The sequence below is a fragment of the Streptococcus equinus genome, from assembly GCF_900101445.1.
In the GTDB taxonomy this organism is placed as follows: domain Bacteria; phylum Bacillota; class Bacilli; order Lactobacillales; family Streptococcaceae; genus Streptococcus; species Streptococcus equinus_B.
In genome coordinates this window covers 1,152,756-1,210,426 of sequence record NZ_FNKE01000001.1, presented here as the reverse complement: position 1 = coordinate 1,210,426, position 57,671 = coordinate 1,152,756, and the positions used below count along the sequence as shown (strand labels likewise).

The following is a 57,671-nucleotide window of genomic DNA, read 5'->3' as shown; positions in this document are numbered from 1 at the left end:
CATCCAAGCACCGATTTGAAGTGGGTCACGTACCCAGTTTTCGTCACGAACATTTCCTGTATAGAACAAGAAGAGTTTGTCGTCGATTTCATAGGCAGAACCAGAGTAAGCACCGTGGCTATCATTTTTAGTGTCAGGGCGAAGTTCTACATTAGTTTCATGGAAATGAACCAAGTCTTCAGATTCAGTGTGAACCCATTGTTTAAGACCGTGAGCAGCACCAAAAGGCCAATTTTGGTAGAACAATGTATATTTCCCGTTAAAGTATGAAAAGCCGTTAGGGTCATTTAATAGCCCAGTTTTTGGCTCAATGTGGTAGCTGGTATGCCAAGGTGATTGTTTCACATTTTCAGTGATTTTAGCAACCTCTTCCTCGCTCCAATCAGCGTAAGCACGGTATCGTACTTCTTGAGGTAAATTCATAATTTTCTCCTTTAGTTTATCTATCTACTATTAATATAGTAAACGTTTTCCGCCTAAAAATCAATTATTTTCCCGCAAAAAGAAAAAAATATGATAAACGCTTGACATAAAGCGTTTTTATGATAAAATGTAAATGTAGTTAAGTGAAACGCTTACAAACAAGCTTACAAAAGTAATTTTATATAAAGGAGTTTTTGCAAATGGATAACGCACAGATTGCAAAAGAGATTGTTGCTGCTTTAGGTGGCCGCGAAAACGTACGCAGTGTCGCTCACTGTGCCACACGTTTACGTGTTATGGTTGTTGATGAAGCAAAAATCGACAAAGACAAAATTGAAAATCTTGACAAAGTTCAAGGAGCTTTCTTCAACTCAGGTCAATACCAAATTATCTTTGGTACAGGTCTAGTTAACAAAATGTACGATGAAGTTGTTGCTCTTGGTTTGCCAACAGCTTCAAAAGATGAACAAAAAGCAGAAGCTGCTAAACAAGGAAACTGGTTCCAACGCGCTGTCCGTTCATTCGGTGACGTATTTGTTCCATTGCTTCCAGCTATCGTAGCGACTGGTCTTTTCATGGGTATCCGCGGAGCTATCAACAATGATACAATCCTAGGACTCTTCGGAACAACTTCTGAAGCATTCTCATCTACAAACTTCTACACATACACTGTTGTATTGACAGATACAGCCTTTGCTTTCTTCCCAGCTTTGATTTGCTGGTCTGCATTTAACGTATTTGGTGGAAGCCCAATCGTAGGTCTTGTTCTTGGACTTATGATGGTTAACAACTCACTTCCAAATGCTTGGGATGTTGCTTCAAAAGCTGCAGAACCAATTAACTTCTTTGGATTCATTCCAGTTGTTGGTTACCAAAACTCAGTTCTTCCAGCATTCTTCGTAGGTTTGCTTGGTGCGAAACTTGAAAAATGGTTGCACAAAAAAATTCCAGATGTGCTTGACCTCTTGTTGGTTCCATTCTTGACATTCTTGGTAATGTCAATCTTGGCACTCTTTGTCATTGGTCCAGTTTTCCACACTGTTGAAAACTACGTTCTTGCAGGAACTAAATTCTTGCTTAGCTTGCCATTTGGTCTTTCTGGTCTTGTTCTTGGTGGTATTCACCAAGTTATCGTGGTTACAGGTGTTCACCACATCTTCAACTTGCTTGAATCACAATTGATTGCTGCTGATGGCAAAGACCCATTCAACGCTATCATCACAGCTGCAATGACTGCCCAAGCTGGTGCAACTCTTGCTGTTGGTGTTAAAACAAAAGATGCTAAACTTAAAGCTCTTGCTTTTCCAGCTGCTCTTTCTGCAGGACTTGGTATCACAGAACCAGCTATCTTCGGTGTAAACTTGCGCTTTGGTAAACCATTTGTATTAGGTCTTGTTGCTGGTGCTTGTGGTGGTTGGTTAGCTTCAATCTTCAACCTTGCTGGTACTGGTTTTGGTATCACAATTATCCCAGGTACTCTTCTTTACTTGAACGGTCAAGTTCTTAAATACATCATCATGGTTCTTGCAACTACAGCTCTTGCCTTTGTATTGACTTACATGTTCGGTTACGAAGATGATACAAAAGATGTTAAAGCTGCTAAAGAAGCAAAAGAAGTAGCTGAAGAAGTTACTGCACTTGCTCAAGCTGGTGTTTCTGAAGAAACAGTTGTAAGCCCACTTTCAGGTCAAGCTGTTGAACTTTCTGCAGTTAATGACCCAGTCTTCTCATCAGGTGCTATGGGTAAAGGTATCGCTATTAAACCAAACGGCGACACAGTTTACTCACCAGTTGATGGTACTGTTCAACTTGCTTTTGAAACAGGTCACGCTTACGGTTTGAAATCTGACAACGGTGCTGAAATCCTTATCCACATCGGTATTGATACTGTCTCAATGGCTGGTAAAGGATTTAACCAAAAAGTTGCTGCTAACCAAAAAGTTAAAAAAGGCGATGTTCTTGGAACATTTGATCGCGCAGCTATTGCAGAAGCAGGTCTTGATGACACAACAATGATTATCGTGACAAATACAGCTGACTACCAAGAAGTAACACCAGTTGCTCAAGGTGAACTTGCTGAAGGTGTTGCATTGCTAGAACTCAAATAAGTATATATCTATAAACAAAGAGGTTCGAATGAACCTCTTTTTATATGGAGTTAAATATTGATATAATAAGCTTTACAGCACTTTTACACTTGATATATCTTTTGATTTTTTGTATAATATTTGATAGAAAACTAGCAATTAAAAGGGAGATAACATGACTAAATTATACGGTAGTGTCGAAGCAGGTGGAACAAAATTTGTTTGTGCTGTTGGTGATGAGAATTTTCAAGTTGTCGAAAAAGTTCAATTTCCAACAACAACACCTTATGAAACAATTGATAAAACAGTAGCATTCTTCAAACGTTTTGAAGAAGATTTGGCAGGGATTGCTATTGGTTCATTCGGACCAATCGATGTTGATGAAAACTCAAAAACATACGGTTACATCACAACAACTCCAAAACCACATTGGGCTAACGTTGACTTGGTTGGCTTGATTTCAAAACACTTTAAAGTCCCATTTTACTTTACAACTGACGTAAACAGCTCTGCTTACGGTGAAACAATCGTTCGTAAAGGCGTTAAGAGTCTTGTTTATTACACAATCGGTACTGGTATTGGTGCTGGAGCTATTCAAAACGGTCAATTTATCGGTGGTCTTGGTCATACAGAAGCAGGTCACGTATACGTTGCTCCACACCCACAAGATGTTGCTAAAAACTTTAATGGTGTTTGCCCATTCCACAAAGGTTGCTTGGAAGGTATGGCAGCAGGTCCATCACTTGAAGCACGTACAGGTATCCGTGGTGAATTGATTGAACTTAATTCTGATGTTTGGGATGTTCAAGCTTACTACATTGCACAAGCTGCTGTTCAAGCAACACTTCTTTATCGTCCAGAAGTGATTGTCTTTGGTGGTGGTGTTATGGCACAAGAACACATGCTAAAACGTGTTCGTGATAAATTTAAAGCGTTGATGAACGATTATGTTCCAGTTCCAGATGTTACAGAATATATCGTGACACCAGGTGTGGCTGAAAATGGTTCTGCGACTCTTGGTAACTTTGCTTTGGCTAAGAAAGTTTCAGAACGTTAATCGCTTGATTAACAAAATGTTAGCGAGATTGAGGAAAAGTCCATTTGGGATGATTCTTCAATCTTTTTTTACGCTGACAATTCCTTGTGAATTACAGTGCTTTCTTGTTGTTAAGGTGAAAAAAGAGTATAATCGTAGCAGGTGAAATACTCAGAAAATACTAAGAATGATATTAATATAAAACTAAAATATCAAGGCATTTTTATCGCTTGTAGAAGAGAGCTGCAATGGTAGCGCATTCTTGTAATAGAGCGCTTTTTATGATAAAATGTGATGATAAGTTTATCGAAAGGAATTGGGATGGCAAATATTCTACGAACTGTTATCGAAAACGATAAAGGCGAATTAAGAAAATTAGAAAAAATTGCAAAGAAAGTTGAGTCATACGCTGATGCGATGGCTGCTTTGTCTGATGAAGAATTAAAAGCAAAAACACCAGAATTTCAACAACGATATCAAAATGGTGAAACCTTAGATCAATTATTGCCAGAAGCTTTTGCGGTTGTTCGTGAAGCGGCTAAACGTGTTCTTGGTCTTTACCCATACCGTGTCCAAATCATGGGTGGTATTGTAATGCACAATGGTGACGTGCCTGAAATGCGTACTGGTGAAGGTAAAACATTGACTGCGACTATGCCAGTTTACCTTAACGCCCTTGCTGGTGAAGGGGTTCACGTTATCACAGTCAACGAATACCTTGCAACACGTGACGCAACTGAAATGGGTGAAGTCTACAGTTGGTTGGGACTTTCTGTAGGGATCAACTTGTCTGCAAAATCACCATATGAAAAACGTGAAGCCTACAACTGTGATATCACTTATTCTACAAACTCAGAAATCGGTTTTGACTACCTTCGTGATAACATGGTTGTTCGTCAAGAAGATATGGTTCAACGTCCACTAAACTTTGCTTTAGTCGATGAAGTTGACTCAGTTTTGATTGATGAAGCAAGAACACCTTTGATTGTTTCAGGTCAAGTAACTTCAGAAACAAGCCAACTTTACGTTCGTGCTGATAAATTCGTTAAGACTCTTGAAAGTGTTGATTACGTCATCGATGTACCAACAAAAACAATCGGCCTAACTGACAGTGGTATCGACAAAGCTGAAGAATATTTCCGCTTGGAAAATCTTTACGATTTGGAAAATGTTGCCTTAACACACTACATTGATAACGCTCTTCGTGCTAACTACATCATGCTTTTGGATATTGACTATGTGGTTAGTGAAAATGGCGAAATCTTAATCGTCGACCAATTTACAGGTCGTACAATGGAAGGTCGTCGTTTCTCTGATGGTTTGCACCAAGCCATTGAAGCTAAAGAAGGCGTGCGCATTCAGGAAGAATCTAAGACAAGTGCCTCAATTACTTACCAAAACATGTTCCGTATGTACAAAAAATTGGCAGGTATGACTGGTACAGCGAAAACTGAAGAAGAGGAATTCCGTGAAGTTTACAACATGCGCATTATTCCAATTCCAACAAACCGACCAGTAGCACGTATTGACCATCCAGATTTGTTGTACCCAACACTTGCTTCTAAATTCCGAGCAGTAGTGGAAGATGTTAAACGTCGTCATGCTAAAGGTCAACCTGTCTTGGTTGGTACGGTTGCCGTTGAAACATCAGACCTTATTTCTAAAAAATTGGTTGAAGCTGGTATTCCACACGAAGTATTGAATGCTAAAAACCACTTTAAAGAAGCTCAAATCATCATGAACGCTGGTCAACGTGGTGCGGTTACAATCGCAACCAACATGGCTGGTCGTGGTACAGATATCAAACTTGGCGAAGGGGTTCGTGAACTTGGTGGTCTTTGTGTTATCGGTACAGAACGTCACGAAAGCCGTCGTATCGATAATCAGCTTCGTGGACGTGCAGGTCGTCAAGGTGACCCAGGTGAATCACAATTCTATCTATCACTTGAAGATGATTTGATGCGTCGTTTCGGTTCAGACCGTATCAAAGCTTTCCTTGATCGCATGAACCTTGATGAAGAAGAAGCAGTCATCAAATCTAAGATGCTCACACGTCAAGTGGAATCAGCTCAAAAACGTGTTGAAGGTAATAACTATGATATGCGTAAACAAGTCCTTCAATACGATGATGTGATGCGTGAACAACGTGAAATCATTTATGCTGAACGTCACGATGTTATCACAGCAGACCGTGATTTGGCACCTGAAATCAAAGCAATGATTAAACGTACAATTAATCGTGCTGTTGATGCACACAGCCGTGCAGACCGCGAAGAAGGTATCAAGGCTATCTTGAATTTTGCTAAATCAAACTTGGTTGCGGAAGATTCTATTAAACTAGCTGACCTTGAAAATCTAGATTTTGAAGAAATCAAAGAAGAACTTTACAAACGTGCTTTGGCAGTTTACGATGCTCAAATCGCTAAACTTCATGATGAAGAAGCTGTTAAAGAATTCCAAAAAGTTTTGATTTTGATGGTTGTGGATAACAAGTGGACAGACCACATTGATGCTCTTGATCAATTGCGTCAATCTGTTGGTTTGCGTGGATACGCTCAAAATAACCCTGTTGTTGAATACCAATCAGAAGGTTTCCGTATGTTCCAAGCTATGATTGGTGCTATTGAATTCGACGTGACACGTACAATGATGAAAGCACAAATTCACCAACAAGAACGTGAACGCTCAACAGAACGTGCAACAACTATGGCTGAAAAGAATATCTCTGCTCAACATGTTCAAGCACAATCTGATATCGATTACTCTAACGTTAAACGTAACGATTTGTGCCCATGTGGATCAGGTAAAAAATTCAAAAATTGCCACGGTCGCAAACATTTTTAAAAAAGACAACAGAAAATTCTGACAATTTATTGAAAAACCTCTTGAAAATGGTATAATATATGAAATCTTAACTAATTTCAGGAGAGGGAAAATATATGTCATTTAAAGCAACAAGTAAAAAGATTAATTTCGATGCTCTTAAAGAAGAATCAAAATTAACTGGTGACGTTCTAGCTAAAAAAGAAGCTCGTGATCGCGAACTAGAAGCTATCATTAAAGGTGAAGATGACCGAGTTCTTTTGGTCATCGGCCCTTGCTCATCTGATAATGAAGATGCTGTGCTTGAATACGCTCGTCGTTTGGCTAAACTTCAAGAAGAAGTCAAAGATCGTGTCTTTATGGTAATGCGTGTCTACACAGCAAAACCACGTACGAATGGTGATGGTTATAAAGGTTTGATGCACCAACCTGATACATCAGAAGCACCAAGCTTGATTAACGGTATTAAAGCCGTTCGTCACCTTCACTATCGCGTGATTTCAGAGACTGGCTTAACAACAGCAGATGAAATGCTTTATCCGGAAAATCTTCCATTGGTAGATGATTTGGTTTCTTATATTGCTGTTGGTGCGCGTTCAGTTGAAGATCAACAACACCGCTTTGTTGCTTCAGGCATTAGTGTCCCAACAGGGATGAAAAATCCTACTTCAGGTAACTTGAATGTGATGTTTAACGGTATCTATGCCGCTCAAAATAAACAATCATTCTTGTTTAACGGTGAAGAAGTAGAAACATCTGGTAATCCATTTGCACATGCTATCCTTCGTGGTGCACTTAACGAATACGGTAAAAATGTGCCAAACTATTACTACGATAATGTCATCGATACTATCGAACAATACGAAAAAATGGGACTTGAAAATCCATTTATCATTATCGATACTAACCATGACAACTCAGGAAAACAATATTTAGAACAAGTTCGTATTGTCCGTCAAACATTGATTAACCGTGATTGGAATGAAAAAATCAATAAATACGTTCGTGGTTTCATGATTGAATCATACTTGGAAGACGGACGTCAAGACAAACCTGAAGTCTTTGGTAAATCAATCACAGACCCATGTCTTGGTTGGGATAATACTGAAAAACTTGTTCACGAAATTTACGATACACTAGGTAAATAATTTATGGGAATACATCAAAAGAGTGCAACGATTGATATTGCACAAGTCAAAGAACTATCAAAACTAGAAGGTGATTTTCTTGCTAAGAAAAAAGCGCGTGATGCTGAATTGGCAAAAATCATCAAAGGTGAAGATGACCGTATTCTCTTGGTCATCGGTCCATGCTCGTCTGATAATGAAGATGCTGTACTTGAATACGCTCATCGTTTAGCGAAAATTCAAGAAGAAGTGAAAGATAAGATTTTCATTGTCATGCGTGTTTATACAGCAAAACCGCGTACAAATGGTGATGGTTATAAAGGGTTGATGCATCAGCCTGATACGTCAAAACTTCCAGATTTGATTAACGGTGTTGCTGCTGTTCGTCATTTGCATTATCGTGTCATCACAGAAACTGGTTTGACAACTGCAGATGAGATGTTGTATCCTGATAACCTTACCTTGGTAGATGATTTGGTGTCATATCATGCTATTGGAGCTCGTTCGGTTGAAGACCAAGAGCATCGTTTTGTTGCCTCTGGAATTGATGCCCCTGCAGGGATGAAAAATCCAACATCTGGTAATTTGAATGTGATGTTTAACGGTATTTATGCCGCACAAAACAAACAAAACTTCATCTACCATAATGCAGAAGTTGAAACTGATGGTAATCCATTGGCGCATGCTATTCTTCGTGGTGCACTAACTGAGCATGGCGAAAATGTGCCAAACTACTATTATGACGACTTGTTGAAAGCAATTGCTCATTACGAAAAAATGGGACTTGAAAATCCATTTATCGTTATCGATACGAACCATGACAATTCTGGTAAGCAATATCTTGAACAAATCCGTATTGTACGTCAAACATTGATTAATCGCGACTGGAGTGATAAAATTAACAAGTATGTACGTGGATTCATGATTGAATCTTACTTGGAAGATGGTCGCCAAGATACACCAGAGGTATTTGGAAAATCGATCACAGACCCATGTCTAGGATGGGATAAAACTGAAAAATTGATTCGTGAAATCCATGCAACCTTAAGTCATGATTCTTATGAGGAATTGCTATTCTAATTAATTGAATAACCTATGGGGCTGGGGATTTTTCTCAGCTCCTTAGTTTTGGAAATCATTAAGCGATTAAGCTGATAAGAGTTTTGATTTGGTTTAAAATCGTTTTTCACAAAGGAGACGTATGATTATTGGTCATGGCATTGACTTGCAAGAAATAGATGCAATCAAGCGAGCGTATGAGAAGAATAATAGATTTGCAAAGCGCGTGCTGACAGAAAAAGAATTTCAAGTTTTTTCAGGTTTTAAGGCTGAGAAAAGGCAAATGGAATTTTTGGCAGGGCGTTGGGCTGCAAAAGAAGCTTTCGCTAAGGCGATGGGAACTGGAATTGGGACACTTGGTTTTCAAGATATTGAAATTTTGAACAATCAGCTTGGTGCTCCTGAGATTACCCAGTCACCGTTTACGGGTAGATGCTTTATCTCACTTTCTCATACGGGGAATCTTGTGCAAGCCAGTGTTATCTTAGAAGATGATGAGTAACAAGTTTTTTGAAAACTGAAAAGTAGGATTAATCGAGAAATTTTTTACTAGCTTTGGAGGAGAAAAAATGATTTCAAGTTTACACCGACCAACAAGAGCCTTAATTGATTTAGGGGCTATTTGTGATAATATTGAGGCGGTTAAAGCTAATATTCCAGAAGGGAAAAAAGCCTTTGCGGTTGTTAAAGCTAATGCTTATGGACATGGTGCTAAAAAAGTTGCACAAGCAGTGCATCACTTAGTTGACGGTTTTTGTGTGTCAAATGTCGATGAAGCTCTTGAACTTCGTGAAGCAGGTATTGAAGAAACAATCTTAATCTTAGGTGTTATTATGCCTAATGAAGTTGCTCTAGCGCGTGATTATGACATTACCTTAACAGTGGCTAGTCAAGAATGGCTTGATTTGGCAAATGAGCAAGACATCAGTCTTAAAGGGGTTAACGTTCATTTGAAAGTTGATTCTGGTATGGGACGTATTGGTGTGCGTAGTCTTGAAGAAGCTGAAAGCTTAATGGCTAACTTGAAAAAAGCTGGCGCTAATGTGGAAGGTATCTTCACTCACTTTGCTACAGCCGATGAAGCTGATGACACTAAATTTAACGAACAATTGGCATTCTTCACAAATATTGTTAACAACTTGAGTGAAAAACCTGCTCTTGTTCATGCTAGTAACTCAGCAACAAGTATCTGGCACAGCGAAACAATCTTCAATATCGTTCGTCTTGGTATCGTGATGTACGGATTGAATCCAAGTGGAACAGATATTGCTCTTCCATATCCGATTAAACCAGCTCTTGGCTTGGAATCAGCTCTTGTTCACGTGAAGACAATTCCAGCTGGTGCGACTGTTGGTTACGGTGCAACTTATAAAGCTCAAAAAGAAGAATACATTGCGACTGTTCCAATTGGTTATGCTGATGGATGGACTCGTGATTTGCAAGGCTTCTCAGTTCTTGTGAATGGACAATTTTGTGAAATCGTTGGGCGCGTGTCAATGGACCAAATCACTATTCGCTTACCAGAAAAATTCCCAATCGGAACTAAAGTAACTTTGATTGGTCAAGAAGGTGACAAGGTTATTTCAGCTACTGACTTGGCTCAAAAACGTGGTACTATCAATTATGAAGTGCTCTGTCTTCTAAGTGACCGTATCCCACGTTTCTATTCAAAATAAGATAAAAAGGATTCTAGATTGTCGTGATTTTCTTGCGGCGATTTAGAATCTATTTTTTGTTATAATAGTAGCAAAGTGAGGTCTTATGAATTTACAATCATCAATTGAGGAATTGAAAGGCTTAGGTCCTAAGTCGGCAGAAAAATTCCATAAATTAGACATTTATACGATTGAGGATTTGTTGCTTTATTATCCTTTTCGTTATGAAGATTTTAAGAGCAAGAGTGTTTTAGATTTAGTTGACGGGGAAAAAGCTGTTATTGTTGGAACAGTGGTAACACCAGCAAATGTTCAGTATTATGGCTATAAGCGTAATCGACTGTCTTTTAAAATCAAACAAGGCGAAGCCGTTATTGCAGTATCTTTTTTCAATCAGCCTTATTTGGCAGATAAAGTTGAGCTTGGCAGTGATGTGGCGATTTTCGGAAAATGGGATGCTCTAAAATCAGCAGTGACTGGTATGAAGATTTTAGCGCAGGTTGAAGATGATATGCAGCCTGTTTATCGTGTGGCGCAGGGTATTTCGCAAAATGCTTTGATTAAAGCTATAAAAGCCGCTTTTGCTCTAGGAGCACAAAATTGGTTGCCTGAGAATCTACCCCAAGTTTTCTTGGATAAATACCGTTTATTAGGTCGAGCAAGAGCAACAGAAGCTATGCATTTTCCAAAGGATTTAGCAGAATACAAACAAGCCCTTCGTCGCATAAAGTTTGAAGAACTTTTTTATTTTCAAATGAATCTGCAAGCTTTGAAGGCAGATAATAAATCAGAAGCTAACGGTCTTATGATTGCATACGATGAGCAAAAAGTGGCTGATAAGATAGCGAGTCTCCCTTTTGATTTAACGGGTGGGCAAAAGCGCAGCCTTAGTGATATTTTGTCTGATATGCGCTCTGGTGGGCATATGAACCGTCTTTTGCAAGGGGATGTTGGTTCTGGTAAGACAGTGGTTGCAAGTCTTGCTATGTATGCGGCTTATACGGCAGGCTATCAGTCAGCCTTGATGGTGCCAACAGAAATCTTGGCAGAACAACATTTCGAGAGTTTAACGCAGCTGTTTCCTGACTTATCCATTGCTATCTTGACGTCAGGTATGAAGGCAGCTAATAAAAAAGCCGCTCTTGCTGCGATTGCGGATGGTTCTGTGGATATGATTGTGGGAACGCATGCGCTGATTCAAGATGCGGTGAGTTACCATCGTCTTGGACTTGTTATTACAGATGAGCAGCACCGATTCGGGGTCAATCAGCGTCGTATTTTCCGTGAAAAAGGCGAAAATCCTGATGTGTTCATGATGACAGCGACGCCTATTCCACGTACGCTTGCCATTACTGCTTTTGGTGAAATGGATGTTTCCATTATTGATGAATTGCCTGCAGGGCGAAAACCAATTATCACACGCTGGGTCAAGCATGAGCAGTTGGATGTTGTCCTTGACTGGGTCAAAAAAGAATTGCAAAAAGGTGCGCAAGCTTACGTCATTTCACCTTTGATTGAGGAATCTGAATCTCTGGATTTGAAAAATGCGATTGCTTTGCATGAAGATTTGTCTGATTATTTTGCAGGATGTGCCAAGGTGGCTTTGATGCATGGTCGTATGAAAAATGAAGAAAAAGAAACTATCATGCAAGACTTTAAAGCTCAAAAAAGTCAAGTTCTGGTTTCAACGACGGTGATTGAAGTTGGGGTCAATGTGCCAAATGCAACCATCATGATTATCATGGATGCTGATCGTTTTGGACTTAGTCAGCTACACCAGCTGCGCGGACGTGTTGGGCGTGGTGATAAGCAATCTTATGCGATTTTGGTTGCTAATCCAAAGACCGAGACAGGAAAAAAACGCATGAAAATCATGACAGAAACCACAGATGGTTTTGTGCTGGCTGAAGCTGACCTTAAAATGCGTGGGTCTGGTGAAATTTTCGGAACACGACAATCGGGAATTCCAGAATTTCAAGTGGCAGATATTGTGGAAGATTATAATATTTTAGAAGAAGCTAGGCGAGTTGCTAGTCAGATTGTTTCAAATCCAAATTGGCGCCAAGAACCACAATGGCAAATCATCACTCAAAACCTCAAAGACAAAGGTAACTTTGATTAAGGATCCATTGAGATGCAGACAAATCTGTTTTTAGCTTTACATCAAATGGTTTGCAAGCTTCGCTCCTAACAAAAGGAGACTTTCCGCCGTGGTGAAAGTGGCTGTAATATTTAGAATAAGCCACCGGGAAGTTTTGAGACCTTGGGCTCAAAACTTAGGCATGGAATTCTGCAGGAATTCGCTGCCGACCACACCACTTAAGGAAAGTATCAAAAAAGACTTTTTCTTGAATCTAAGGAAAGCTTAAGCTTTCCTTTTTATAATGGCTTTACCAAATGAAAGATGAGGTAAGCTTATGATAATAAACGTAACTTATAAGATGACATTTGCTAAAAAAGTTGATGAGAAACCAGCTTACGGTAAGTAGGCTGATAAAAGAGGAATCTTTTTTGATAAATGCTATGGCAGTAAAATCCTTAAAAGACATAAGACCATAGTGATAATTGGCTCAGTCGAATGCGACTGGGCTTTTTTTAGTGGCATTTGCTAGGGAAAATCCTTGATTTTAGATAAAATTCTTAAAAATTACGCAAAAAAATAAAAAAATATCGATTTTCGATAAAAAAGTGTTGCAAAACGAAAAACTTGTGGTATACTAAATATATCGAAAAACGATAAAAGATTTTCGAAAAAGAATAATTTAATATCGCAAAACGGATTTAACAATTGAGCTCAACCATAAATCCAATAGGAAAACATTTTTTAGGAGATTTATCATGAACACAAAAACTATCGAAAACATCGTCAAAACAGTCGCTAAAGTTGCTATCAATCTTACAAATGTTGTTTTAGTCTTAACAATCCTTGCGGATTTGGTCTCACATGTTTACGGATACGATACTAAAGCCGTTGGACAATACGGTGTGATTGAATGGGCAGTCGGAAAAGATACAAACACTTGGCTAGTAACAGCACTGACAATCTTGACAAACAGTGCCATGATTTACGGATTGGCAAAACTCAAACATTTCATTGCAAACTTCACTGTAAAAGAAGTACTAGCTGACAAAACATACCGCTTCTTAAAACAAGCAAGTCTCTACACATTCTTTGTATCATTTCTTCAAAACTTTTTATCAACATCAATGCACCAAGCTCAACTTGTTTTTGATTTTTCAATTTGTGCTTATTTCTGCCTTGCTTTTCTACTTGTTAAATACCTACGTGGACGTCACGTGGCCTAACCCAAGAATCATTGTCATTTTACCAATTATCAATTAACTTTAAGAGGAGATTTATCATGAACACAAAAACTATCGAAACTGCTGCTAAAACTATTGCTAAAATTGCTATCAATATCACTATTGTGAGTCTTGTTTTAATCATTCTTGCTGACTTTGCTTCACATTTTTACGGTTACGATAAAATGGCCCTCGGTCAATACGGTATGATTGAGTGGGCAATTAGCAAGAGCCAACATACTTGGGGCATTACATTTTTGACTTGTCTGGTAAATGGTGCCATTATTTACGGACTTACTAAATTAAAAGGTTTACTTTCTGATTTGACAGTTGTTGATATTCTTTCAGACCGAACTTATAGCTTTTTGAAAAAAGCAACTCTTTACACATTTGTGGTATCAGTTTTCCAAAACATCTTGACAAATGCTTCTAATACAAGTAATATGACAGTTGACTTTTCAGTTTTTGGCTTTTTGGCCCTTGCTGTTGTGATTAGTAAATGGCTTCGCACTCGTCGCTTAGCTTAACGTGAAAATAATTTTAAGGAGACAATCATGAAGAAAACAAACTATAAAGCGTTGAAAGTTGCCAATGTTGTGATTAATATTGCAATCGTCTTAATCGTTTTATCTACAGTAGTTGCTATTTCTCTTTCGTTGACACAACCACATTTGAACTTGATGAATCAAGCTGGAGATGGTTTTTCATTTGATGTTAATATTCCAGAAAAGCTTTTGCATTCACCATCATTTCTTAGTTTGTTTGCTGTAAATTCATGCCTTTGGATTGCGCTCCTTGTTTTTGTGAAAATGTTTTTCAAAAATATTATCGATAATAATATTTTTACTCCAGAAAATGTAAAATTGGCACGTTATGTTGAGTACAATTTTATTGCCCTTGCATTTTTAGATAGTTGGTTCCAAAGTTTGTGTTCTGGTTCAGGAGTTTTATCTTTTGTTAACTGGGCTTATCTAGTAGCGGCATTTGTTGTTTGGGTATTTTCAATGATTTTAAGAGAAGCTAATGTCATTGCTGAAGAAAATGAATTTACAATTTAGAGGTAGTCATATGATTCAAATTAATCTTGATGTTGAATTAGCAAAACGTAAAATGAAATCAGGTGAATTGGCTGAACGCATCGGTATTACAAATGCCAATCTCTCTATCCTAAAAACAGGTAAAGCAAAGGCGGTTCGCTTAACGACACTAGATGCGATTTGTCGTGAGTTAGGCTGCCAACCTGGTGATATTTTAGAATACATTCCTGATGAAGAGTAATAAAAAAGCTGAAGCAATTGCTTCAGCTTTTTAGCGTTAATCAGGTGATTAACCTTCGATATATTCTTTTAATTCTTGTCCTTTTAGACCTGCATTTAAAGCGATGAGAAGTTTTAGGCGGGCTTTTTGTGCATTGAGTTCTTTGACAAACATAACGCCAGCATTAGCTAGTTGCACACCGCCTCCGTCGTAGGCATAAACAGGTTCAGCAATACCATTAAAGCAACGTGAGACAAGAACAACAGGAACCCCTTGCTTGATGAGGTCATAGATTTCTTCGGCAGCGCGTGGTGGCATGTTTCCAGCACCAAGTGCTTCGATGACCACACCTTGAACATTGCTTGGATTAAGGAAACTAATGATACCATCGCCACCCATACCAGCATAGGCTCTGATAATTGGAACAGTACCTGAAATATCTTGTAAGTCAAAACGAACACGTGGCTCAGCTGTTCGGAAGAAGAGAATATCGTGTTTCATGATGATGCCTAACGGTCCGTGGATTGGTGTTTTAAAGGTTGAAACGTTAGTAGTGTGAGTTTTTGTTACGTATTTTGCAGCGTGGATTTCATCGTTCATGACCACTAAAACGCCTTTACCAACTGCTTTTTCGTGGCTAGCAACACGAAGGGCGCTGAGGTAATTGTAAACGCCGTCACTTCCTAGTTCATTTGATGAGCGCATGGCACCAGTGAGAACGATTGGGATGTTAGGAACTTCCATGGTATCAAGGAAATAAGCTGTTTCTTCAAGGGTATCTGTTCCGTGAGTGATAACCACACCATCAAAGTTGTCAGCTTCCTCTTTAATTTTTTGATAGAGTTTTAACATGTGTTTTGGTGTGATGTGAGGACTTGGAACATTAAAAAAATCAAGTGCTGTCACTTGGATATTATCGAGATTAACACCGACATGATTCATCGGATTATCATTTTCTGGGCGGACATGGCCAGCTTCGTCAGCCTGCATTGAAATGGTTCCACCCGTGTGCAAGACAAGGATTTTTTTCATGACAATAAAACTTCCTTTTAAAAATGTGATATAATCTATTTTAACATAAAGAGGGAGGGCGAGAAACGGTTTGGCAATAAAAGCAGTATTTTTTGATATTGATGGGACACTTTTGAATGATCGTAAGAATGTGCAACAATCGACCTTGAAAGCTATTAATAGTTTGAAAAAACAAGGGATTTTTGTGGGAGTAGCAACAGGGCGCGGGCCAGGTTTTGTGCAACCTTATCTGGAAAATCTTGGCTTGGATTTTGCCATTTCTTATAATGGTCAGTACATTTTTACACGAGATCAGGTGCTTTATCATAATCAAATGGCTGTGTCGACAATTTATCGTCTGATTCGTTATGCCAACGATCATCGCCGTGAAATCTCTCTGGGAACAGCTTCAGGTTTGGTTGGTTCTCGCATTATCAACATGGGGACAAGTCGCTTTGGTCAAGTTGTCAGCACACTTGTTCCCAAGCGTTGGGCAAAAGGAGTAGAACGTAGTTTTAAACATTTTATCCGACGTTTCAAACCTCAAAATTTAAATGGCTTGCTAGCGATTATGCGTCAACCGATTTATCAAGTGGTATTTGTGGCAACTGAAGGTGAAACAGCCAATATTCAAAATGCTTTTCCTTACATTAAAGTCACACGTAGTAGCCCTTATTCAGCTGATTTGATTTCAAAAGGGCAATCCAAAGTCAAAGGCATTGAGCGAGTCGGTGAGATGTTTGGCTTTAGCCTAGATGAGGTCATGGCCTTTGGTGATTCTGATAATGATATTGAAATGTTATCTGGTGTCGGCACTGGCGTTGCCATGGGAAATGCTAAAGAATCTGTCAAAGCTATCGCCACTTACACGACAGACACCAACAACAACGATGGTATTTCAAAAGCCTTAGCTCACTACGGTTTGATTCACGTTGAAGTTGGTGAGCGCTTTGATAGCCAAGATGACAACTTCAATAAAGTCAAAGATTTCCACCATCAAATGGACGGGGAAACTTGTGAAACACCACGACTTTATGGTGCTGAAGAAGCTGACCATCGTTCAGACTTTAAGGTTGAAGAGATTGTCGAGTTCTTGTATGCGACAAGTAAAGGAAATCCAGAAGCTTTCAAGCAGTCAGTGGCTAATTTGCACGAAGCTGTTGATAAGGCTGTGACTAAGATTAAAAGTAAAGAGCACCCAGAAACACCACTTGTTGGTCAAGTGGATGCTTTGACAGATTTGCTATATCTAACTTATGGTTCATTTGTTTTAATGGGAGTCGACCCAAAACCTTTCTTTGATATTGTTCATGAATCAAATATGGGAAAAATCTTCCCTGATGGTCAAGCGCATTTTGACCCGATTACTCACAAGATTTTAAAACCAGATGATTGGGAAGAAAAATTTGCGCCAGAACCAGCTATTAAACGTGAATTGGACCGACAAATTCATAAATCACTTAATCGTCAAAAAAGAAACCAAGCTAGTCATTAGACTAACTTGGCTTTTTTCGTAATTATAGAATAGTTGATTAAAAATTATTATTAAAGAGAATTGATATTACTCAAGACTTAGAATGTCTTTTCGCTATCACGAACAACTAGCAAATCGACTTTTGCGTGGCGCATGATGTATTCTGATGAAGAACCGATAAGAAGTCGTTCAAAGGTATTAAGACCAGTTGCCCCAACCATAATCAAATCAGCTTTTTCTTTATCAGGAATATCACGAGCTAGGAGTGTTTTTGGATTACCAAATTCAATAACTTGTTTGATTTTAGTTAATCCTTTATCGCGAGCTTGTTTTTCGTAGTCATCCAATACTTCTTTAGCTTCTTGTTCGAGTTTTTCATAGACATAAGTATCGAAAGTAGCTACACTTTGAAGTGCGCGTGTATCAATGACATGTGTAAGTAGTAACTCTGCGTTATTGCGAAGTGCAATGTTTACCCCTTTTTCAAAAGCCAATTCTGATTCGTAAGAACCATCAATAGCAATTAGGATTTTTTCATAATGATGTGACATAAGCTGCCTCCTTAATTATGCTAGCAAGAGCGTAAAAGTTAGCGAAAACGTAGACTGGTAAGAAATCTTGGTTTTTATTGAGAACTAAGGTTAGTTATCCGTCAGCTGTTAGTAGTTAACAGCCTTGCGCATTCCAAACTTCCTGCCCATATCAATAATTTTAATAAGCTAGTCGGGATAAGATAATCAAACGTTAACCGCTTACAATTATCATGAGAAATATCCCTAAAATTATTATACTCTATTTGGTCGAAAAATGAAAGCGTTTAAGGAATTTTTCTGAATATTTTTGCTATAATGTTAAAAGTGAGGAAAAGTATGATTAAAGATATAAAATCGGTTTTAAAAGATTTGAATCAACACAAGTACATTTATGTCTTGAGAGCTAGTGTTCTCCAGTTTTTAATGACAACTGTTGTTGCTTACTTGTTAGCTCTCCTTTTAAAAGTTATTCTCATTAACTCAAATATTCCGGGAATAACAACGGATAATCTCTTAAGTTTTTTAACCAATCCACTCACCTTAGGTCTCTTATTTGTGTATCTTTTGTTGCTTGCTTTCTTGATTTATTTAGAGTTCTCTTTATTAGTAGAAATCATTGAAAGTAAGGAAGTAAAGTTAGAATTAGGAGTTTCTTATTTTAAGGAAAAAAGCCGTAGCTTCGTCAGATCTATTTCAGGTTGGCATTTTTTGGCTTTTCTGTTTTATTTGATACTGACAATTCCTTTTATTGAATTTTTGGTGTCATCGGCTCTATTAGAAAATCTCTATATTCCTAGTTTTATTTCTGGGGAGTTGATGAAGTCCACAAATGGGAAAATAATCTATTATGGTTTGTATGCTATCTTTGCTTACCTCAATCTGAGATTTATCTATGCCCTTCCTTTGGCAGTGACTAAGAAAGATAATCGCTTTGCGGTATTCTTGAAAGAATCTTGGCAGTTGACTAAGGGTAGGAAAATCTTTCGAGTGCTAGGTTTTGGGCTTGTGGTTTTAATCATCACGGCTATTATTAGCCTTTTGAGTGCTGCAGGAATTGGTTTAGCGGCTTTGGTTGACGGCAGTGAGAAGACTTTTTGGGTTGAGACGCTATTTTTATCATTTGTTTGGGGTGTTCTTTTTGCAGGACGTTTGGTCTTCAAGTTAGCTTTTCTTTCCTATTTATTAAAAGGTTTTGACCATAAAACTCCTCAAAAGCTTCCAATTGAAGGAAGGAAAAAGCAACATCGCGTGTTAGCTTTGACTGGACTTTTATTGCTTATTGGTGGTATTAATTTTACATACAACGCTTTGAAAGCTTCTGGAGGACCTTCAAAAAACTTATCCGTTATCGGACACAGAGGCATGGTTTCTCAAGGTGTTGAAAACTCTTTAGAGTCTTTAGAAGCAGCTGCCAAGGCAGGGGCGACTTATTCAGAATTAGATATTATGTTATCAAAAGATGGTCAGTTTATTGTTAGTCATGATGATAATCTTAAACGCCTGACTGGGAAAAATATTGCGATTTCTCAATCTCAAGCCAAAGATATCCTTGGCTTGAAATTAAAGCAAAGTGGTCATGAGTCACGCTTAGTTTCTTTCGAAGACTACGTGGCTAAGGCAAAACAACTTGGCATTAAGCTGTTGGTTGAATTAAAACCAACAGGAAATGAACCAGACAATTATGAACAACTCTTTGTGGACAAGATGAAAGACTTACATGTGGATTCTTCTTATCTGGTTATGTCAGCTGATTTAAAAACCATTGAGAAGGTAAAAGAACTTGACCCAAGGATTCAATCTGGTTATACCATTTCCTTCCAACTGGGTGATTTCACAAGTCAAAAGGTGGATTTTTATGCAATCGAAGACTTTTCTTATAATGAACTTCTAGCCCGCAAGGCTCATCAAAATGGTAAAAAAATCTATGTTTGGACGGTCAATTCTAGAGATGATATTGAAAGGTACTTAGAAACAAGTACTGACGGCATTATTACAGACTACACAACTAGCGTTCGGAAAATTGAAAAAGAGCTGGCATCCAATGACAGTTATCTTGATTATTTTTTACGATTAACGAACCTTTCTTGGATTGAAAAATTATAAAGGAAAGTTTATAATATTTGAAACGAGGTAAAATCTATGAAAATATTTGATAAATCTTCAAAGCTAGAACATGTTGCATACGATATTCGTGGGCCAATTCTTGATGAAGCCAATCGTATGATTGCTAACGGCGAAAAAATTCTTCGTCTTAATACCGGAAACCCAGCTGCCTTTGGTTTTCAAGCGCCTGATGAAGTTATCCGTGACTTGATTGCTCACGCTCGTAATAGTGAAGGCTATTCTGATAGTAAAGGGATTTTTTCTGCTCGTAAAGCTATCATGCAATACTGTCAGTTAAAAGGATTTCCACATGTGGATATCGATGATATTTATCTAGGAAATGGTGTCTCTGAGCTTATCTCAATGTCACTTCAAGCCCTTCTTGATGATGGCGATGAAGTCTTGGTGCCAATGCCTGATTACCCATTATGGACAGCTTGTGTCAGTCTTGCTGGCGGAAATGCCGTGCATTACCTTTGTGACGAACAAGCTAATTGGTACCCTGATATTGATGACATCAAATCTAAAATCACATCAAATACCAAAGCCATTGTTATCATTAATCCAAATAACCCAACAGGGGCTTTGTATCCAGATGACCTTTTGAAAGAAATCGTGGAAATTGCTCGTCAAAATGACTTGATTATTTTTGCAGATGAAATCTATGACCGTTTGGTTATGGATGGCAAAAAACACACTGCCATTGCTAGCTTAGCACCAGATGTTTTCTGTGTGTCAATGAATGGTTTATCAAAATCACATCGAATCTGTGGTTTCCGTGTTGGGTGGATGGTCCTATCAGGTCCAAAACAAAACGTTAAAGGATACATTGAAGGACTTAACATGTTAGCCAACATGCGTCTTTGTGCAAACGTCTTAGGGCAAAATGTTGTTCAGACTTCTCTAGGTGGTTATCAATCAGTCGATGAACTTTTGATTCCTGGAGGTCGTATTTATGAACAACGTAACTTCATCTATAAGGCAGTAAATGAAGTGCCTGGTTTGTCTGCAGTCAAACCAGAAGCAGGGCTTTACATTTTCCCTAAAATTGACCGAGACATGTATCAAATTGATGACGATGAACAATTCTGTTTAGAATTGCTAAAACAAGAAAAAGTCATGTTGGTTCCAGGTAAAGGTTTCAACTGGAATGAGCCTGACCACTTCCGAATTGTCTATTTGCCACGTGTTGAAGAATTAGCTGAGGTTCAAGAGAAATTAACTCGTGTCCTTAGCCAGTACAAACGTTAAGAACTAATTCATTAGAATGATATCGCTTTTTTAGCTTGGTAAGGCTTTAAAAACGAACGTTCTAATGAATTTTTTTAATTAAATTCAGGTTAAAAAGTATCCGCTTACAAAATGTCAGAAGATACAGAAATTTTCTGATAATTTGTTTGCAAAATAAGGGTTCCTTTGATATAATTGTAACGCAAATAACGCAAAGGAAGTAGAAAATGCCGAATTTATTAGAAAAAACACGTAAGATTACATCAATTTTGCAACGCTCTGTTGACAGCCTAGATACTGAATTGCCATATAACACAATGGCCGCTCAACTTGCTGACATTATTGATTGTAACTCTTGCATCATCAACGGGGGAGGAACCCTTCTTGGTTATGCAATGAAATACAAAACTAATACTGACCGTGTTGAGGAATTCTTTCAAGCAAAACAATTCCCAGAAAGTTATGTAAAAGCAGCTAGTCGTGTTTACGATACTGAAGCTAACTTATCTGTAGATAATGATTTGACAATTTTCCCAGTTGAATCAAAAGATATCTATCCTGATGGATTGACAACAATCGCCCCTATCTATGGTGGTGGTATGCGCCTTGGTTCTCTTATCATCTGGCGTAACGATGAAGAATTCTCAGAAGACGATTTGATCCTTGTTGAAATCGCCTCTACAGTAGTTGGTATCCAATTGCTTAACCTTCAAACTGAAAATCTTGAAGAAACAATCCGTAAACAAACAGCCGTTAACATGGCTATCAACACACTTTCATACTCAGAAATGAAAGCTGTATCTGCTATTTTGGGTGAATTGGACGGAACTGAAGGTCGTTTGACTGCATCAGTTATCGCTGACCGTATTGGTATCACACGTTCAGTTATCGTTAATGCCCTTCGTAAATTGGAATCAGCAGGTATCATCGAAAGCCGTTCATTGGGTATGAAAGGTACATACCTTAAAGTCATCAATGAAGGTATCTTCGACAAATTAAAGGAATATAATTAATGACAAAAGCTCTTATCTCAATTGATTATACCTACGATTTTGTAGCTGACGATGGTAAATTGACTGCTGGAAAACCAGCGCAAGCTATTGAAGATGATATTGTCCGAGTAACTAAAGAAGCGTATGAAGCTGGATACTATATCTTCTTTGCCATTGATGCTCATGATGAAGGTGATGATTTTCATCCAGAAGCAAAATTGTTCCCACCGCATAATATCAAGGGAACAAGTGGACGTGATTTGTATGGGAAACTAGCCGACTTGTATGAAACAATCCAGTCAGATCAACGTGTCTTTTGGATGGATAAGCGTCATTATTCAGCTTTTTCAGGGACTGATTTAGATATTCGACTACGTGAACGTCGTGTCACAACAGTAGTTTTGACAGGTGTTCTAACGGATATTTGTGTATTACACACAGCTATTGATGCCTATAATCTTGGGTATGGTATTGAGATTCCTGCTGCGGCAGTAGCGAGCTTAACACAAGAAAATCATCAGTTTGCTTTAAATCATTTCAAAAATGTTTTAGGTGCAAAGATTATTTAAGTTGAAAGAAGTGGATGACCACTTCTTTTTTTGCTTTAGAAGAAAAGTGTGAAAAATTCTCTGGAAAGAGCTTTCTCCCTTTCTTTTACATGTTAAAGAAAAGTAAAATATGGTATAATTTTAGGGACTATGTTGTAAATTTGGTTTACGATTTAATTTAATCAAGGAGAGATAGAGATGAAAATTTCTGAAGAAGAAGTTCGTCATGTAGCAAATCTGTCAAAATTGTCATTTTCTGAAGAAGAAACAACAGAATTTGCGACAACTTTGTCTAAGATTGTCGATATGGTAGAACTCTTGAACGAAGTTGATACAGAGGGTGTCCCTGTAACAACGACAATGGCAGATCGTAAGACTGTTATGCGCGAAGACGTGGCAGTAGCTGGTGACGATCGCGATGAGCTCTTTAAAAACGTGCCTCAATCTGAAAATTACTATATTAAAGTTCCTGCTATCTTAGAAGACGGAGGAGATGCATAATGTCATTTAATACAAAATCAATTGATGAGTTGCACAATCTTCTTGTCAATAAAGAAATCTCAGCAGTTGAATTAACAAAAGCAACACTTGAAGATATTAAAGAACGTGAAGCAGCTGTTGATTCATTCATCACTGTTTCTGAAGAAGCTGCGCTTGCACAAGCAAAAGCTATCGATGAAAAAGGTATCGATGCTGATAATGTGATGTCTGGTATTCCTTTGGCTGTTAAAGATAACATTTCAACACGTGGTATCTTAACAACTGCAGCATCTAAAATGCTTTATAACTACGAACCAATTTTTGATGCGACTGCTGTTGAAAAAGTTTACGGCAAAGATATGGTGGTTATCGGTAAAACAAACATGGACGAATTTGCCATGGGTGGTTCAACTGAAACATCATACTTCAAGAAAACTAAAAATGCTTGGGACCAAACTAAAGTTCCTGGTGGATCATCTGGTGGTTCTGCAACTGCAGTAGCGTCAGGTCAAGTTCGTTTGTCACTTGGTTCAGATACTGGTGGTTCTATCCGCCAACCAGCAGCCTTCAATGGTGTTGTTGGTTTGAAACCAACATACGGGCGTGTGTCTCGTTTTGGTTTGATTGCATTTGGTAGCTCACTTGACCAAATTGGTCCATTTGCTCAAACTGTTAAAGAAAATGCGCAATTGTTGAATGTCATTGCTGGTCATGATGCAAAAGATGCAACATCATCTGATCGCAAAGTCCCTGATTTCACTGGTAAAATCGGTCAAGATATTAAAGGCATGAAGATTGCCCTTCCAAAAGAATATCTTGGTGAAGGTATCGACCCAGAAGTTAAAGAAACAATTCTTAATGCTGCAAAACACTTTGAAAAACTTGGTGCTACTGTTGAAGAAGTTAGCCTTCCACACAGTAAATACGGTGTAGCAGTTTACTATATCATTGCATCATCAGAAGCTTCTTCAAACTTGCAACGTTTCGATGGTATTCGTTATGGTTACCGCACTGAAAACTACAACAACCTTGAAGACATCTACGTGAACACTCGTAGTGAAGGATTTGGTGATGAAGTGAAACGTCGTATCATGCTTGGTACATTTAGCTTGTCATCAGGTTACTACGATGCTTACTTCAAAAAAGCTGGTCAAGTTCGTACATTGATTATTCGCGACTTCGAAAAAATCTTTGCTGACTATGACCTTATCTTAGGTCCAACAGCACCAAGCGTAGCATTTGGTTTGGATACACTTAACCACGATCCTGTTTCTATGTACTTGGCTGATATTTTGACAATTCCTGTTAACTTGGCTGGTCTTCCAGGTATTTCAATTCCTGCAGGATTTGCTCAAGGTCTTCCAGTTGGTATGCAATTGATTGGTCCTAAATACAGCGAAGAAACAATCTATCAAGCAGCAGCTGCTTTTGAAGCAACAACTGATTATCATAAACAACAACCCGTTATTTTTGGAGGTGACAAATAATGAACTTTGAAACAGTCATCGGGCTTGAAGTCCACGTTGAGTTAAATACTAATTCAAAGATTTTTTCACCGACATCAACACATTTTGGTAACGACCAAAATACAAATACAAATGTTATCGACTGGTCATTCCCAGGTGTTCTTCCTGTTATGAACAAAGGTGTTATCGACGCTGGTATTAAAGCAGCACTAGCCCTTAACATGGACATTCACCAAAACATGCACTTTGACCGTAAAAACTATTTCTATCCTGATAATCCAAAAGCTTACCAAATTTCACAATTTGATGAACCAATTGGATACAATGGTTGGATTGAAATTGAACTTGAAGATGGTTCAACTAAGAAAATTCGTATCGAACGTGCTCACTTGGAAGAAGATGCTGGTAAAAACACTCACGGTACTGATGGTTACTCATATGTTGACCTTAACCGTCAAGGTGTGCCGCTTATCGAAATCGTATCTGAAGCTGATATGCGTTCGCCAGAAGAAGCTTATGCTTACCTAACTGCTCTTAAAGAAGTTATCCAATACACTGGTATTTCTGACGTTAAGATGGAAGAAGGTTCTATGCGTGTGGATGCCAACATTTCTCTTCGTCCTTATGGTCAAGAAGAATTTGGTACAAAAGCTGAGTTGAAAAACTTGAACTCATTTAACAATGTGCGTAAAGGACTTATCTACGAGCAAAAACGTCAAGCACAAGTGCTTCGTTCAGGTGGTCAAATCCAACAAGAAACTCGTCGTTACGATGAATCAACTGGTGAAACAATTTTGATGCGTGTTAAAGAAGGTGCATCAGATTACCGTTACTTCCCAGAACCAGACCTACCACTTTATGAAGTGTCTGACGAATGGATTGAAGAAATGCGTCAAACTCTTCCAGAGTTTCCAAAAGAACGTCGTGCTAAATACATTAATGAATTTGGCTTGACAGCTTACGATGCTGCTCAATTGACTGCAACAAAAGCAACTTCTGATTTCTTTGAAAGTGCAGTAGCTCTTGGTGGTGATGCTAAACACGTTTCTAACTGGTTGCAAGGTGAAGTGGCTCAATTCCTTAACAGCGAAAACAAAACACTTTCTGAAATCTTGTTAACACCAGAAAACCTTGTTGAAATGCTTGCTATCATTGCTGATGGTACCATTTCATCAAAAATTGCCAAGAAAGTCTTTGTTCACTTGGCTAAAAACGGTGGTTCTGCGCGTGAATACGTTGAAAAAGCTGGTTTGGTTCAAATTTCTGACCCTGCAGTACTTATTCCAATTATTCACCAAGTCTTTGAAGACAATGAAGCTGCTGTTGCTGACTTCAAGTCAGGTAAACGTAATGCTGATAAAGCCTTCACTGGATTCTTGATGAAAGCCACAAAAGGTAAAGCAAACCCACAAGTTGCCCTTAAATTGTTGGCACAAGAATTGGCAAAATTAAAAGAAGACTAAGATGTCTAAGAAATCATCCTTCGGGGTGATTTTTTAGCTAATATAAGCCAGATTATAATCTAAAGCTCAGCAAGTGCTGGGCTTTTTATAATGCACAAAACTGAAAGAATTTTTAGAAAGATTACTTTACAAAAAGTGTGAGAATTGGTGTGTTTTCTAGCTGCTAAATGTGTTATACTTGGAGCTGAATTTTATTTGGTAAGGTAGATGGAGTTAAGATGAATAAGATGTTTAAGGGAACTATTATGGTTCTTGTTGCAGGGATATTCTGGGGGATTTCTGGGGTTTCTGGGCAATATTTGATGGCCCATGGAATGAATGTCGATTTATTGTCTTGTGTGCGTTTAATTACCGCTGGTGTGATAATGACGACTATTGCAGCACTTAATCAGCGTGAGACGTTTTTGAAGGCTGTAACGTCATTAAAAGCGCTTGGTGGTATTGCCTTATTTTCTCTGATTGGGCTTGTGCTAAATCAGTACGCTTATCTAAGAGCAATCGAAAGTACCAATGCTGGAACAGCAACGGTTATACAGTACATGGCACCGATTCTTGTTTTGGGGTATGTTTCGATTAGGAAAAAGCAACTACCACGAGGAAGTGAAGTTCTAGCGATTATTTTAGCTATTTTTGGGACCTATATTATCGCAACGCACGGACGTCTAGATGGCTTAGCAATCACGCCAGTAGGTTTTGCTTGGGGATTATTTTCTGCGGTAACTTATTCGTTTTATATTATTTTGCCAGCGAAATTAATTCGTGAGTTTGGTAGCTTCACGGTGATTGGTCTTGGCATGATTATGGGGGGAATTCTTTTCCCAATCTTGGTAAAACCATGGCAATACACTTTAGTACTAAATCCAGGAAATTTGCTAGGATTGTTTGGTATCATCATTGTCGGGACAGTTTTTGCTTATAGCTTATTTTTAAAAGGAACAGCTATTGTCGGTGCAGTCAAAGGAAGTTTGCTTGCTGCTGTTGAGCCGATCTCTTCAGTATTCTTCTCATTGACGATTATGCACGAAATCTTTTACCCAATGGATTTTCTAGGCATGATTTTCATCGTCGGTGCGGTCCTATTAATTTCTTTACGAGATTTAGTAGTCGTCAAAAAACAATTGCATTAAATGTTTAAAGAGTGGTTTTTCGCTCTTTTTTTATTAAATTAAGGTATTATCCAATTCGCCATATTGGTCTAAATATGTTAAAATAAATAGTAAAATATATTTTTTTGGAGAGTAATTTGAGTATAGACGATTATAGGCCGACCTTCGTGGTAGAGGCAGTTTATGATTTAAAAGCAGATGATTTGTTGCGACATGGTATTCATGCCGTTTTAGTTGACTTAGATAACACACTAATTGCATGGAATAACCCAGATGGAACACCAGAAGTTAGGGCATGGTTGGATGAAATGACCATGGCTGATATTTCTGTGGTTGTCGTATCAAATAACAGTTATTCACGTGTTGATCGTGCGGTATCACGCTTTGGTGTGGACTTTGTTAGCCGTTCAATGAAACCTTTCACACGTGGTATTAATAAAGCCATCAAGCGTTATGGATTTGACCGTGATGAAGTTATCATGGTTGGTGACCAGTTGATGACAGATATTCGCGCTGCGCATCGTGCAGAGATTCAATCTGTTTTGGTTAAACCTTTGGTTAAATCTGATGCTTGGAATACTAGAATTAATCGTTGGCGTGAACGTCGTGTTTGGGCTAAACTTGAAGAAAAATACGGAAAAATCCAATATCAAAAAGGAATTTAATGGAAGAATTATTATGTATTGGCTGCGGAGCCAAAATTCAAACAGAAGATAAAGAACAAGCAGGATACACACCGAAAGCAGCTCTTGAAAAGGGCTTAGAGACTGGTGAATTGTATTGTCAAAGATGTTTTAGATTACGTCACTACAATGAAATCACTGACGTGCACATTACTGATGACGAATTCTTGAAACTTCTTCATGAAGTTGGGGATAGTGATGCACTTGTTGTTAACGTTGTGGATATCTTTGATTTTAACGGATCAGTTATCCCAGGATTGTCACGCTTTGTCTCTGGCAATGATGTTCTTCTTGTCGGAAACAAAAAAGACATTTTGCCTAAATCTGTAAAAACAGGTAAAGTGACACAATGGTTGACTGAGCGTGCCCACGAAGAAGGTCTTCGTCCAGTTGATGTTATCTTGACTAGTGCGCAAAATCATCAAGCTATTAAAGACTTGATTGAAAAAATTGAGAAATTGCGTCGTGGTCGTGATGTCTACGTGGTAGGTGTAACAAACGTTGGTAAATCAACACTTATCAATGCCATTATCAAAGAAATCACAGGAGAAAAAGACATTATCACAACGTCTCGTTTCCCTGGAACAACGCTTGATAAAATTGAAATTCCACTTGATGATGGGTCTTACATTTTTGACACACCAGGTATCATTCACCGTCACCAAATGGCGCACTACCTTGGTGATAAGAATCTAAAATACATCAGCCCGAAAAAAGAAATCAAACCAAAAACTTACCAACTTAATCCAGAACAAACTTTGTTCTTAGCTGGTTTGGGTCGATTTGATTTTATCTCAGGTGACAAACAAGGTTTCACAGCTTATTTTGATAATAATTTGAAATTACACCGTACTAAATTAGCTGGCGCTGATGCGTTTTACGACAAACACGTTGGTAGTCTTTTGACACCACCAAGTGATAAAGAATTGGCTGAGTTTCCAAATTTGGTTCGTCATGAATTTACCATCAAAGATAAAATGGATGTAGTTTATTCAGGACTTGGTTGGATTCGTATTAAAGCCTCACAAGCTAACCCAGTGAAGATTGCAGCTTGGGCACCAGAAGGTGTAGCTGTTCTTCTTCGTAAAGCATTGATTTAAAGAAAACTAAAAGAAAGGAAGTTCAAGTCAAAACAACTTGATTTGAACGGGGCTAGACACCAGGAAAATCGCCTGGTGTTGATAATGCCTTTATATTAAAGAATATGCTAACAAGTAAACAACGTGCTTTTTTGAAATCACAAGCACATTCAATGAAACCAATTGTACAAATTGGGAAAAATGGTCTTAACGACCAAATTAAAACAAGCGTCCGCAATGCACTTGACGCGCGTGAATTGATTAAAGTCACTCTTCTTCAAAATACTGACGAAGACATTCATGAAGTGGCTGAAATCTTGGAAGATGAGATTGGTTGTGATACTGTTCTTAAAATCGGACGTATCATCATTCTTTACAAAGAATCATCTAAAAAACAAAACCGTAAAATCTCACCAAAAGTAAAAGAACTGAATAAATAGTCTGTTTTTTAACGGGCGATGTAGTTGATTGAGCTTGGTAGGTAATACCAAGCTCGGAGGTAGTCGTATGGCATTAGAATTAGTTACTCCATTTACCAAAGTGGAACTGGAGAAAAAGGAAAAAGATAAAAATCGTAAGCAAATTGGTATTTTGGGCGGAAATTTTAACCCTGTCCACAATGCTCATCTCGTGGTTGCTGACCAAGTCCGCCAACAATTGTGTTTGGACAAAGTTCTTCTTATGCCCGAATATGAGCCACCACATCTTGATAAAAAAGAAACGATTGATGAAAAACACCGTTTGAAAATGCTTGAGCTAGCTATTGAAGGCGTTGAAGGTTTGGATATTGAAACAATCGAATTAGAGCGTAAAGGTATCAGTTACACTTACGATACCATGAAGCTTTTAATCGAAAAAAATCCAGACGTGGATTATTATTTCATTATCGGTGCTGATATGGTTGATTACCTTCCAAAATGGTACAAAATTGATGAATTAATCAAAATGGTTCAATTCGTTGGTGTGCAACGTCCTAAATACAAGGCAGGAACATCATATCCTGTCATTTGGGTAGATGTGCCAATGATGGACATTTCATCAAGCTTGATTCGTCATCACTTTGAGGTTGGCTGTCGACCAAACTTTTTGACACCACCAGCTGTTATCGACTACATTGAGAAAGAAGGTCTTTACCGTGACCTATGAGACTTACACAGCGGGAATCGAACGTGTTGAGCTTTTAGAAAAAGTTGCATCAGCCATGAGCGAGAAACGCTTTAAACACGTTCTTGGTGTGGAAAAAACAGCGATTGAACTAGCTGAACGCTATGGCTGTGATACTGAAAAAGCTGGACTGGCTGGTTTGATTCACGATTACGCCAAAGAACTTTCTGACCAAGAATTTTTAGACTTGATTGATAAGTATAAGCTTGACCCAAAACTCAAAAAATGGGGTAACAATGTCTGGCATGGCATGGTTGGTATTTATAAGATTCAAGAAGATTTAGGTGTGACAGATAAGGAAATCTTACGTAGCATTGAGACGCACACTGTTGGCTCTGGAGCCATGTCACTACTTGATAAGGTTATCTATGTTGCTGATTATATCGAGCCAGGTCGCTGTTTCCCATTGGTGGAAGAAGCGCGTGTGATTGCCAAAGAATCGCTTGACAAAGCTGTCGCTTACGAAACAGTTCACACCGTTGAGCACCTAGCCCACCAAGCCTTCCCAATTTTCCCACAAACTATTGAAACCTATAACGCTTATGTGGGGTATATGAGGTCTGATAAATGAAAACTGCTTTACTAGTCGTAGATATTCAAAATGATTTGATTGAAAATGTACCTTATCAAATGCAGGAGTGCCTGTCTATTTGGCAGCAATTAATAACAAGTTGTCGTGAAAAAGGTGTTGAAGTCATCTATGTTCGACATCATGACGAAGAGTTAGTTTTTGGTAGTCATGGATGGAAAATCTACGACGGTGTTGCTCCGAAAGCAGGAGAAAAAATTTTTGATAAGCAATATAATAGTGCTTTTAAAGAAACCTCGCTACAAGAATATCTGGCTAGCCAAGCGTTTAGTCATTTAGTGATTATCGGAATGGCAACTGATTACTGCATTGATACGACTGTTAAAGTGGCATTTGAACTAGGGTATCAGGTGATTATTCCTAAGAATGGAACGACTACTTTTGATAGTGATTTCCTGACAGCAAAGCAACTACAAAAACATTACGAAGCTATTTGGCATAATCGATTTGCCAAGGTGAAAACGATAGAAGAAATATTGAAAGAGGATTTATATTGACTAAAGAAGAACTTTTAGCTGTTGTTGTGAAAGCAGCTGATGAGAAACGTGCAGAAGATATGGTCGTTTTGGACCTTTACGGATTGACTAGTGTGACTGACTATTTTGTAGTCGTGAGCGCTATGAATACTCGTCAATTGGACGCTATTGCAGAAAATATCCGTGAAAAAGTTAAAGAAGCAGGTGGAGATGCTAGCCACGCTGAAGGTGATAGTCGTACTGGTTGGGTACTACTTGACCTTAACGATGTTGTTGTTCACATCTTCTCAGAAGACGAACGCGAACACTACAACATTGAAAAATTGTGGCACGAAGCACCTATGGTTGATGTGTCAGAATACCTTGCTTAAGGATAATCTTACCTTGCCATTTGGCAAGGTTTTTGAAACTTGAAGAGAAACGAAAATGAACAAAAACTACGAAAAATTTGCAGCGGTTTATGATGCAATCATGGACGACAGCCTTTATGACAAATGGACAGACTTTTCGCTCCGCCATTTTCCAAAAGATAAGAAAAAACTCTTGGAGTTAGCCTGTGGAACTGGGATTCAGTCAGTACGTTTTGCTAAAGCTGGCTTTGACGTGACAGGGCTTGATTTGAGTGAGGATATGCTTGAAATCGCAAGAAAACGTGCAAAAGCTGCTGGTGAGGACATTGAATTCAAACAAGGTAATATGCTTGATTTGTCGCAAGCTGGCAAGTACGACTTGGTGACATGCTACTCAGATTCTATCTGTTATATGGCTGATGAAGTTGAAGTCGGTGACGTCTTCAAACAAGTTTATGACAGCTTAAATGACGGCGGTGTCTTCATCTTTGACGTGCACTCAACTTATAAGACTGACACTGTCTTTCCTGGCTACTCTTACCATGAAAATGCTGAAGAATTTGCCATGGTCTGGGATACTTACGCGGACGAAGCACCTCACTCAGTTGTTCACGAATTGACTTTCTTCTTGCAAGACGAAGACGGACGCTTCACACGCTACGACGAAGTCCACGAAGAACGCACATACGAAGTCTTGACTTACGACATCCTCTTGGAACAAGCAGGATTCAAATCATTTAAACTCTACGCCGACTTTGAGGACAAAAAGCCACGCAAAAAATCAGAACGCTGGTTCTTTGTGTGCCAGAAGTAGGGGAGAAGATTCTCTAAGGAGCACATCATGACTATCACTGGTATCATTGCTGAATTTAATCCTTTTCATAATGGGCATCGTTATTTGTTGTCGCAGGCTGAAGGGGTCAAGATTGTTGCCATGTCTGGGAATTTTGTGCAGCGTGGTGAGCCTGCGGTTGTGGACAAGTGGACGCGTGCGGAAATGGCGCTGAAATGCGGGGCTGATTTGGTGGTTGAGTTGCCATTTTTGGTTGCTGTTCAGTCAGCTGACTACTTTGCACAAGGCGCGGTGGACATTTTAGAGCGTCTTGGTGTGGATAAGTTGGCTTTCGGCACGGAAGAAAATCTGGATTATCAACACTTTTCACAGATTTATGCGGATAATCAACAGAAAATGGTGGATTACTTGCAAAGTTTGCCAGATAATTTGTCTTATCCACAGAAAACGCAGAAAATGTGGGAGAAATTTGCTGATGTTAAATTCACAGGTGATACGCCAAACCACATTTTAGGGCTTTCTTATGCCAAAGCCTGCGCTGGAAAGGCGATTCAGCTTAGTCCTATCAAGCGTCAGGGAGCTGGTTATCACTCGCTAGACACTGATGTGGCTTTTGCTTCCGCGACAAATTTGCGTATGCACAGGCAAGACAAAGCTTTTGTGGAAAAATTCATGCCAGAAGCTGACCTTTTCCTAAGAGCTCCTCAGGTGACTTGGGAGAATTATTTCCAATTGCTCAAGTACCAAATCTTGACAAATCCTGATTTGACGGGGATTTTCCAAGTAAATGAAGAACTTGCCAGTCGTATTCGCTCTGCTATTAGGAGTGTAGCGACTGTGGACGAATTGGTGGATAAAGTCGCCACGAAACGCTATACGAAAGCGCGTGTGCGTCGCATTTTGACTTATATTTTGGTTGGAGCTGTGGAAAAACCACTGCCAAATGCGGTACATGTGCTGGGATTCACTGAAAAAGGGCAAAAACACCTGAAAACGGTGAAAAAGTCTGTGGATATCGTGGCTCGAATCGGTGCCAAACCGTGGGATGCGGTGACCCAGCAAGCCGACCAAGTCTATCAGCTTGGTAATTCACACCTTCAAGAACAAACTTGGGGAAAAGTGCCGATTAGAATCAACAAATAAGCGCTTACATAAATAAACTAAAAACTGGGCTTTTGTTGAGCTCAGTTTTCGCTTTTAATTTTTAGGAACATTTTACACAGCCCTGTCAAAGTGCTATAATAAAAAGGATTACGAATTTAGCTTTGCTAATTCAGTAGTTCAATGATTTGGCTATTTTACTGGTCAAATCACTTAATCATGCTAAAATAAATAATAATCTTTACAAAGGAGACTACCCATGGGACGTAAGTGGGCCAATATTGTTGCCAAAAAAACTGCCAAAGATGGTGCTAACTCAAAAGTTTACGCTAAATTTGGTGTTGAAATCTATGTAGCTGCTAAAAAAGGTGAACCAGATCCAGAATCAAACTCAGCTCTTAAATTCGTACTTGAACGTGCAAAACAAGCACAAGTTCCAAAACACGTTATCGACCGCGCAATCGATAAAGCAAAAGGTAATACAGACGAAACTTTCGTTGAAGGTCGTTACGAAGGATTTGGACCAAACGGTTCAATGATCATCGTTGATACTTTGACAAGTAACGTTAACCGTACTGCTGCTAACTTGCGTACTGCATTTGGTAAAAACGGTGGTAACATGGGAGCATCTGGTTCTGTATCTTACATGTTCGATAAAAAAGGTGTTATTGTCTTTGACGGTGAAGATGCAGATAGCATTTTTGAACAATTGCTAGAAGCTGACGTTGATGTTGAAGACGTTGAAGCAGAAGACGGTGTTGTAACTGTCTACACAGCTCCAACTGACCTTCACAAAGGTATCGAAGCTTTGCGTGCTAACGGTATTGAAGAATTCAAAGTTACTGAACTTGAAATGATTCCTCAATCAGAAGTTACACTTGAAGGTGAAGACCTTGAAACATTTGAAAAACTTGTTGACGCTCTTGAAGATGACGAAGACGTTCAAAAAGTCTACCACAACGTATCTGATTTCTAATCTGATAGTATAAAAAAGAGGACATTCAGTCGAAAGGCTGGGTGTCTTTTTTGGTTATAGCCAAAGCCTATCTCCCTGATAAAAAATAACTATTGGTAATCTTTGGGTATTTGGTTTACAATATTTCTAACTTAGAAAGTGGCTTCTTATAATTGATAGAAAGTGGGGTGCTTGTATGGAGAAAGTTATTGTTGGCATTTCGGGAAATATCAAAGAACTTCCAGCACGGTCTGGTTTGCCATATGATATGGTGTCACGACGTTTATCTGACGGGGTCAAGGAAGCTGGGGGGCTTCCGATTGTTATTCCTGTTGCTAGTCCAGACTTGGCTAAAGATTACATCGACATGATTGATAAACTAATCCTATCAGGCGGTCAAAATGTGACTCCTGAGTTTTATGGTGAAAGAAAATCAATTGACAGTGATGATTATAGCTTGGAACGTGATGAATTTGAATTGGCTTTAATTAAAGAAGCTTTGAAGCAGAGGAAACCGATTTTTGCAGTTTGCCGCGGTATGCAGCTGCTTAACGTTGCTTTGGGTGGCACTTTGAACCAAAAGGTTGAGCACCACTGGCAAAAAGAGTTTTCAGGGACATCACAAGAAGTTGAGATTCTGCCAAATAGCCGCGTTAGTAAGTTGGTTTCTAATGGTGCTTGGGTTAATTCTTTCCACCAACAAAGTGTGAAAGAGTTGGCACCAAGCTTAGTTGCGACAGCGCGTGACCCACGTGACGGCACGATTGAAGCTTATGAAAGTAAGGATGGAGCGCCCATTTTAGGCTTCCAATGGCACCCAGAATTACTATTAGAAAAAGCAGAGAGCCGTAAGATTTTTTCTTATGTGGTCAATAGTTTGTAGGGGGATGAAGTCAAAATGACATCAGATTTTTATGCTAAATTAGCAGCGGTTCGTCGTAGAATTCATGCGCATCCAGAAATCTCGGAGAATGAATTTGAGACGACTGCTTTTTTGAAGGAGTATATTTCAAAGTTGGGCATTCGTATCCTTGAGACGGATTTACCAACAGGTTTTATCGCAGAGATTGGTCAAGGTAAGCCTATTGTAGCTTTGCGAGCAGATATCGATGCTCTTCCGATTGTGGAGCGAAATACTTTTGATTATGCAAGCAAGAATGGTGCTATGCACGCTTGTGGGCATGATTTTCACCAGACTAGTCTTTTAGGCGCTGCTGAGATTTTAAAAGCAAAAGAAGAGCAGCTAAAAGGAACTGTGCGCCTGATTTTTCAGCCAGCAGAAGAAGTGTCAGTTGGTGCCTATCAAGTGATTGAAAATGGCGGCCTTAAGGATGTTTCAGCTATTATTGGCTACCATAACTATCCTCATTTGAAACCTGGGGAAATCGGGCTTCGCTCAAAAGCTATCATGGCAGCGGTCGATAAGTTTAAAGTCACTGTTAGTGGTGTGAGCGGGCATGCTGCGCGTCCAGATTTTGGGACAGATACGGTCTTAGCCATTACAACTATTGTCAATAATCTTCAGGCGATTGTCAGCCGTACGGTATCGCCTTTTGAGCCTGCAGTCTTGTCAGTGACGCACATTGATGTGGGCAGCGCGTGGAATGTCATGCCAGAATCAGGTTATTTTGAAGGGACAATGCGCTCATTTTCTGCGGAGACACGTCAGCATTTGCGTGATTCATTCACTAAAATTATCGAAAATACAGCAGATCAATTTGCAGCTCAAGTATCGATTGAATGGGGCAAAACGCCGACATTAACTTTTAACGATGAAGAGTTGACACCTTTAATTGCTAAAAATTCTGAGCGATTTGCCAAGGTTTTAGAAGTTGAACCTCTGACCATTGGTGAGGACTTTGCGGCTTATCAAGAGAAGATTCCAGGTGTTTTTGCTTTGATTGGAAGTAATGGCGATGAGGATGCGGCAGGGCTTCACCAAGATACTTTTATGGTCAAAGACGAAGCACTCAAAACAGCTGTGCAGTATTTTGTTGAAAATGCTATTTACTTGCTCGATTATTTTGCGAAGGATAAAGACTAGCTGGGTGATAAGATTTCTTTATCGCGGTGATAGAATTTAAGTATTTGTTAAGAAGTCGCTCTGATGTTAAGATGTAAGCAACTCTTAAAGAAGGTAGGAAACGATATGACGATTATGAAAAAAATGCTAGGAATAACAGGACTAGCTCTCGTCTCAGCAACGCTTCTTGCAGCTTGCTCATCAAAGTCATCATCAGATGCATCATCTGATAAGAAAGAGCTGACTTTTGCGACAGTTGGAACGACAGCACCTTTCTCTTACGAAGAATCAGGTAAACTAACTGGTTATGATATCGAGGTGGCAAAAGCTGTCTTCAAAGATTCTGATAAGTACAAAGTGACTTTCAAGAAGACAGAGTGGTCATCGATTTTTACAGGACTTGATTCTGGGAAATATCAGCTTGGCGGCAACAATATCAGTTATACCAAAGAACGTTCGGCAAAATACCTCTATTCTTATCCTATCGGGTCAACACCATCAGTTTTGGTAGTGCCAAAAGACTCAGATATTGCTTCATACGATGATATTGCAGGACATTCAACACAAGTGGTTCAAGGAACAACAACGGCGGCTCAGCTTGAAAAATTTAACACTGAGAATAATAGCAAAGCTGTTGACCTCAACTACACTAATGAAAATATCACTCAAGTTTTGACAAATCTGAATGACGGTAAGTTTGATTTCAAGATTTTTGATGCTCCTACAGTAAATACCATTATTAAAAATCAAAAATTGGATAATTTGAAAACTATCGAGTTGAAATCAGATGAACAACCTTTCATTTATTTCATTCTGGGACAAGATCAAAAAGACTTGCAAAGCTTTGTTAATAAGCGTTTGAAGACCTTGCAAAAGGATGGCACTTTGTCAGACTTGGCACAAAAATATCTTGGCGGAGATTATGTTCCAAGTGCTAAAGACTTGACTGTCCCATCGGAAAACTAATTTAGTTATAGTTTAAAACTATAACTAAACCTTGATTTTAACAATTTGAAACCTATAACTAATTAGGTTAGAATGATATCACGAGTTAAATGAAAAGAGGAAAATAGATATGAAATTAAAAAAATTACTTGGATTGGCTAGCGTAGCACTTGCTTCAACTGTTTTGTTGGCAGCATGTGGTGGTTCAAAATCAGCTTCAAATGATTCAAAACTTAAAGTTGGTATCATGACTTTGGATGATGCAACTGAACCACTTTGGGATAAAGTCAAAGAATTGGCTAAAGACAAAGGCGTGGAAATCGAATTGGTTGAGTTCACTGATTACAACCAACCAAACGAAGCCCTTCAAAATGGTGAAGTTGATGTCAATGCCTTCCAACACAAATACTTCTTGAACAACTGGAATTCTGAAAATAAAGGAACTTTGGTAGAAGCCGCTGACACACTTCTTAGCCCGATTCGTATCTTCTCAGGTACAGAAAATGGCAAAGCTAAATACACTGATGTCAAAGGCATTCCTAACAAAGCAACTATCTCAGTTCCAAATGATGCTTCAAATGAAAGCCGTGCTCTTTACCTTCTTCAATCAGCAGGTTTGATTAAATTGGACGTTAATGGTGACGAACTTGCAACAATCAAGAACATTTCATCAAATCCTAAAGATTTAGATATCAAAGAAGTTGATGCTGCACAAACGGCTTCAACATTGTCATCAGTCGATGCAGCTATCGTTAACAACTCTTACGCTCAAGCAGCAAAAGTTGATTACAAAACAACACTTTACAAAGAAGCAGTTGATAAAAACTCAGACCAATGGGTTAACGTCATTGCTGCTCAAAAAGATTGGAAGAAATCTGATAAAGCTAAAGCTATCAAGACTTTGATTTCAGTTTACCAAACTGACGAAGTTGGTAAAGTCATCCAAGATGCTTCAAATAACGTTGATATCCCAGCATGGAAGGGTGCAAAAATTTCTTCTAAAGACTAAAGGATTTTATTGAAGATTTAGAGCTGGCGTGTGTGAAACACGCCATTCTCTATTTTTAAAAACAACAGAATATGGTAGAATATGATGTTGGAAAGTTTTGAAAATTGTTTTAAAATGATAGAATTGATAAGACAATAAGTGAGTAAATCTTGAGGAGTTGAGTAAGAGTTATGACAAAACCGATTATTAATTTAGAGCATATCGATATTACTTTTCGCCAGAAAAAACGTGTGATTGAAGCGGTAAAAGACGTTTCAATTGCGATTAATAAAGGCGATATTTATGGAATTGTTGGGTATTCTGGTGCCGGAAAATCAACTTTGGTACGTACCATTAATTTGTTACAAGCCCCAACAGCAGGAAAAATCACAATTGGTGATGACGTGACATTTTCAGATGGAAAAGTTCAATTAAAAGGAGCTGCCCTTCGTCAAAAACGTCAAAAAATTGGAATGATTTTCCAACACTTTAATTTGATGGCACAAAAAACAGCACGCCAAAATGTGGCATTTGCTCTTCGTCATTCAAAATTAAGCAAAGAGGAAAAAGATCAAAAAGTCGCTGAATTGTTGGAATTGGTAGGTTTAGCTGATCGAGCTGAAAACTATCCATCACAATTATCTGGTGGTCAAAAACAACGTGTGGCGATTGCGCGTGCACTTGCTAATGACCCAGAAATTTTGATTTCTGATGAATCAACATCAGCTCTTGACCCAAAAACAACCAAACAAATTTTGGCATTGCTGCAAGAATTGAACCAAAAACTTGGTTTGACAGTGGTTATGATTACCCACGAAATGCAAATTGTCAAAGACATCTGCCACCGTGTCGCTGTTATGCAAAATGGTCGCTTGATTGAAGAAGGATCAGTTCTGGACATCTTCTCAAATCCTAAAGAACCATTGACCCAAGAATTCATCAAAACAGCAACTGGTATTGAAGATGCCTTGGTTAAAATTGAAAAACAAGCTATTGTACAAAATCTGCCAAAAGATGACTTGCTTGTTCAATTGAAGTACGCAGGAACATCAACTGATGAACCAATTCTTAACCAAATCTACAAACAATTCGAAGTTACAGCCAATATTCTTTACGGAAATATTGAAATCTTGGATGATACACCAGTTGGCGAGATGATTGTTGTCTTGTCTGGTGAAGCCTTTGCACTTGCAGGTGCGCAAGAAGCCATTGTTGCTGCTGGAATCGAATTAACAGTATTGAAACGAGGTGCCTAAATGATTGAATGGATTTCTACAAATATGCCTGATGTTTATCGCATTGGTTGGGAAGGGACAAATTCTTGGTCAGATGCCTTTTCAGCGACTATTTACATGACAGGTTGGTCTTTTGTTATCGGTGGTCTTTTAGGGCTTGTTATGGGCTTATTCTTGGTTCTAACAGGACCAAATGGCGTTTTGAGTAACCGATTCGGTTTTAAAGTCTTGGATATTTTCACGTCAATTGTGCGTGCCATTCCATTTATTATCTTGCTTGCGATTTTAAAAGGGTTCACTTATGCTCTTGTTGGAACAAACCTTGGTAAAACAGCGGCTTTGATTCCATTGTCTGCGGCAACCTTTGCCTTTTATGCTCGTCAAGTTCAAGTAGTCTTTTCTGAAATGGACAAGGGGGTTATCGAGGCGGCACAAGCTTCTGGTGCGACACTTTGGGATATTATCAAGATTTACCTTAGCGAAGGTTTGCCAGAATTGATTCGTGTGTCAACTGTGACTCTTATCTCACTCATCGGTGAAACAGCAATGGCTGGTGCCATCGGTGCTGGTGGACTTGGTTACATTGCCATCTATTATGGTTATAACCGCTCAGCAACGGATGTTACAATTATCGCGACACTATGTATCTTGGTTCTCGTCTTTATCATCCAATTTGTCGGTGATTTCTTAACCAAAAAACTTAGTCATAAATAATAATGGAAATAGAAAAAAGGAAGTTTCAATCGAAACTTCCTTTTTGGTGTTATTAAGCTTTTTTAGTTTTGTGTAGGATAAATCCAATAATGAATCCAACGATGGCAAAGCTAATCCATTCAAGGGAGAATTGTCCGAGTGGCACGAATCCATTGAAGAAATTAACAAGGCTTGCTGGTAGGCTGAAAAGTCCAGTCATTTTTGCAAGTGTTGAAAGGGCATCGTAAAGAGCTGGGATAGCTGCAAAACCAATTGTAATTTGGTAAACGATGCGATCTTTCTTGAAGAATTTTGATAGCAAGGCTAAGAAGATAATAACGACTGTTAATGGATAGAGCAAGTAAAGTACTGGAAGTGACCATTTGATCAATTCAGAAAGGCCACCGAAGTAGAAGAATAGAGCAATCAAAGTGAAAATAGTTGCCCAAGCAACGTGAGATACTTTTGGTTGCAATTTGTGGAAGTACTCTGCACAGGCAGTAATCAAACCAGTTGATGTTGTTAAGCAAGCAAGGAAGATAGCTGCGGCAAGGATGATTTGTCCGATACTTCCAAGATAGAAGTGAGCCGCTTGTCCAAGAATGTTACCACCATCGATTGCTTCACCTTTAAACATAAAGTGTCCATTGACAAAATCAAAGAGATTTTGTGATGAAGCTCCGATACGAGCTACAAAGATATAAATAAGAGCAAGTAGTACAGTAGCGATTAATCCTGATTTGAAAGTAAGTGTAGCAACTTCTGCTTTTCCTTTAGCACCGTGTGATTTGCTGGCATCGATAACGATAATAGCAAAAGCAAGTGAAGCAAGAGCATCCATTGTTCCGTAACCTTGAATGAGTCCAGCAACGAATGGAACATCTTTAAAGGCATTACTGATATCATTGGCAGCGTTATAAGCTGTTCCGATATCACCAGCTGGTTTTACAAATGAAGCCACGACTAAAATCGCGATGATAATCAAAAGCGCAGGTGTTAGGTATTTCCCGATACGGTCTGCGATTTTATTTGGTTTAATCGCTAAAAAGTAAGAAATCCCAAAGAAGACCAAACCGTAGATTACTTTAGCAATCAGATTGTCACCAAAGATAGGTTCAATACCAATTGAAAACGAAGTTGCACCTGTTCTTGGAATGGCGAAGAATGGCCCGATTGATAAGTAAAGTGCGATTGAAAATAGCAAAGCATAGTGACGAGAAACTGGACGTGCAAAATCTTCAATATCACTCGCACCTGAGTAGGCTACTGCGACGACCCCTAAAAGCGGGAGGGTCACACCAGTTAAACAGAAACCAAGAATGGCTAACGCAAGGTTACTACCAGAATATATCCCTAAAAAGGCGGGATAAATCAGATTACCTGCCCCAAAGAATAAAGCAAATAACATGAAACCGATGATAATATAGATATTTTTGACAGGTTTCATTAATGTCCTCCTAATAAACAAACAAGATGATATTTTGCTTAGTTAAACTCTCTCATTAAGCAAAATAATGTGCAGCTTATTATATCGAACTCCATTTCTAACGTCAATAGAAGAAAATCGCTGTTTTTTTGCTAAAAAGCTGACATTTGTTGTCATATCAAGGATAAGTCATGTTAGAAATAATCACAAAATTTTCAAAAAATTGAAAAAATCCGTATTTAAAGCGCTGTCATGGCATAAAAACTCCCATTATTCGTTTGACGAAGTGCCCGTTTTATATTATGATTAAAACCGTTAATATTTTTTTGAGGAGCTACCATGAAACGATTTATTAATGTTTGGAATAGAACTAGTCTCATCAAACGAATCATCATTGGTGTCATTCTTGGATTCATTTTAGGAATGACTCTTCCTAAGGTTTCAGCTATTGGTATCCTAGGTGATTTGTTCGTTGGTGGGCTTAAAGCGGTAGCGCCATTACTTGTCTTTGTTTTGGTTGCTAGTGCATTGTCACAAAATGAAAAAGGACAAAAGACCAATATGTCAACGATTATTGGGCTTTATCTTGTTGGGACCTTAGCAGCTGCCCTAGTAGCGGTTGTGGTGAATTACCTTTTCCCAATCACCCTTACCTTGGATACTGCCACGCAACCAAAATTGTCATCTCCTGAAGGGGTTGGGCAAGTTTTCCACAGTCTTCTACTAAAAATGGTTGATAACCCAATTAATGCATTGGGAACAGCTAACTATATTGGTGTATTGACTTGGGCTGTTATCTTTGGTCTTGCTTTTAGAAATTCAAATAAAGAAACGAAAGAGCTTTTACAAACCATCGCTGATGTTACGTCACAAGTGGTTCGTTGGATTATTAATTTAGCACCATTTGGTATCTTGGGTCTTGTCTTTAAGACAATCTCAGATAACGGAGTTAAGATTTTAGCGAACTATGGTTTCTTGATTTTAGCTCTTGTGGGAACTATGTTTTTTGTAGCCTTGGTCATTAATCCATTGATCGCCTTTCTATTCATGCGCAAGAACCCATACCCATTGGTTTTCCGTTGCTTGAAAGATTCTGGATTGACAGCCTTCTTCACACGTAGTTCTGCAGCTAACATTCCTGTTAATATGAAACTTTGTGAAGAGTTAGGCTTGAATAAAGATACTTATAAAGTATCTATCCCACTTGGTGCCACAATTAATATGGGTGGTGCTGCGATTACAATCAATGTCTTGACGCTTGCCGCGGTTAATACACTTGGCATTCACGTTGATTTTCCAACAGCTTTCTTACTAAGTGTTTTATCTGCTGTGTCTGCTTGTGGGGCATCAGGAGTTACTGGAGGGTCACTTCTTTTAGTTCCAGTTGCATGTAGCTTGTTTGGTATTTCAAATGACCTTGCAATGCAAGTAGTTGGTGTCGGATTTATTGTTGGTGTTGTTCAAGACTCATGTGAAACAGCACTAAATTCTTCAACAGATGTTCTCTTTACAGCAGTTGCTGAAAAATCTGTTTGGGGTAAAAAGAAAAAAGCTAATTAACTGACTAATAGCTGGGCGAAAGCTCAGCTATTTTTATATAAAGTCTTTTTATGGCTGGCTCAAAAAATAAGCACCTTTAAAATGTACCTTATTTGTGGTAAAATAAAACGGCATTAAAATAAGGTTTCTAAAGCATTTTACTTAGAAAAATAGATGAGTTTATTATAAAGGAGAATAAGTCATGAAAAATAATTCCATTAAGACGGTTGTGGCTACAGGGATTGGGGCTGCACTGTTTATCATTATCGGGACATTGATCAATATTCCAACACCTATTCCAAATACAAATATCCAACTACAATACGCTGTGGTTGCTTTGTTTGCAGTCATTTACGGTCCGACTGTTGGATTCTTTTCTGGCTTTATCGGTCATGCTTTGAAAGACGCCCTTCAATACGGTTCACCATGGTGGACATGGGTTCTTGTGAGTGGTTTGATTGGTCTAGCGATTGGTCTTGTAGCTAAAAAAATTAAGATCGAAAAAGGGCAATTAACTGGAAAAGATTTGGCTTGGTTTAACGGTGCACAAATTCTAGCTAACGTTATTGGTTGGGGAATTATCGCACCTTATGGAGATATTTTGATTTATAGCGAACCAGCAAGCAAAGTTTTTACACAAGGGATTATATCAGCAATCATTAATAGCTTGACAATTGCTATTGGTGGGTCATTGCTTTTAGCGGTTTATTCAAAAACACGCACACAATCAGGTAGCCTAACAAAAGATTAAGTTTTTGAAAAGCAGGGCTAGAAGTTCTGTTTTGGCTATAAGATAGCATTCTAGTATTATCCAGGCTCTTATGCGAGCCGTTTTTAACGGGGTAGGATGACAAAGTTGTCCTACTCTTAATCATTTTTTAGGAGAAGATTCATGGAACCCCTTATTCAGTTTAAGGATTTCACTTTTAAATATGATGCTCAAGCAGAGCCAACACTAAAATCCCTTAATCTGTCCATTGAAAAAGGGCAGAAGGTCTTGATTGTTGGACCATCGGGATCAGGAAAATCAACCATTGGACAATGTTTAAATGGGATTATTCCAAATATTAATCACGGAGAAAAAAGTGGTCAATTAACCATTGCAGGTAAAGATGCTTTTGATTTGTCGATTTATGATAAATCGCATCTTGTGTCTACGGTCTTGCAAGACCCGGATGGTCAATTTATCGGTCTAACAGTGGCAGAAGACTTAGCTTTTGCGCTTGAAAATGATTGCCTTCCTTTGTCTCAAATGACTGATAAGGTCAATTATTGGGCTGATAAGCTCGATTTGACGGCATTTCTAGACAGTCGTCCACAAGATTTATCGGGTGGTCAGAAGCAGCGCGTGAGCTTAGCAGGTGTCTTGATTGACGAGAGTCCGATTTTGCTTTTTGATGAGCCGCTGGCAAATTTAGACCCTAAATCTGGACAAGAAACGATTGAACTGATTGATCGTATTCACCAAGAAGGACAAACGACAACGATTATTATTGAGCACCGTCTTGAGGATGTGCTTTATCGTCAGGTGGATAAGGTCGTTTTAGTTAACGACGGTCAGATTCTATTTGATGGGCATCCTGATGATTTGTTAAAGAGTAACTTACTGGTTGAAAATGGGATTCGTGAGCCTCTTTATGTGACAGCTTTAAAAGATTTAAATGTCGATGTGACAAAAGCGGAGCATTTATCAGATTTAAATCAACTGGACTTGTCAGACATTACTGTGACAGGTTTGAGCCAATCAGGAAATTTGGTGCCAGCAGAACCAATTCTAGAAGTGAAACAACTGCAGTTTGCTTATCAGCCCGATACTCCGATTTTAAAAGATGTCAGCTTTGCTATTCATAAGGGTGAACGCATTGCTATTGTTGGAAAAAATGGAGCTGGGAAATCAACCCTAGCTAAAGCTCTTTGTCAATTCATCAAACCAGCTGGAGATATTTGCTACCAAGGCCAATCTATCATGCAAGATTCTATCAAGGAACGCGCTGAGAAAATCGGCTACGTCCTTCAAAATCCAAATCAAATGATTAGTCAAACCATGATTTTTGATGAGGTAGCCCTAGGGCTTCGTTTGCGTGGTGTGGGTGAGCAAGAAATTGAAAGACGTGTTCTTGAGACTTTGAAAATTTGTGGCTTGTATGAATTTCGTAAGTGGCCTATTTCTGCTTTGTCATTTGGGCAGAAGAAACGCGTGACCATTGCTTCTGTTTTGGTCATGAATCCGGAGATTATTTTACTGGATGAGCCGACTGCCGGGCAAGATAAGCGTCATTACACTGAAATCATGACCTTCCTTAATCAGCTCAATAAAGCTGGACATACCATTATTATGATTACGCATGATATGCAGCTGATGTTAGAATACTCAGACCGTAGTATCGTGGTGAGTGATGGGAAAATCATTGCTGACTGTTCACCAGTGGCCCTCTTTAATCAAGGCGACGTTTTGGAAAAAGCTAACTTGAAAAAAACAAGTCTTTTTGACCTGGCTGAAAAATTGGGCATTAATCCGATTGATTTGACGCATTATTATATTAAACAGCAAGGAGGATGTAATGGCTAATCATTTTCTTGGGTATCAATCTGGTCAAGGCTTTTTATACCATTTGTCAGGAGCTAGTAAATTAATCTTCTTCATCTTGGTATCTGTGGCTTGCATGACGACTTATGACACACGCTTGATTGCTCTTGTTGCTTTGACTTCGCTGTTGTTATTTAAATTGGCAAATATCCGTTGGAGCCAAGTATCCTTTGTCATTAAATTCATCGGCTTCTTTGCGCTTTTGAATGTGATAATGGTCTATTTATTTGAACCAAGTTATGGTGAGAGCATATACGGCGCTAAAACGGTCTTATGGCAAGGTTACGGGCGTTTCTATCTAACTAGTCAGGAATTATTTTATCTCTTTAATTTGGCCTTAAAATACTTCTGTACAGTGCCCTTGGCAGTTCTGTTTTTGATGACAACCCATCCAAGTCAATTTGCATCAAGCCTTAATCAAATTGGTGTTCCTTATAAAGTGGCTTATGCCGTTAGCTTAACGCTGCGCTACATTCCAGACGTGCAGGAAGAATTTTACATGATTCGAATGTCTCAAGAAGCTCGCGGTCTTGAATTATCTAAAAAAGAGAAATTGCTAGCGCGCATCAAAGGAAATTTACAAATTGTGATTCCCTTGATTTTCAGCTCTCTTGAACGTATTGACACGGTCTCAACTGCGATGGAGCTGCGCCGTTTCGGGAAAAATAAAAAGCGTACTTGGTACACTTATAAAAATTTCACCCCAGCAGATATTGTGACAATTGTTTTAGCTGCTTTGCTTGTGGTGGTGACATTATTACTTTTCAAATGGAATCATGGCAGATTTTACAATCCATGGCAAATATAAAAGCTAGCTCTTTTAGAGCTAGCTTTTTTATTTCAAATAACCAAGGTAATCGAATTTTTCAAAGGTATCATCACTGGCAATTGCAATGACTTCTGTATCAGCTTCAAATGCTTTATTGGGATCAATGTGGGTATCGATAGCAGATGATGTTGTTTGACGAGTACCGATGATATTGATTTCGTATTTGTTTCGAACATCTAGTTGAATCAGATTTTTACCAACCCAAGAATCTGGAACAGAGAATTCTACCATAGCTAATTTTTCTTCTAAATGAACAATGTTTTCGATGTGATGGCGAAGCATATTGGCAGCGACACGTTTACCTGAGTCTCGTTCTGGCATGATGACTTTACTAGCCCCGATACCGTAAAGGACTTCTTCATAAGTTTTGGTTTTAGCTTTAGCGATGATATTTTTCACCCCTAGTTTTTTACAGTGCATCACTGCTAAAACTGATGATTCGAGGTTGTTACCAGTAGCGACCACGACAGTGTCACATTGGTTAATCCCAAGAGCTTTCAAAAAGTCAATGTCAGTAATGTCTCCAACGGCAGCTTTTTTGACCACGTCAGAAACATTTTGAACAAGGCTTGGGTTGATGTCGATTGCGATAACGTCTTGTTCAAATTTACTAAGTTCTTTGGCGACATTTCGTCCGAAAATCCCAAGGCCAAGAACACCAAATATTTTTTTTCTCATAAATTTCCCTCTCTAACCGACGGTAATATTTGTCTGTGCGTATTGAATATCTTTTTCTTTCTTTTGAAGTAGGCTAAGAAGAACGGTAAGCGGACCGACACGTCCGATAAACATCATAGCCATGATAATAAGTCTTCCACCAGTTGATAATTGTGGTGTTAAATCCATGGAAACCCCGACCGTAGCAATGGCAGAGACAGCTTCGAATAGCAGTGGCAAAGGGTCGTGATGTGGTTCTAGTTGAAGAAGAAGCACATAGCCAACAATTAAGACTGAGAAGAAGAAAATCAGAACTGTCAACGTTTGTTTGATGACACGATTTGGAATGATGCGGTGGCGGAAGGTGACTTCCGTTTGACCGGCTAATTCTGATTTAAAAAGCAAGAAGGTAATGGCTACCGTTGTCACTTTCACCCCGCCAGCAGTACCACCAGGAGCACCACCGATAATCATCTGAATCATATAGAGGATGTTAGTAGCAGGATGAGTGTCCAGATAAGAAATGGTTGCAAAACCAGCAGTCCTCATTGTGACTGTTTGAAATAAGCTAACCATAAATTGCTGGAATGGATTGTATTGCCCAATGGTTTTAGGGTTATTAGCCTCGATAAGCCAAGTTAACACAGTTCCTAAAAGTAAGAGAACAGCTGTAGTAGCAAGTACCAATCGTGTTTGATTGCTTAGCTGACGTGTAAAGGTTTTAAGGCGATAAGGTCTATCTGCAAAGAAGTGCTTGATAGCTCGTTTGATATCAACCCAAACAGCAAAACCAATCCCCCCAGAGATAATCAAAGCCATAAAGAGCAGATTGAGCAGTGGATTGAGAACAAAAGGTTTTAAACTATCTCCACCAAGGTTATCAAAACCAGCATTACAAAAAGCAGAAACTGCTAGGAAGATAGCATTGAAAATCCCGTGTCCCAGTCCAAATCTCGGAATAAAATCAATGAGAAATAGCGCTGCAATCAAGCTTTCAATAATAAAGGTAATCTTATAAACGTTGAACAAATAACGTTTAAGGTGACCGCTATTGTCATAGCTAAGAGCGGATTGTAAGATATGTTGTTCAGATAAGTTCATCCTTTTTCTAAGGATGTAGGTACTAACGGCAAGTAAGGTTACCAGACCAAGACCACCAATTTGCATCAAAATGACTGCAATGACTTGTCCAAGACCATTGTAGACATTTGCCACAGGAAAGACCGATAAACCAGTCACACAAACCATCGAAACTACTGTAAATAAGTGGTCAAGATAGCCTGTTGCTGGGGCGTTTTGGTAGTGGGTAATAGGAAGTGATAATAAGATACTACCTATTAAGATAACAATCAAAAAACTAAAGGTTAACCGTTGAGTGCCAGATAGCCGTTTTAAAAATCTAGTCAATTGAAATATCCCTTTCCATAAAGATAGCAATTAAGTGGCTATTATACCAAGCCACTTAGTTTTTGTATCATCCCATTAAAGAGGTTTTTTGTTTGGCATACCAGCTTTGCGTGGGTATTTGTTTGGTGTTTCTTTTTTCTTTTCAAGAATAGTGATTTGACGACTGTCACCATTTGGCAATTCATAGTGATAGTTTTCAACAAGTTTTGAAAAGAGCACTGACATAGCATTTTTAGCATCAGCTAATTCTTCTTCGGCAGCAGAAGCTTTAAGAGCAATCAATTGACCGCCGACTTTCAAGAAAGGAATAGTTAATTCTGTTAGAACTTGAAGACGGGCAACAGCGCGTGCTGTTACGATGTCATAGCTTGCGCGAAAAGCCTTGTCTTGTCCAAAATCTTCAGCGCGTCCATGGTAGAAGTGAACGCCGTCTAAACCAAGCTCGTCAGCCAAAAGGTTAAGGAAATTGATGCGTTTGTTTAGTGAATCGATGATTGTGACATCAATAGCTGGGCACAAGATTTTAATAGGAATACTTGGAAAACCAGCTCCAGCTCCGATATCCAAGAGGCGGATATCTTGGTTAGTGATTTTGCCTTGCAAAACAGGTGCGATAGAATCGTAGAAGTGTTTAAGATAAACGCCTTCTTTGTCAGTGATGGCTGTCAAATTGATTTTTTGATTCCATTCAACCAAAAGCTCGAAGTAGCGTTCGAATTGTGTCTTTTGAGTATCAGTCAAGTCAAAGCCTTGCTGACGAAGTTTGTCATAAAATTCTTCAGGTGTCATATTGTTTGTTTAAAGAAAGTGATTTAAACTCCCTTTCTTTAAGTGTCCTTTCCATTTCAATCTATATCACCTTATTTTACCATAAAAAGTTTTGGAGTGATATCTATGACCTGTTTCGGATACGGTCAATTTTAGCAGGTATTAGCTAATTTCTTTTAGAATGGCATGAAAATTGATATAATAATCTTGAAAAGATTTAAATCGTTTTCGTGGGAAGCTTTTTACCTAGAGCCTTGGGGTTAGAAAGCTTAATTCAGTTAGAATGGGTGTCATACCCGAGGAGGAATTTATGATTTTTATTATTATTGCTATCATTGCCGTCCTAGTACTCTGGGGAGTTACTGCTTATAATGGACTTGTGAAAAGCCGCATGCAAACCAAAGAATCTTGGAGTCAAATCGATGTTCAATTGAAACGTCGTAATGACCTTATTCCAAATTTGATTGAAACAGTTAAAGGTTATGCTGCTTACGAAGAAAAAACATTTGCTAAAATTACAGAATTGCGTAGCCAAGTAGCACAAGCACAAAGTCCTGCAGAAGCAATGCATGCTTCAAACGCTCTTACAAAACAATTGTCAGGCTTGATTGCTGTTGCTGAAAATTATCCAGAACTTAAAGCAAACAATAGCTTTATTAAATTGCAAGACGAATTGACAAATACTGAAAATAAAATTTCTTATTCACGTCAATTGTTCAACACAACAACAGCAAACTATAACGTGAAGTTGGAAACATTCCCAACTAACATTATTGCAGGTCTTTTCGGATTTAAACCAAGCCAATTCTTGGAAACACCTGAAGATGAAAAAGAAACACCAAAAGTGTCATTTGATTTTTAATCAATTCGAAAATAACTTTTAAGACAAGTTATCTTAAACGAAAGGAATATAAAGAGTCTCTTTAGGTGGTTCAATGAGCTTAGAGAGACTCTTTCATTATAAGAGAAAATTATGTTATATGATCAAATTGCCAGCAATAAGCGCAAGACAGTTGTTTTGCTCTTTGTCTTCTTCTTGATTTTGGCAGCTATCGGTGCAGCAGTTGGATACCTTTGGTTAGATAGTTTAAGTTTTGGTGTTGTCATTGCTCTGATTATCGGTGGTATTTATGCAGTGAGCATGATTCTTCAATCCACTAATGTCGTCATGGCAATGAACAATGCGCGTGAAGTGACTGAGAAAGAAGCGCCGCAGCTTTATCATATCGTTGAAGATATGGCTATGGTTGCACAAATTCCGATGCCACGTGTCTTTATTGTTGAAGACGAGTCGCTTAATGCTTTTGCCACAGGGTCAAGTCCTGAAAATGCTGCCGTAGCAGCAACAACAGGTTTGTTAGCTTTGATGAATCGTGAAGAACTTGAAGGAGTTATCGGACACGAAGTTAGCCACATTCGAAATTATGATATTCGTATTTCAACAATTGCTGTCGCTCTTGCTAGTGCTGTGACAATGATTGCAAGCTTTGGAAGTCGTATGATGTGGTTCGGTGGAAGTAATCGTCGTCGCTCTAATGATCGTGATGAAGGAGCTATGGGGATTATTGTGCTCATCTTGTCTTTGATTTCACTTTTCTTGGCACCACTTGCTGCAACTTTAGTTCAGCTTGCCATTTCTCGTCAACGCGAATTTCTTGCCGATGCCAGCTCTGTGGAATTGACACGAAATCCAGAAGGCATGATTAAAGCTCTTCAAAAACTTGAAGACTCATCACCAATGCATCATCCAGTAGACCAGGCTAGTGCTGCCTTGTACATCAATGACCCACTTAAAAAAGGTGAACGATTTAGTTCACTCTTTAACACTCATCCATCTATTGCCGATCGAATCGATCGTCTTCGTCATATGTAAATGGTAAAAGCTCACAAGTTATTGTGGGCTTTTATCTATTATTCATAAGAATTCTAATATAATGAATTTGACATCAATATCATAAAGACAAGAGCTGAAAAAGCTGGTATAATGGTAAGGAAATTTAAAAGAGGTAGAATAATGATGATAGCTATTTCAGAAATAAAGAAAAATGCTGAAGGGGTTGCTTTTAATGAATCTTTGAATATTAAAGAAAAATTAATGCAACGCTCAAGCGAAGTTTTAGACGTCAAAGCAGTTTCTGTAAACGGAATTGTTTCATACGATGATGGATTGTACTTATTGAACTATCGAATGGATTATACTATTACTTTACCATCAAGTCGTTCAATGCAACCTGTTGATGTTCACCAAGTTGAAGACGTTTCAGAGGTCTTTGTTGAGTCAGCTGACCTTCACGCCAAAGAAGACTTGGTCAAAGAAAATCTTGCTTTAGTATTAGAAGAGGATGTTATTGATTTGGAAGAAAGTGCCATTGATAATATTCTTTTAACAATTCCTATGCAAGTCTTGAGTGATGAAGAACGTCAATCAGATGACATGCCATCAGGACAAAATTGGTCTGTCATGACAGAAGAACAATACGAAGCATTACAGGATGAAAAGAAAAAGGAAAACAACCCATTTTCTGCTTTAAATGGCTTGTTTGAGGATTAATATAATTTTCATTAAAAAGATAAAATTTTCTTGAATTATCGTTTATACTTTGATATACTTTTAGGGCAATATAGTATACTTGGCTGAGTAGGTCATTTTTGAGAATTGTATTAAAAAGGGATAGAGTGATGGATAGATTCTTTCTCATAAATTGAGCGAAAATTAAAACGGTAACGATAGCTGTGTACTAGGCAATTATTAGATTTTATAATCTTTACATTAAATAAAAGGTTGGTGACAATGAGTAAAAAGATTTTAATTATTGAGGATGAAAAAAATCTTGCGCGCTTTGTGTCTTTAGAATTACAACATGAGGGGTATTCAGTAGTTGTTGAGACAAATGGACGTTTAGGGCTTCAAACTGCATTGGATGATGATTTTGATTTGATCCTACTAGATTTGATGTTACCTGATATGGACGGATTCGAAATTACACGTCGTCTTCGTTTGGAAAAAGACACATCAATTATCATGATGACTGCTCGTGATTCTATTATGGATATTGTTGCTGGTCTTGACCGTGGAGCAGATGATTATATTGTAAAACCATTTGCTATTGAAGAATTACTCGCTCGTGTTCGTGCAGTATTCCGTCGTCAAGATGCTAATTCTAAACAGGACAAAGAAGGTCAAGCAAAAGAAGGTCTCTTAGGTCTTCGTTTGAATCCACAAAACCGTTCTGCAGTGCGTGGTGATGATGAAATTTCATTAACAAAACGTGAATACGACTTGTTGAGCGTGCTTCTTTCAAATGTTAATCGCGTAATGACACGTGAAGAACTTTTGGCAAGTGTTTGGCGTTATGATACAGACATTGAAACAAATGTCGTGGATGTTTACATCCGTTACCTACGTGGTAAAATTGACATTCCTGGTAAAGAATCATATATCCAAACAGTTCGTGGAATGGGTTATATTATTCGAGAAAAATAATGATAAAGTACTTTAAAAAGTCATTATCTAAAAAAATTTCCTTAACGTCTCTTCAGTGGGTTTTGGTTATTTTATCGGTCTTCAACTTGCTCATTTATTTTGGGGTAACTCAGATATTTCTTGAACAAGACCGTTACAATACCGAACAAGCCACAGAAGTTGTTAGGGAGTTTTTGTCTAAAGAAACTTCTTTAACAGAAGAAAAATTATTAGACTTGTTGGAACAGTACAATGCTACAGGTTCACTTGTCGAAGAAGGTAATAAAACTTATATCTTTGATAAGCAGGGTGGCATTGATGACTTGGTTTTTGACAACCAAGATGTGTCTGTTTTTAATAAAAATAAACAATTAGTTTTGACAACCAATAAAGTCTTATCGACAATAAAAATTGGAAAAGTTGGTGAAACGATTAAACATCGTTCATCAGCTTTTAATGGTTTTTATCAAAGTGAAAAAGTTTATTCCAAAGATAGCCGTGAAGTTATCGGTTATGTGACGGTTTACCAGGACCTTACGACCTATTATATGGCGCGTCATGTTTTGGTTGTGATTTTGTTGGTTTCTGAACTGATTGAAGCTTGTTTGATTTTTAAAATGTTACTGGTGGTTTCTCATCGTTCCCTAAAGCCTTTAAGAGAGTTTCAAGCGTTTATAGATGAACTTTCTGAAAATCCAAGTGATTTGGCTTTAAGGTCAGATATTAAATCTGGTGATGATATTGAGAGATTATCAACGACTTTTGACAATATGCTAGAGCAAATTGAAGGTTATGCAAGACGACAAACACGTTTTGTTAGTGATGTTAGTCATGAATTGCGAACACCGATTGCTGTTATTAAAGGGCATCTAGGTTTGCTTCAACGTTGGGGTAAAGATGACCCTGAAATATTGTGTGAAAGTCTTGACGCTGCTTACCATGAAGCTGATCGAATGTCGATTATGGTAAACGATATGTTGGATATGGTTCGGGTTCAAGGTAGTTTTGATTTGCATAAGGGCGAAATTACTGACTTGAAGCAATCTATCGACCTTGTTTTAGGCAATTTCCGTATTTTGTATCCTGATTTTCGTTTTTCTTTGACGTCGTCGATTGATGATTGTATTTATGCTGAGATTTACAAACATCATTTTGAACAAGCTATTTTGATTTTAATTGATAATGGCGTTAAATATTCTTCAGGTAGTAGAAATATCCATGTGACTTTGGATATTTTAGGTGATGATGCGGTTGTGAAAGTTCGAGATGAAGGTGAAGGAATCTCTCAAGAGGATTTGAATCACATTTTTGAACGTTTCTATCGCACAGATAAGTCACGTAATCGTGTTTCGACACAAGGTGGGCTTGGAATTGGCTTAGCCATTCTTAAGCAAATCGTAGATGCTTATAACCTCAAAGTTAGCGTCAGCAGTGTGGTTGACGAGGGAACTGAGTTTACTTTGGTTATCCCTAGGGTTATGGCAAAATAACAGTAAATGACAGACTGAGCTCTCTTCTCGGTCTGTTCGTTTTTCTAATGAAGTATGTCAGGATATTTTGTTAGAAAAGGGAAAGCGACAACTGAGCCAGCGAGGGCTGGTATTACTTTCATAATGAGTGAATTTATGTTAAAATTAAGTATTAGAATAATTGGTAGAATGGGGTGTTTGTATGCGTTGTCCAAAATGTAATTATAATAAATCGAGTGTCATCGATAGCCGTCAAGCAGAAGATGGTAATACGATTCGACGACGCCGAGAATGTGAAAATTGTCATGCGCGTTTTACAACCTTTGAACGCGTTGAAGAACTACCCTTGTTAGTCATTAAAAAAGATGGAACGCGTGAACAATTTTCTCGTGAAAAAATCCTAAATGGAATTTTTCAAAGCGCACAAAAACGTCCAGTATCAAGTGATGATATTGAACAAGTGGTGTCTCGTATTGAACAAAAAATTCGTAGCGAATACGAGAGTGAAGTTCCGAGTACTGTGATTGGTAATCTGGTCATGGATGAGCTGGCAGAACTTGATGAAATTACTTATGTTCGTTTTGCCTCAGTTTATAAATCATTTAAAGATGTTGATGAGATTGAGGAACTTTTGCAACAAATTACGAATCGTGTGCGTAGCAAGAAGAAAAGAAGTAAGCTAAATGAGACCGATTGATGAATTTTCTTATGTCAAAAACAATAAGGTTTTGTTGGATTCTGATAGCCTAAGTCAGCTATATCATCCTGTTATCGGGAATCATGCGGTGCTTTTATATGAGTATCTGCTCGCTTTCTTTGATGATGGTATCAAACGTCATAAGTTTAGTGAGATTTTGAATCACTTACAGTTGAGTATGCAAGAGGTTGAGAAGGCTTTGGCTGTCTTAACTGCTGTAGACTTACTGGTTTTATACCAAACACGAGATGCTTATGTTTTGAAATTACAACCAGCTTTGAATCGTGAAACTTATCTAGCTAATCCTATCTATCGTCGTATGCTGGAACAAAGGATTGGTGAGGTTGCGGTGGCTGAGTTGGATGTGACTTTGCCTGATGGTGCGCGTGATATTTCTAAAAAATTCTCTGATATTTTTTCAGTTGATGAAAATCCAAAAGTGCCTAAGACAGTGTCAAAAAATCATTTTGATTTGGATAGTTTTGAGCGCTTGATGTTACGCGACGGCTTGCAATTCAAAGATGAAAAAGCTGATGTAGTGATGATTTATAGCCTGGCTGACAAGTACAGCATGAATTGGTTTGACACTTATCAACTGGCAAAAAGTACAGCCATTAATGGTAAGATTTCACCACAACGAATGACTGTGCAACTGGACCAGAAAAAAACGGCTAATAATCAAAACAAAGAGCAATTTGATGCTAAAGAGCAAGTGATTATCCGAGAAGCTAAGCAAGCATCTGCCAAGGAATTTCTTGAAAAAATCAAAGCGCCGCGCCGTGCAGTTGTGACTGAAAGTGAACGAAAAGTATTAGAAGAACTAGCTAATATGAATTTTCTAGACGAAGTCATTAATGTGATGGTTCTTTACACTTTGAATAAAACGCAGTCAGCAAATATCAACAAACCCTATATCATGAAGGTGGCAAATGATTTTGCTTACCAAAAGATTGCAACAGCAGAAGCAGCTGTTCTTAAGATGCGTAGTTTTGCGCAACGAAATAAAGAGCGCAAAGCGAAAGCAAAAGTGACTAAAACCAATGTTCCAGAATGGACAGCAAAAGAATACAAACATGTTGCGACAGCTGAAGAAAAGGCAAAACTTGAAGAGCTTAGACGTAGCATGTTAGAAGATTAAGGAGTGAGTGATGGAAAAAATCGGACAAACCTTGGCTAAACAGCTTCGCCAAAGTCGAACTGATCTTAATGAATTGACTCAAGCTATTTTAGCGGATAAGGAAATTGCTGATTTTATCACGTCAAATGGCTTGACCCAAGAGCAGATTAATCGTAGTCTTCCTAAGTTTAATCAGTTTATGGTAGAACGTGAGAAGTTCCAAAATCAAGATGCTTCATACGTGGCAAAGGGCTACAAACCAGCTCTTAGCATGAATGAAGGTTATGCTGATGTTATTTATTTGGAGACTCGCGAGTTGGTAGAAGCTAAAAAACGTCAAGATATCAAAAATCGTGTGACCTTGATTGGTTTGCCAACAAGTCTAAAACATATTTCAACGGATGATATTGACCTCGGCGACCCTAACCGTATCGAGATTTATAATTATCTGAATGATTATATTAAAAATCTTGAAGATAAACCGCAAAAGGGACTTTATGTTTTTGGAACCTTTGGTGTCGGGAAATCTTACTTGATGGCGTATTTGGCCAATCGTCTGTCAGCTAAGTATGGCAAGTCAACAACTCTCTTGCATTTTCCAACTTTTTGTGTTGACATTAAAAATGCCATTAATACTGGTACGGTAAAAGAGCAGATTGACCAAATTAAGCAATCTGAGATTTTGGTACTAGATGATATTGGTGCTGAGCAACAAAGTTCTTGGATTCGCGATGATGTGCTCCAAGTGATTCTTCAGTATCGTATGCAAGAAAATCTGCTAACGTTCTTCACTTCTAACCTTGATTTTAAGGGGCTTGAAGAACACTTCTCAATCTCACGTTCTGGTGATGAAACTTGGCAAGCCAAGCGTGTCATGGAACGTATCCGTTATTTAGCTCGAGAAATTCATCTTCAAGGTGAAAATCGACGCTAATTGTATAAATCATTAAAAGTGATAAATAGATAAAAGAATGTGAAAGGAATTTCGGCGAAGGCATCCAAGATGTTTTCGTGTGGCAAGCAGCCACTTAAAGTAGCGCTGAGCTGTTTTAACGAACAGGTATTAAGAATTATGGCTTTACCTACAGTTGCTATTGTCGGACGTCCGAACGTCGGCAAATCGACTTTGTTTAACCGTATCGCAGGTGAGCGTATTTCAATTGTTGAAGATGTCGAGGGTGTTACTCGTGACCGTATCTATACAACAGGTGAATGGCTTAACCGCAAGTTTTCATTGATTGATACTGGTGGTATCGATGATGTTGATGCACCATTTATGGAACAAATCAAACACCAAGCTGATATCGCCATGACAGAAGCAGATGTTATCGTCTTTGTGGTATCAGGAAAAGAAGGTGTGACAGATGCTGATGAGTACGTTTCAAAAATCTTGTACCGTACCAATAAACCAGTTATCCTAGTTGTCAATAAAGTAGATAACCCAGAAATGCGTAATGATATC

57 protein-coding genes (2 of these 57 cut by a window edge) are annotated in these 57,671 nt (G+C 38.5%); 50 read left to right on the top strand and 7 right to left on the bottom strand.

The features are described 5' to 3' along the window. Positions 1–423, bottom strand: partial view of a sucrose-6-phosphate hydrolase gene (locus BLR83_RS06045; protein ID WP_074560857.1) — the 5' portion only. The gene continues 1,017 nt to the left of window position 1, outside the view; 423 of the gene's 1,440 nt are visible here — the first part of the coding sequence; the start codon lies at positions 421–423; its stop codon lies off the left edge, out of view. A 200-nt stretch (positions 424–623) separates the two neighbouring features. Here BLR83_RS06045 and BLR83_RS06040 point away from each other — a divergent pair, with 200 nt between their 5' ends. The 12 genes from BLR83_RS06040 (at position 624) to BLR83_RS05985 (ending at position 14,791) form a co-directional block, all read left to right on the top strand. Further along, positions 624–2,531: a sucrose-specific PTS transporter subunit IIBC gene (locus BLR83_RS06040; protein WP_074560856.1), complete on the top strand. Its 1,908-nt coding sequence runs from the start codon at positions 624–626 to the stop codon at positions 2,529–2,531. Positions 2,532–2,685: 154 nt separating this feature from the next. After that, entirely contained in the window at positions 2,686–3,567 is an 882-nt protein-coding gene (gene scrK / locus BLR83_RS06035; RefSeq protein WP_074560855.1) for a fructokinase ScrK, read from the top strand. 300 nt (positions 3,568–3,867) lie between these two features. Next, a complete protein-coding gene (gene secA, locus BLR83_RS06030; RefSeq protein ID WP_039696336.1) occupies positions 3,868–6,390 on the top strand; it encodes a preprotein translocase subunit SecA in 2,523 nt (840 codons plus the stop codon). Between the two features lie 95 nt (positions 6,391–6,485). Next, complete coding sequence (locus BLR83_RS06025; RefSeq protein WP_074560854.1) at positions 6,486–7,517, top strand: 3-deoxy-7-phosphoheptulonate synthase; 1,032 nt, start codon at positions 6,486–6,488, stop codon at positions 7,515–7,517. A gap of 3 nt (positions 7,518–7,520) precedes the next feature. Further along, a complete protein-coding gene (locus BLR83_RS06020; RefSeq protein WP_074482524.1) occupies positions 7,521–8,576 on the top strand; it encodes a 3-deoxy-7-phosphoheptulonate synthase in 1,056 nt (351 codons plus the stop codon). Positions 8,577–8,697: 121 nt separating this feature from the next. Next, complete coding sequence (gene acpS, locus BLR83_RS06015; RefSeq protein ID WP_006532004.1) at positions 8,698–9,057, top strand: holo-ACP synthase; 360 nt, start codon at positions 8,698–8,700, stop codon at positions 9,055–9,057. 67 nt (positions 9,058–9,124) lie between these two features. Then, positions 9,125–10,231 (top strand): alanine racemase, encoded by a 1,107-nt coding sequence (gene alr / locus BLR83_RS06010; protein ID WP_074560853.1) that lies wholly within the window; start codon positions 9,125–9,127, stop codon positions 10,229–10,231. Positions 10,232–10,316: 85 nt separating this feature from the next. Then, complete coding sequence (gene recG / locus BLR83_RS06005; RefSeq protein WP_074560852.1) at positions 10,317–12,332, top strand: ATP-dependent DNA helicase RecG; 2,016 nt, start codon at positions 10,317–10,319, stop codon at positions 12,330–12,332. A 716-nt stretch (positions 12,333–13,048) separates the two neighbouring features. Next, positions 13,049–13,516 (top strand): hypothetical protein, encoded by a 468-nt coding sequence (locus BLR83_RS06000; protein ID WP_074560851.1) that lies wholly within the window; start codon positions 13,049–13,051, stop codon positions 13,514–13,516. Positions 13,517–13,572: 56 nt separating this feature from the next. Beyond that, entirely contained in the window at positions 13,573–14,040 is a 468-nt protein-coding gene (locus BLR83_RS05995; protein ID WP_074560850.1) for a hypothetical protein, read from the top strand. A 27-nt stretch (positions 14,041–14,067) separates the two neighbouring features. Continuing rightward, positions 14,068–14,571 carry a DUF2975 domain-containing protein gene (locus BLR83_RS05990; protein WP_074560849.1) on the top strand — a complete coding sequence of 168 codons (504 nt, stop codon included), beginning with the start codon at positions 14,068–14,070 and terminating at the stop codon, positions 14,569–14,571. Between the two features lie 10 nt (positions 14,572–14,581). Then, positions 14,582–14,791, top strand: a complete 210-nt coding sequence (locus tag BLR83_RS05985; RefSeq protein ID WP_014335241.1) for a helix-turn-helix domain-containing protein — start codon at positions 14,582–14,584, stop codon at positions 14,789–14,791. Between the two features lie 48 nt (positions 14,792–14,839). On the opposite strand, the gene BLR83_RS05980 is transcribed toward BLR83_RS05985, so the two are convergent. Beyond that, the gene (locus tag BLR83_RS05980; RefSeq protein ID WP_074560848.1) at positions 14,840–15,802 is read right to left on the bottom strand and encodes an asparaginase; all 963 of its coding nucleotides are present in this window, start codon (positions 15,800–15,802) and stop codon (positions 14,840–14,842) included. A gap of 70 nt (positions 15,803–15,872) precedes the next feature. On the opposite strand from BLR83_RS05980, the gene BLR83_RS05975 reads away from it, so the two are divergent. Further along, positions 15,873–17,276, top strand: a complete 1,404-nt coding sequence (locus BLR83_RS05975; RefSeq protein WP_074560847.1) for a Cof-type HAD-IIB family hydrolase — start codon at positions 15,873–15,875, stop codon at positions 17,274–17,276. Positions 17,277–17,353: 77 nt separating this feature from the next. On the opposite strand, the gene BLR83_RS05970 is transcribed toward BLR83_RS05975, so the two are convergent. Beyond that, positions 17,354–17,806: a universal stress protein gene (locus BLR83_RS05970; RefSeq protein WP_074560846.1), complete on the bottom strand. Its 453-nt coding sequence runs from the start codon at positions 17,804–17,806 to the stop codon at positions 17,354–17,356. Between the two features lie 318 nt (positions 17,807–18,124). Here BLR83_RS05970 and BLR83_RS05965 point away from each other — a divergent pair, with 318 nt between their 5' ends. The 24 genes from BLR83_RS05965 (at position 18,125) to BLR83_RS05850 (ending at position 40,271) form a co-directional block, all read left to right on the top strand. After that, positions 18,125–19,891, top strand: a complete 1,767-nt coding sequence (locus BLR83_RS05965) for a glycerophosphodiester phosphodiesterase (RefSeq protein ID WP_074560845.1) — start codon at positions 18,125–18,127, stop codon at positions 19,889–19,891. 36 nt (positions 19,892–19,927) lie between these two features. Continuing rightward, positions 19,928–21,142, top strand: a complete 1,215-nt coding sequence (locus tag BLR83_RS05960; protein WP_039696347.1) for a pyridoxal phosphate-dependent aminotransferase — start codon at positions 19,928–19,930, stop codon at positions 21,140–21,142. A gap of 206 nt (positions 21,143–21,348) precedes the next feature. Next, positions 21,349–22,134 carry a GTP-sensing pleiotropic transcriptional regulator CodY gene (gene codY, locus BLR83_RS05955; RefSeq protein WP_006532961.1) on the top strand — a complete coding sequence of 262 codons (786 nt, stop codon included), beginning with the start codon at positions 21,349–21,351 and terminating at the stop codon, positions 22,132–22,134. After that, positions 22,134–22,682: a cysteine hydrolase family protein gene (locus BLR83_RS05950; protein ID WP_074560844.1), complete on the top strand. Its 549-nt coding sequence runs from the start codon at positions 22,134–22,136 to the stop codon at positions 22,680–22,682. The genes codY and BLR83_RS05950 overlap by 1 nt, the downstream gene beginning before the upstream one ends. 177 nt (positions 22,683–22,859) lie before the next feature. Further along, positions 22,860–23,162 (top strand): Asp-tRNA(Asn)/Glu-tRNA(Gln) amidotransferase subunit GatC, encoded by a 303-nt coding sequence (gene gatC / locus BLR83_RS05945; protein ID WP_006532958.1) that lies wholly within the window; start codon positions 22,860–22,862, stop codon positions 23,160–23,162. Beyond that, a complete protein-coding gene (gene gatA, locus BLR83_RS05940; protein WP_074560843.1) occupies positions 23,162–24,628 on the top strand; it encodes an Asp-tRNA(Asn)/Glu-tRNA(Gln) amidotransferase subunit GatA in 1,467 nt (488 codons plus the stop codon). Before gatC ends, gatA begins: the two co-directional genes overlap by 1 nt. Next, entirely contained in the window at positions 24,628–26,070 is a 1,443-nt protein-coding gene (gene gatB / locus BLR83_RS05935; protein WP_074560842.1) for an Asp-tRNA(Asn)/Glu-tRNA(Gln) amidotransferase subunit GatB, read from the top strand. Before gatA ends, gatB begins: the two co-directional genes overlap by 1 nt. A gap of 218 nt (positions 26,071–26,288) precedes the next feature. After that, positions 26,289–27,197: a DMT family transporter gene (locus tag BLR83_RS05930; RefSeq protein WP_074560841.1), complete on the top strand. Its 909-nt coding sequence runs from the start codon at positions 26,289–26,291 to the stop codon at positions 27,195–27,197. Positions 27,198–27,313: 116 nt separating this feature from the next. After that, positions 27,314–27,841, top strand: coding sequence for a YqeG family HAD IIIA-type phosphatase (locus BLR83_RS05925; protein WP_180366619.1), 528 nt, complete (start codon positions 27,314–27,316; stop codon positions 27,839–27,841). Continuing rightward, positions 27,841–28,959: a ribosome biogenesis GTPase YqeH gene (gene yqeH, locus BLR83_RS05920; protein ID WP_074560839.1), complete on the top strand. Its 1,119-nt coding sequence runs from the start codon at positions 27,841–27,843 to the stop codon at positions 28,957–28,959. Before BLR83_RS05925 ends, yqeH begins: the two co-directional genes overlap by 1 nt. Positions 28,960–29,063: 104 nt before the next feature. Further along, positions 29,064–29,378: a ribosome assembly RNA-binding protein YhbY gene (gene yhbY, locus BLR83_RS05915; protein ID WP_039696356.1), complete on the top strand. Its 315-nt coding sequence runs from the start codon at positions 29,064–29,066 to the stop codon at positions 29,376–29,378. A 67-nt stretch (positions 29,379–29,445) separates the two neighbouring features. Continuing rightward, the gene (locus BLR83_RS05910; protein WP_074560838.1) at positions 29,446–30,084 is read left to right on the top strand and encodes a nicotinate-nucleotide adenylyltransferase; all 639 of its coding nucleotides are present in this window, start codon (positions 29,446–29,448) and stop codon (positions 30,082–30,084) included. Further along, a complete protein-coding gene (yqeK, locus tag BLR83_RS05905; RefSeq protein WP_074560837.1) occupies positions 30,074–30,673 on the top strand; it encodes a bis(5'-nucleosyl)-tetraphosphatase (symmetrical) YqeK in 600 nt (199 codons plus the stop codon). Before BLR83_RS05910 ends, yqeK begins: the two co-directional genes overlap by 11 nt. Then, entirely contained in the window at positions 30,670–31,188 is a 519-nt protein-coding gene (locus BLR83_RS05900; protein WP_074560836.1) for a cysteine hydrolase family protein, read from the top strand. Before yqeK ends, BLR83_RS05900 begins: the two co-directional genes overlap by 4 nt. Further along, a complete protein-coding gene (rsfS, locus tag BLR83_RS05895) occupies positions 31,185–31,538 on the top strand; it encodes a ribosome silencing factor (protein ID WP_013852201.1) in 354 nt (117 codons plus the stop codon). The genes BLR83_RS05900 and rsfS overlap by 4 nt, the downstream gene beginning before the upstream one ends. A 55-nt stretch (positions 31,539–31,593) precedes the next feature. Next, positions 31,594–32,331 carry a class I SAM-dependent DNA methyltransferase gene (locus tag BLR83_RS05890; protein WP_074560835.1) on the top strand — a complete coding sequence of 246 codons (738 nt, stop codon included), beginning with the start codon at positions 31,594–31,596 and terminating at the stop codon, positions 32,329–32,331. A 27-nt stretch (positions 32,332–32,358) separates the two neighbouring features. Then, positions 32,359–33,453 (top strand): nucleotidyltransferase, encoded by a 1,095-nt coding sequence (locus BLR83_RS05885; protein ID WP_074560834.1) that lies wholly within the window; start codon positions 32,359–32,361, stop codon positions 33,451–33,453. A 217-nt stretch (positions 33,454–33,670) separates the two neighbouring features. Continuing rightward, a complete protein-coding gene (locus tag BLR83_RS05880) occupies positions 33,671–34,387 on the top strand; it encodes a YebC/PmpR family DNA-binding transcriptional regulator (RefSeq protein WP_074560833.1) in 717 nt (238 codons plus the stop codon). 175 nt (positions 34,388–34,562) lie between these two features. Beyond that, positions 34,563–35,249 carry a gamma-glutamyl-gamma-aminobutyrate hydrolase family protein gene (locus BLR83_RS05875; RefSeq protein WP_074560832.1) on the top strand — a complete coding sequence of 229 codons (687 nt, stop codon included), beginning with the start codon at positions 34,563–34,565 and terminating at the stop codon, positions 35,247–35,249. Positions 35,250–35,264: 15 nt separating this feature from the next. Continuing rightward, on the top strand, positions 35,265–36,410 hold the full coding sequence (locus tag BLR83_RS05870; RefSeq protein WP_074560831.1) for an amidohydrolase: 1,146 nt from the start codon (positions 35,265–35,267) through the stop codon (positions 36,408–36,410). 105 nt (positions 36,411–36,515) lie between these two features. Next, on the top strand, positions 36,516–37,355 hold the full coding sequence (locus BLR83_RS05865; RefSeq protein ID WP_074560830.1) for an amino acid ABC transporter substrate-binding protein: 840 nt from the start codon (positions 36,516–36,518) through the stop codon (positions 37,353–37,355). Positions 37,356–37,464: 109 nt separating this feature from the next. Beyond that, positions 37,465–38,343 (top strand): MetQ/NlpA family ABC transporter substrate-binding protein, encoded by an 879-nt coding sequence (locus BLR83_RS05860; RefSeq protein ID WP_074560829.1) that lies wholly within the window; start codon positions 37,465–37,467, stop codon positions 38,341–38,343. 170 nt (positions 38,344–38,513) lie between these two features. Further along, a complete protein-coding gene (locus BLR83_RS05855) occupies positions 38,514–39,578 on the top strand; it encodes a methionine ABC transporter ATP-binding protein (RefSeq protein WP_074560828.1) in 1,065 nt (354 codons plus the stop codon). Continuing rightward, a complete protein-coding gene (locus tag BLR83_RS05850) occupies positions 39,579–40,271 on the top strand; it encodes a methionine ABC transporter permease (RefSeq protein WP_074560827.1) in 693 nt (230 codons plus the stop codon). Between the two features lie 52 nt (positions 40,272–40,323). Here the strand turns inward: BLR83_RS05850 and brnQ are convergent, their stop codons facing one another. Next, a complete protein-coding gene (gene brnQ, locus BLR83_RS05845) occupies positions 40,324–41,697 on the bottom strand; it encodes a branched-chain amino acid transport system II carrier protein (protein WP_074560826.1) in 1,374 nt (457 codons plus the stop codon). A 318-nt stretch (positions 41,698–42,015) separates the two neighbouring features. Here brnQ and sstT point away from each other — a divergent pair, with 318 nt between their 5' ends. The 4 genes from sstT to BLR83_RS05825 all read left to right on the top strand — a co-directional run bounded on the left by sstT (position 42,016) and on the right by BLR83_RS05825 (position 46,610). Beyond that, the gene (gene sstT / locus BLR83_RS05840) at positions 42,016–43,236 is read left to right on the top strand and encodes a serine/threonine transporter SstT (protein ID WP_074560825.1); all 1,221 of its coding nucleotides are present in this window, start codon (positions 42,016–42,018) and stop codon (positions 43,234–43,236) included. Between the two features lie 181 nt (positions 43,237–43,417). Beyond that, positions 43,418–43,966 (top strand): ECF-type riboflavin transporter substrate-binding protein, encoded by a 549-nt coding sequence (locus BLR83_RS05835; RefSeq protein ID WP_074560824.1) that lies wholly within the window; start codon positions 43,418–43,420, stop codon positions 43,964–43,966. Positions 43,967–44,107: 141 nt separating this feature from the next. Continuing rightward, the gene (locus BLR83_RS05830; protein WP_074560823.1) at positions 44,108–45,784 is read left to right on the top strand and encodes an ABC transporter ATP-binding protein; all 1,677 of its coding nucleotides are present in this window, start codon (positions 44,108–44,110) and stop codon (positions 45,782–45,784) included. After that, positions 45,777–46,610 (top strand): energy-coupling factor transporter transmembrane component T family protein, encoded by an 834-nt coding sequence (locus BLR83_RS05825; RefSeq protein ID WP_074560822.1) that lies wholly within the window; start codon positions 45,777–45,779, stop codon positions 46,608–46,610. The genes BLR83_RS05830 and BLR83_RS05825 overlap by 8 nt, the downstream gene beginning before the upstream one ends. 27 nt (positions 46,611–46,637) lie before the next feature. On the opposite strand, the gene ktrA is transcribed toward BLR83_RS05825, so the two are convergent. The 3 genes from ktrA to rsmG form a co-directional block, all read right to left on the bottom strand. Further along, the gene (gene ktrA, locus BLR83_RS05820; RefSeq protein ID WP_074560821.1) at positions 46,638–47,309 is read right to left on the bottom strand and encodes a potassium uptake transporter gating subunit KtrA; all 672 of its coding nucleotides are present in this window, start codon (positions 47,307–47,309) and stop codon (positions 46,638–46,640) included. Positions 47,310–47,321: 12 nt separating this feature from the next. After that, the gene (locus tag BLR83_RS05815) at positions 47,322–48,695 is read right to left on the bottom strand and encodes a TrkH family potassium uptake protein (protein WP_074560820.1); all 1,374 of its coding nucleotides are present in this window, start codon (positions 48,693–48,695) and stop codon (positions 47,322–47,324) included. Positions 48,696–48,770: 75 nt separating this feature from the next. Then, positions 48,771–49,484, bottom strand: a complete 714-nt coding sequence (gene rsmG, locus BLR83_RS05810) for a 16S rRNA (guanine(527)-N(7))-methyltransferase RsmG (protein ID WP_074560819.1) — start codon at positions 49,482–49,484, stop codon at positions 48,771–48,773. Positions 49,485–49,773: 289 nt separating this feature from the next. Here rsmG and BLR83_RS05805 point away from each other — a divergent pair, with 289 nt between their 5' ends. The 9 genes from BLR83_RS05805 to der all read left to right on the top strand — a co-directional run. Continuing rightward, positions 49,774–50,325: a LemA family protein gene (locus tag BLR83_RS05805; protein ID WP_014335211.1), complete on the top strand. Its 552-nt coding sequence runs from the start codon at positions 49,774–49,776 to the stop codon at positions 50,323–50,325. Positions 50,326–50,436: 111 nt separating this feature from the next. Next, a complete protein-coding gene (gene htpX / locus BLR83_RS05800; RefSeq protein ID WP_074560818.1) occupies positions 50,437–51,336 on the top strand; it encodes a zinc metalloprotease HtpX in 900 nt (299 codons plus the stop codon). Positions 51,337–51,477: 141 nt separating this feature from the next. After that, positions 51,478–52,014, top strand: coding sequence for a YceD family protein (locus BLR83_RS05795; RefSeq protein ID WP_074560817.1), 537 nt, complete (start codon positions 51,478–51,480; stop codon positions 52,012–52,014). A gap of 240 nt (positions 52,015–52,254) precedes the next feature. Next, on the top strand, positions 52,255–52,947 hold the full coding sequence (locus BLR83_RS05790) for a response regulator transcription factor (protein ID WP_006532917.1): 693 nt from the start codon (positions 52,255–52,257) through the stop codon (positions 52,945–52,947). Next, positions 52,947–54,416, top strand: a complete 1,470-nt coding sequence (locus tag BLR83_RS05785; protein ID WP_074560816.1) for a HAMP domain-containing sensor histidine kinase — start codon at positions 52,947–52,949, stop codon at positions 54,414–54,416. The genes BLR83_RS05790 and BLR83_RS05785 overlap by 1 nt, the downstream gene beginning before the upstream one ends. A 181-nt stretch (positions 54,417–54,597) precedes the next feature. Beyond that, complete coding sequence (nrdR, locus tag BLR83_RS05780) at positions 54,598–55,092, top strand: transcriptional regulator NrdR (RefSeq protein ID WP_074560815.1); 495 nt, start codon at positions 54,598–54,600, stop codon at positions 55,090–55,092. After that, positions 55,079–56,230: a DnaD domain protein gene (locus BLR83_RS05775; RefSeq protein WP_074560814.1), complete on the top strand. Its 1,152-nt coding sequence runs from the start codon at positions 55,079–55,081 to the stop codon at positions 56,228–56,230. The genes nrdR and BLR83_RS05775 overlap by 14 nt, the downstream gene beginning before the upstream one ends. 10 nt (positions 56,231–56,240) lie before the next feature. Next, entirely contained in the window at positions 56,241–57,143 is a 903-nt protein-coding gene (dnaI, locus tag BLR83_RS05770; RefSeq protein WP_074560813.1) for a primosomal protein DnaI, read from the top strand. Positions 57,144–57,281: 138 nt separating this feature from the next. Beyond that, on the top strand, positions 57,282–57,671 hold the beginning of the coding sequence (der, locus tag BLR83_RS05765; RefSeq protein ID WP_039696382.1) for a ribosome biogenesis GTPase Der. The gene runs 921 nt beyond the window's last position; 390 of the gene's 1,311 nt are visible here — the first part of the coding sequence; its start codon is at positions 57,282–57,284; its stop codon lies beyond the right edge, outside the window.

Bases quoted from the DNA above. Each gene is read 5' to 3' on its own strand.
- htpX (WP_074560818.1), top strand. From the start codon at position 50,437: ATGTTATATGATCAAATTGCCAGCAATAAGCGCAAGACAGTTGTTTTG.
- BLR83_RS06040 (WP_074560856.1), top strand. From the start codon at position 624: ATGGATAACGCACAGATTGCAAAAGAGATTGTTGCTGCTTTAGGTGGC.
- BLR83_RS05850 (WP_074560827.1), top strand. From the start codon at position 39,579: ATGATTGAATGGATTTCTACAAATATGCCTGATGTTTATCGCATTGGT.
- yhbY (WP_039696356.1), top strand. From the start codon at position 29,064: ATGCTAACAAGTAAACAACGTGCTTTTTTGAAATCACAAGCACATTCA.
- sstT (WP_074560825.1), top strand. From the start codon at position 42,016: ATGAAACGATTTATTAATGTTTGGAATAGAACTAGTCTCATCAAACGA.
- BLR83_RS05790 (WP_006532917.1), top strand. From the start codon at position 52,255: ATGAGTAAAAAGATTTTAATTATTGAGGATGAAAAAAATCTTGCGCGC.
- brnQ (WP_074560826.1), bottom strand. From the start codon at position 41,697: ATGAAACCTGTCAAAAATATCTATATTATCATCGGTTTCATGTTATTT.
- BLR83_RS05990 (WP_074560849.1), top strand. From the start codon at position 14,068: ATGAAGAAAACAAACTATAAAGCGTTGAAAGTTGCCAATGTTGTGATT.
- gatC (WP_006532958.1), top strand. From the start codon at position 22,860: ATGAAAATTTCTGAAGAAGAAGTTCGTCATGTAGCAAATCTGTCAAAA.
- BLR83_RS05970 (WP_074560846.1), bottom strand. From the start codon at position 17,806: ATGTCACATCATTATGAAAAAATCCTAATTGCTATTGATGGTTCTTAC.
- ktrA (WP_074560821.1), bottom strand. From the start codon at position 47,309: ATGAGAAAAAAAATATTTGGTGTTCTTGGCCTTGGGATTTTCGGACGA.
- BLR83_RS05785 (WP_074560816.1), top strand. From the start codon at position 52,947: ATGATAAAGTACTTTAAAAAGTCATTATCTAAAAAAATTTCCTTAACG.
- BLR83_RS05950 (WP_074560844.1), top strand. From the start codon at position 22,134: ATGACAAAAGCTCTTATCTCAATTGATTATACCTACGATTTTGTAGCT.
- acpS (WP_006532004.1), top strand. From the start codon at position 8,698: ATGATTATTGGTCATGGCATTGACTTGCAAGAAATAGATGCAATCAAG.
- BLR83_RS05865 (WP_074560830.1), top strand. From the start codon at position 36,516: ATGACGATTATGAAAAAAATGCTAGGAATAACAGGACTAGCTCTCGTC.
- BLR83_RS05985 (WP_014335241.1), top strand. From the start codon at position 14,582: ATGATTCAAATTAATCTTGATGTTGAATTAGCAAAACGTAAAATGAAA.
- BLR83_RS05875 (WP_074560832.1), top strand. From the start codon at position 34,563: ATGGAGAAAGTTATTGTTGGCATTTCGGGAAATATCAAAGAACTTCCA.
- BLR83_RS06000 (WP_074560851.1), top strand. From the start codon at position 13,049: ATGAACACAAAAACTATCGAAAACATCGTCAAAACAGTCGCTAAAGTT.
- alr (WP_074560853.1), top strand. From the start codon at position 9,125: ATGATTTCAAGTTTACACCGACCAACAAGAGCCTTAATTGATTTAGGG.
- gatB (WP_074560842.1), top strand. From the start codon at position 24,628: ATGAACTTTGAAACAGTCATCGGGCTTGAAGTCCACGTTGAGTTAAAT.
- BLR83_RS05775 (WP_074560814.1), top strand. From the start codon at position 55,079: ATGAGACCGATTGATGAATTTTCTTATGTCAAAAACAATAAGGTTTTG.
- BLR83_RS05855 (WP_074560828.1), top strand. From the start codon at position 38,514: ATGACAAAACCGATTATTAATTTAGAGCATATCGATATTACTTTTCGC.
- BLR83_RS05910 (WP_074560838.1), top strand. From the start codon at position 29,446: ATGGCATTAGAATTAGTTACTCCATTTACCAAAGTGGAACTGGAGAAA.
- BLR83_RS05980 (WP_074560848.1), bottom strand. From the start codon at position 15,802: ATGAAAAAAATCCTTGTCTTGCACACGGGTGGAACCATTTCAATGCAG.
- BLR83_RS05830 (WP_074560823.1), top strand. From the start codon at position 44,108: ATGGAACCCCTTATTCAGTTTAAGGATTTCACTTTTAAATATGATGCT.
- yqeH (WP_074560839.1), top strand. From the start codon at position 27,841: ATGGAAGAATTATTATGTATTGGCTGCGGAGCCAAAATTCAAACAGAA.
- recG (WP_074560852.1), top strand. From the start codon at position 10,317: ATGAATTTACAATCATCAATTGAGGAATTGAAAGGCTTAGGTCCTAAG.
- secA (WP_039696336.1), top strand. From the start codon at position 3,868: ATGGCAAATATTCTACGAACTGTTATCGAAAACGATAAAGGCGAATTA.
- BLR83_RS05825 (WP_074560822.1), top strand. From the start codon at position 45,777: ATGGCTAATCATTTTCTTGGGTATCAATCTGGTCAAGGCTTTTTATAC.
- dnaI (WP_074560813.1), top strand. From the start codon at position 56,241: ATGGAAAAAATCGGACAAACCTTGGCTAAACAGCTTCGCCAAAGTCGA.
- BLR83_RS05835 (WP_074560824.1), top strand. From the start codon at position 43,418: ATGAAAAATAATTCCATTAAGACGGTTGTGGCTACAGGGATTGGGGCT.
- nrdR (WP_074560815.1), top strand. From the start codon at position 54,598: ATGCGTTGTCCAAAATGTAATTATAATAAATCGAGTGTCATCGATAGC.
- BLR83_RS05885 (WP_074560834.1), top strand. From the start codon at position 32,359: ATGACTATCACTGGTATCATTGCTGAATTTAATCCTTTTCATAATGGG.
- BLR83_RS05880 (WP_074560833.1), top strand. From the start codon at position 33,671: ATGGGACGTAAGTGGGCCAATATTGTTGCCAAAAAAACTGCCAAAGAT.
- codY (WP_006532961.1), top strand. From the start codon at position 21,349: ATGCCGAATTTATTAGAAAAAACACGTAAGATTACATCAATTTTGCAA.
- BLR83_RS05795 (WP_074560817.1), top strand. From the start codon at position 51,478: ATGATGATAGCTATTTCAGAAATAAAGAAAAATGCTGAAGGGGTTGCT.
- gatA (WP_074560843.1), top strand. From the start codon at position 23,162: ATGTCATTTAATACAAAATCAATTGATGAGTTGCACAATCTTCTTGTC.
- BLR83_RS05890 (WP_074560835.1), top strand. From the start codon at position 31,594: ATGAACAAAAACTACGAAAAATTTGCAGCGGTTTATGATGCAATCATG.
- BLR83_RS05960 (WP_039696347.1), top strand. From the start codon at position 19,928: ATGAAAATATTTGATAAATCTTCAAAGCTAGAACATGTTGCATACGAT.
- BLR83_RS05995 (WP_074560850.1), top strand. From the start codon at position 13,573: ATGAACACAAAAACTATCGAAACTGCTGCTAAAACTATTGCTAAAATT.
- BLR83_RS05900 (WP_074560836.1), top strand. From the start codon at position 30,670: ATGAAAACTGCTTTACTAGTCGTAGATATTCAAAATGATTTGATTGAA.
- BLR83_RS05805 (WP_014335211.1), top strand. From the start codon at position 49,774: ATGATTTTTATTATTATTGCTATCATTGCCGTCCTAGTACTCTGGGGA.
- BLR83_RS06020 (WP_074482524.1), top strand. From the start codon at position 7,521: ATGGGAATACATCAAAAGAGTGCAACGATTGATATTGCACAAGTCAAA.
- BLR83_RS06025 (WP_074560854.1), top strand. From the start codon at position 6,486: ATGTCATTTAAAGCAACAAGTAAAAAGATTAATTTCGATGCTCTTAAA.
- rsmG (WP_074560819.1), bottom strand. From the start codon at position 49,484: ATGACACCTGAAGAATTTTATGACAAACTTCGTCAGCAAGGCTTTGAC.
- BLR83_RS05870 (WP_074560831.1), top strand. From the start codon at position 35,265: ATGACATCAGATTTTTATGCTAAATTAGCAGCGGTTCGTCGTAGAATT.
- BLR83_RS05930 (WP_074560841.1), top strand. From the start codon at position 26,289: ATGAATAAGATGTTTAAGGGAACTATTATGGTTCTTGTTGCAGGGATA.
- scrK (WP_074560855.1), top strand. From the start codon at position 2,686: ATGACTAAATTATACGGTAGTGTCGAAGCAGGTGGAACAAAATTTGTT.
- BLR83_RS05860 (WP_074560829.1), top strand. From the start codon at position 37,465: ATGAAATTAAAAAAATTACTTGGATTGGCTAGCGTAGCACTTGCTTCA.
- BLR83_RS05965 (WP_074560845.1), top strand. From the start codon at position 18,125: ATGATTAAAGATATAAAATCGGTTTTAAAAGATTTGAATCAACACAAG.